The sequence below is a fragment of the Pseudomonas sp. TSRC2-2 genome, assembly GCF_049897785.1.
Classification (GTDB): domain Bacteria; phylum Pseudomonadota; class Gammaproteobacteria; order Pseudomonadales; family Pseudomonadaceae; genus Aquipseudomonas.
The window spans coordinates 56536-112593 of record NZ_JAFCWZ010000012.1; the positions used below are offsets into that span (position 1 = coordinate 56536).

53 protein-coding genes (2 of these 53 cut by a window edge) are annotated in these 56058 nt (G+C 59.6%); 29 read left to right on the forward strand and 24 right to left on the reverse strand.

Annotation, left to right across the window (positions count from 1 at the left end; genetic code table 11):
• The 4 genes in view from ACP7D9_RS22885 to fabI are tightly spaced (at most 19 nt apart) and all read left to right on the forward strand, a layout consistent with a single transcriptional unit that may run on beyond the window.
• Positions 1-848, forward strand: the 3' portion of a protein-coding gene (locus ACP7D9_RS22885) for a microcin C ABC transporter permease YejB (protein ID WP_426159684.1). The gene continues 226 nt to the left of window position 1, outside the view; only the last 848 of its 1074 coding nucleotides appear in the window; its start codon lies off the left edge, out of view; it ends in the stop codon at positions 846-848.
• Position 849: 1 nt separating this feature from the next.
• Positions 850-1869: an ABC transporter permease gene (locus ACP7D9_RS22890; RefSeq protein ID WP_277758229.1), complete on the forward strand. Its 1020-nt coding sequence runs from the start codon at positions 850-852 to the stop codon at positions 1867-1869.
• Between the two features lies 1 nt (position 1870).
• The gene (locus tag ACP7D9_RS22895) at positions 1871-3481 is read left to right on the forward strand and encodes an ABC transporter ATP-binding protein (protein ID WP_426159685.1); all 1611 of its coding nucleotides are present in this window, start codon (positions 1871-1873) and stop codon (positions 3479-3481) included.
• 19 nt (positions 3482-3500) lie between these two features.
• The gene (fabI, locus tag ACP7D9_RS22900) at positions 3501-4295 is read left to right on the forward strand and encodes an enoyl-ACP reductase FabI (protein ID WP_007906751.1); all 795 of its coding nucleotides are present in this window, start codon (positions 3501-3503) and stop codon (positions 4293-4295) included.
• A 54-nt stretch (positions 4296-4349) separates the two neighbouring features.
• On the opposite strand, the gene ACP7D9_RS22905 is transcribed toward fabI, so the two are convergent.
• The gene (locus tag ACP7D9_RS22905) at positions 4350-5498 is read right to left on the reverse strand and encodes a hypothetical protein (protein ID WP_426159686.1); all 1149 of its coding nucleotides are present in this window, start codon (positions 5496-5498) and stop codon (positions 4350-4352) included.
• Positions 5499-5880: 382 nt separating this feature from the next.
• On the opposite strand from ACP7D9_RS22905, the gene ACP7D9_RS22910 reads away from it, so the two are divergent.
• Together ACP7D9_RS22910 and ACP7D9_RS22915 are read left to right on the forward strand one after the other, a co-directional pair.
• A complete protein-coding gene (locus tag ACP7D9_RS22910; protein ID WP_426159687.1) occupies positions 5881-6669 on the forward strand; it encodes a hypothetical protein in 789 nt (262 codons plus the stop codon).
• 101 nt (positions 6670-6770) lie between these two features.
• A complete protein-coding gene (locus ACP7D9_RS22915; protein ID WP_426159688.1) occupies positions 6771-9893 on the forward strand; it encodes a hypothetical protein in 3123 nt (1040 codons plus the stop codon).
• A gap of 163 nt (positions 9894-10056) precedes the next feature.
• Here ACP7D9_RS22915 and ACP7D9_RS22920 read toward each other — a convergent pair whose 3' ends face one another.
• The 5 genes from ACP7D9_RS22920 to ACP7D9_RS22940 form a co-directional block, all read right to left on the reverse strand.
• Positions 10057-11019 (reverse strand): sensor domain-containing diguanylate cyclase, encoded by a 963-nt coding sequence (locus tag ACP7D9_RS22920; RefSeq protein ID WP_101159061.1) that lies wholly within the window; start codon positions 11017-11019, stop codon positions 10057-10059.
• Between the two features lie 54 nt (positions 11020-11073).
• Positions 11074-11652: a hypothetical protein gene (locus ACP7D9_RS22925; protein WP_426159689.1), complete on the reverse strand. Its 579-nt coding sequence runs from the start codon at positions 11650-11652 to the stop codon at positions 11074-11076.
• Position 11653: 1 nt separating this feature from the next.
• Positions 11654-13816: a molybdopterin cofactor-binding domain-containing protein gene (locus tag ACP7D9_RS22930; RefSeq protein WP_426159690.1), complete on the reverse strand. Its 2163-nt coding sequence runs from the start codon at positions 13814-13816 to the stop codon at positions 11654-11656.
• Positions 13817-13837: 21 nt separating this feature from the next.
• A complete protein-coding gene (locus ACP7D9_RS22935) occupies positions 13838-14293 on the reverse strand; it encodes a (2Fe-2S)-binding protein (protein ID WP_101159063.1) in 456 nt (151 codons plus the stop codon).
• Positions 14294-14721: 428 nt separating this feature from the next.
• On the reverse strand, positions 14722-15114 hold the full coding sequence (locus tag ACP7D9_RS22940; RefSeq protein ID WP_426159691.1) for a GFA family protein: 393 nt from the start codon (positions 15112-15114) through the stop codon (positions 14722-14724).
• Positions 15115-15313: 199 nt separating this feature from the next.
• Between ACP7D9_RS22940 and ACP7D9_RS22945 the strand changes: the two genes are divergently transcribed.
• Both ACP7D9_RS22945 and ACP7D9_RS22950 read left to right on the forward strand, forming a co-directional pair.
• On the forward strand, positions 15314-15817 hold the full coding sequence (locus ACP7D9_RS22945; RefSeq protein ID WP_426159692.1) for a VOC family protein: 504 nt from the start codon (positions 15314-15316) through the stop codon (positions 15815-15817).
• Positions 15818-15851: 34 nt separating this feature from the next.
• Positions 15852-16685: an AraC family transcriptional regulator gene (locus ACP7D9_RS22950; protein WP_313002603.1), complete on the forward strand. Its 834-nt coding sequence runs from the start codon at positions 15852-15854 to the stop codon at positions 16683-16685.
• Positions 16686-16812: 127 nt separating this feature from the next.
• On the opposite strand, the gene ACP7D9_RS22955 is transcribed toward ACP7D9_RS22950, so the two are convergent.
• The 5 genes from ACP7D9_RS22955 to ACP7D9_RS22975 all read right to left on the reverse strand — a co-directional run bounded on the left by ACP7D9_RS22955 (position 16813) and on the right by ACP7D9_RS22975 (position 22691).
• Positions 16813-17400 (reverse strand): LysE family translocator, encoded by a 588-nt coding sequence (locus tag ACP7D9_RS22955; RefSeq protein WP_101159066.1) that lies wholly within the window; start codon positions 17398-17400, stop codon positions 16813-16815.
• Positions 17401-17704: 304 nt separating this feature from the next.
• Entirely contained in the window at positions 17705-19942 is a 2238-nt protein-coding gene (locus ACP7D9_RS22960; RefSeq protein WP_426159693.1) for an ATP-binding protein, read from the reverse strand.
• The gene (locus ACP7D9_RS22965) at positions 19939-20544 is read right to left on the reverse strand and encodes a biliverdin-producing heme oxygenase (protein WP_426159694.1); all 606 of its coding nucleotides are present in this window, start codon (positions 20542-20544) and stop codon (positions 19939-19941) included. Before ACP7D9_RS22965 ends, ACP7D9_RS22960 begins: the two co-directional genes overlap by 4 nt.
• Before the next feature lie 184 nt (positions 20545-20728).
• Positions 20729-22378: a malate dehydrogenase (quinone) gene (mqo, locus tag ACP7D9_RS22970; protein WP_426159695.1), complete on the reverse strand. Its 1650-nt coding sequence runs from the start codon at positions 22376-22378 to the stop codon at positions 20729-20731.
• A 37-nt stretch (positions 22379-22415) separates the two neighbouring features.
• Positions 22416-22691, reverse strand: a complete 276-nt coding sequence (locus ACP7D9_RS22975; protein ID WP_101159070.1) for a hypothetical protein — start codon at positions 22689-22691, stop codon at positions 22416-22418.
• A 159-nt stretch (positions 22692-22850) separates the two neighbouring features.
• On the opposite strand from ACP7D9_RS22975, the gene ACP7D9_RS22980 reads away from it, so the two are divergent.
• Entirely contained in the window at positions 22851-23969 is a 1119-nt protein-coding gene (locus ACP7D9_RS22980) for a carboxylate-amine ligase (RefSeq protein ID WP_426159696.1), read from the forward strand.
• Here the strand turns inward: ACP7D9_RS22980 and ACP7D9_RS22985 are convergent.
• Entirely contained in the window at positions 23966-24382 is a 417-nt protein-coding gene (locus ACP7D9_RS22985; protein WP_101159071.1) for a VOC family protein, read from the reverse strand. The genes ACP7D9_RS22980 and ACP7D9_RS22985 overlap by 4 nt on opposite strands.
• Before the next feature lie 109 nt (positions 24383-24491).
• On the opposite strand from ACP7D9_RS22985, the gene ACP7D9_RS22990 reads away from it, so the two are divergent.
• From ACP7D9_RS22990 to ACP7D9_RS23000, 3 genes are all read left to right on the forward strand, one after another.
• Entirely contained in the window at positions 24492-25574 is a 1083-nt protein-coding gene (locus tag ACP7D9_RS22990; protein WP_101159072.1) for a bifunctional transcriptional activator/DNA repair enzyme AdaA, read from the forward strand.
• A gap of 57 nt (positions 25575-25631) precedes the next feature.
• A complete protein-coding gene (locus tag ACP7D9_RS22995; protein ID WP_426159697.1) occupies positions 25632-26249 on the forward strand; it encodes a DNA-3-methyladenine glycosylase family protein in 618 nt (205 codons plus the stop codon).
• A gap of 418 nt (positions 26250-26667) precedes the next feature.
• On the forward strand, positions 26668-27132 hold the full coding sequence (locus ACP7D9_RS23000; RefSeq protein ID WP_426159698.1) for an REP-associated tyrosine transposase: 465 nt from the start codon (positions 26668-26670) through the stop codon (positions 27130-27132).
• 639 nt (positions 27133-27771) lie between these two features.
• On the opposite strand, the gene ACP7D9_RS23005 is transcribed toward ACP7D9_RS23000, so the two are convergent.
• Positions 27772-29388 carry a L,D-transpeptidase family protein gene (locus tag ACP7D9_RS23005; RefSeq protein WP_426159699.1) on the reverse strand — a complete coding sequence of 539 codons (1617 nt, stop codon included), beginning with the start codon at positions 29386-29388 and terminating at the stop codon, positions 27772-27774.
• 151 nt (positions 29389-29539) lie between these two features.
• Here ACP7D9_RS23005 and ACP7D9_RS23010 point away from each other — a divergent pair, with 151 nt between their 5' ends.
• Positions 29540-30253 (forward strand): murein L,D-transpeptidase catalytic domain family protein, encoded by a 714-nt coding sequence (locus tag ACP7D9_RS23010; RefSeq protein ID WP_039763264.1) that lies wholly within the window; start codon positions 29540-29542, stop codon positions 30251-30253.
• On the opposite strand, the gene ACP7D9_RS23015 is transcribed toward ACP7D9_RS23010, so the two are convergent.
• On the reverse strand, positions 30250-30870 hold the full coding sequence (locus tag ACP7D9_RS23015; RefSeq protein ID WP_426159700.1) for a cell wall hydrolase: 621 nt from the start codon (positions 30868-30870) through the stop codon (positions 30250-30252). The genes ACP7D9_RS23010 and ACP7D9_RS23015 overlap by 4 nt on opposite strands.
• Before the next feature lie 197 nt (positions 30871-31067).
• Here ACP7D9_RS23015 and ACP7D9_RS23020 point away from each other — a divergent pair, with 197 nt between their 5' ends.
• The 5 genes from ACP7D9_RS23020 to ACP7D9_RS23040 all read left to right on the forward strand — a co-directional run bounded on the left by ACP7D9_RS23020 (position 31068) and on the right by ACP7D9_RS23040 (position 37183).
• Positions 31068-31919, forward strand: a complete 852-nt coding sequence (locus ACP7D9_RS23020) for a CAP domain-containing protein (protein WP_426159701.1) — start codon at positions 31068-31070, stop codon at positions 31917-31919.
• Positions 31920-32037: 118 nt separating this feature from the next.
• The gene (moaA, locus tag ACP7D9_RS23025; RefSeq protein WP_101159080.1) at positions 32038-33036 is read left to right on the forward strand and encodes a GTP 3',8-cyclase MoaA; all 999 of its coding nucleotides are present in this window, start codon (positions 32038-32040) and stop codon (positions 33034-33036) included.
• Between the two features lie 25 nt (positions 33037-33061).
• Positions 33062-33961, forward strand: coding sequence for a bestrophin family protein (locus ACP7D9_RS23030; RefSeq protein ID WP_426159702.1), 900 nt, complete (start codon positions 33062-33064; stop codon positions 33959-33961).
• A 425-nt stretch (positions 33962-34386) separates the two neighbouring features.
• Complete coding sequence (locus tag ACP7D9_RS23035) at positions 34387-35751, forward strand: glutamine synthetase family protein (RefSeq protein ID WP_426159703.1); 1365 nt, start codon at positions 34387-34389, stop codon at positions 35749-35751.
• A 148-nt stretch (positions 35752-35899) separates the two neighbouring features.
• Positions 35900-37183, forward strand: a complete 1284-nt coding sequence (locus ACP7D9_RS23040) for an NAD(P)/FAD-dependent oxidoreductase (RefSeq protein ID WP_426159803.1) — start codon at positions 35900-35902, stop codon at positions 37181-37183.
• A gap of 164 nt (positions 37184-37347) precedes the next feature.
• Here the strand turns inward: ACP7D9_RS23040 and ACP7D9_RS23045 are convergent, their stop codons facing one another.
• On the reverse strand, positions 37348-38133 hold the full coding sequence (locus tag ACP7D9_RS23045; RefSeq protein WP_426159704.1) for a DeoR/GlpR family DNA-binding transcription regulator: 786 nt from the start codon (positions 38131-38133) through the stop codon (positions 37348-37350).
• A gap of 83 nt (positions 38134-38216) precedes the next feature.
• Between ACP7D9_RS23045 and ACP7D9_RS23050 the strand changes: the two genes are divergently transcribed.
• Entirely contained in the window at positions 38217-38381 is a 165-nt protein-coding gene (locus ACP7D9_RS23050) for a hypothetical protein (RefSeq protein ID WP_178081192.1), read from the forward strand.
• Positions 38382-38658: 277 nt separating this feature from the next.
• Here ACP7D9_RS23050 and ACP7D9_RS23055 read toward each other — a convergent pair whose 3' ends face one another.
• Positions 38659-39081 carry an HD domain-containing protein gene (locus ACP7D9_RS23055; RefSeq protein WP_426159705.1) on the reverse strand — a complete coding sequence of 141 codons (423 nt, stop codon included), beginning with the start codon at positions 39079-39081 and terminating at the stop codon, positions 38659-38661.
• On the opposite strand from ACP7D9_RS23055, the gene ACP7D9_RS23060 reads away from it, so the two are divergent.
• Complete coding sequence (locus ACP7D9_RS23060; RefSeq protein WP_313002487.1) at positions 39080-39205, forward strand: hypothetical protein; 126 nt, start codon at positions 39080-39082, stop codon at positions 39203-39205. The two genes, ACP7D9_RS23055 and ACP7D9_RS23060, sit on opposite strands and share 2 nt — an antisense overlap.
• 138 nt (positions 39206-39343) lie before the next feature.
• Positions 39344-39775, forward strand: a complete 432-nt coding sequence (locus tag ACP7D9_RS23065; protein ID WP_426159706.1) for a hypothetical protein — start codon at positions 39344-39346, stop codon at positions 39773-39775.
• Between the two features lie 68 nt (positions 39776-39843).
• Here ACP7D9_RS23065 and ACP7D9_RS23070 read toward each other — a convergent pair whose 3' ends face one another.
• Positions 39844-40128, reverse strand: a complete 285-nt coding sequence (locus ACP7D9_RS23070; protein WP_426159707.1) for a hypothetical protein — start codon at positions 40126-40128, stop codon at positions 39844-39846.
• A gap of 346 nt (positions 40129-40474) precedes the next feature.
• Here ACP7D9_RS23070 and ACP7D9_RS23075 point away from each other — a divergent pair, with 346 nt between their 5' ends.
• Complete coding sequence (locus ACP7D9_RS23075) at positions 40475-40975, forward strand: Hcp family type VI secretion system effector (protein ID WP_426159708.1); 501 nt, start codon at positions 40475-40477, stop codon at positions 40973-40975.
• On the forward strand, positions 40962-41726 hold the full coding sequence (locus ACP7D9_RS23080; protein WP_426159709.1) for a DUF4225 domain-containing protein: 765 nt from the start codon (positions 40962-40964) through the stop codon (positions 41724-41726). Before ACP7D9_RS23075 ends, ACP7D9_RS23080 begins: the two co-directional genes overlap by 14 nt.
• A 641-nt stretch (positions 41727-42367) precedes the next feature.
• Here ACP7D9_RS23080 and ACP7D9_RS23085 read toward each other — a convergent pair.
• The 4 genes from ACP7D9_RS23085 to ACP7D9_RS23100 form a co-directional block, all read right to left on the reverse strand.
• Positions 42368-42916 (reverse strand): cupin domain-containing protein, encoded by a 549-nt coding sequence (locus ACP7D9_RS23085; RefSeq protein WP_042558757.1) that lies wholly within the window; start codon positions 42914-42916, stop codon positions 42368-42370.
• 527 nt (positions 42917-43443) lie between these two features.
• Complete coding sequence (locus tag ACP7D9_RS23090; protein ID WP_426159710.1) at positions 43444-44727, reverse strand: NAD(P)/FAD-dependent oxidoreductase; 1284 nt, start codon at positions 44725-44727, stop codon at positions 43444-43446.
• A 49-nt stretch (positions 44728-44776) separates the two neighbouring features.
• Positions 44777-46267 carry an aldehyde dehydrogenase gene (locus tag ACP7D9_RS23095; RefSeq protein ID WP_426159711.1) on the reverse strand — a complete coding sequence of 497 codons (1491 nt, stop codon included), beginning with the start codon at positions 46265-46267 and terminating at the stop codon, positions 44777-44779.
• Between the two features lie 175 nt (positions 46268-46442).
• Positions 46443-47819, reverse strand: a complete 1377-nt coding sequence (locus ACP7D9_RS23100; RefSeq protein ID WP_007918694.1) for a glutamine synthetase family protein — start codon at positions 47817-47819, stop codon at positions 46443-46445.
• Between the two features lie 282 nt (positions 47820-48101).
• Here ACP7D9_RS23100 and ACP7D9_RS23105 point away from each other — a divergent pair, with 282 nt between their 5' ends.
• The 5 genes from ACP7D9_RS23105 to ACP7D9_RS23125 all read left to right on the forward strand — a co-directional run bounded on the left by ACP7D9_RS23105 (position 48102) and on the right by ACP7D9_RS23125 (position 53389).
• Positions 48102-48863 carry a gamma-glutamyl-gamma-aminobutyrate hydrolase family protein gene (locus ACP7D9_RS23105; RefSeq protein ID WP_397479633.1) on the forward strand — a complete coding sequence of 254 codons (762 nt, stop codon included), beginning with the start codon at positions 48102-48104 and terminating at the stop codon, positions 48861-48863.
• A 366-nt stretch (positions 48864-49229) separates the two neighbouring features.
• The gene (locus ACP7D9_RS23110; protein ID WP_039763289.1) at positions 49230-50372 is read left to right on the forward strand and encodes an ABC transporter ATP-binding protein; all 1143 of its coding nucleotides are present in this window, start codon (positions 49230-49232) and stop codon (positions 50370-50372) included.
• On the forward strand, positions 50369-51283 hold the full coding sequence (locus tag ACP7D9_RS23115; RefSeq protein WP_426159712.1) for an ABC transporter permease subunit: 915 nt from the start codon (positions 50369-50371) through the stop codon (positions 51281-51283). Before ACP7D9_RS23110 ends, ACP7D9_RS23115 begins: the two co-directional genes overlap by 4 nt.
• Positions 51280-52155, forward strand: coding sequence for an ABC transporter permease subunit (locus tag ACP7D9_RS23120; RefSeq protein WP_426159713.1), 876 nt, complete (start codon positions 51280-51282; stop codon positions 52153-52155). Before ACP7D9_RS23115 ends, ACP7D9_RS23120 begins: the two co-directional genes overlap by 4 nt.
• 136 nt (positions 52156-52291) lie before the next feature.
• Entirely contained in the window at positions 52292-53389 is a 1098-nt protein-coding gene (locus ACP7D9_RS23125) for a polyamine ABC transporter substrate-binding protein (RefSeq protein WP_426159714.1), read from the forward strand.
• A 238-nt stretch (positions 53390-53627) separates the two neighbouring features.
• Here the strand turns inward: ACP7D9_RS23125 and thpR are convergent, their stop codons facing one another.
• A complete protein-coding gene (gene thpR, locus ACP7D9_RS23130) occupies positions 53628-54167 on the reverse strand; it encodes an RNA 2',3'-cyclic phosphodiesterase (protein WP_426159804.1) in 540 nt (179 codons plus the stop codon).
• A gap of 108 nt (positions 54168-54275) precedes the next feature.
• Here thpR and ACP7D9_RS23135 point away from each other — a divergent pair, with 108 nt between their 5' ends.
• Positions 54276-54470 carry a hypothetical protein gene (locus tag ACP7D9_RS23135; RefSeq protein WP_039763294.1) on the forward strand — a complete coding sequence of 65 codons (195 nt, stop codon included), beginning with the start codon at positions 54276-54278 and terminating at the stop codon, positions 54468-54470.
• A gap of 43 nt (positions 54471-54513) precedes the next feature.
• Here the strand turns inward: ACP7D9_RS23135 and cysG are convergent, their stop codons facing one another.
• On the reverse strand, positions 54514-55908 hold the full coding sequence (cysG, locus tag ACP7D9_RS23140; protein WP_101159097.1) for a siroheme synthase CysG: 1395 nt from the start codon (positions 55906-55908) through the stop codon (positions 54514-54516).
• Positions 55909-56058, reverse strand: the 3' end of a protein-coding gene (gene serS / locus ACP7D9_RS23145; RefSeq protein WP_065616030.1) for a serine--tRNA ligase. Its footprint extends 1131 nt past the window's final position; only the last 150 of its 1281 coding nucleotides appear in the window; the start codon falls outside the window, past its right edge; the stop codon is at positions 55909-55911.

Below are 56058 nucleotides of genomic sequence, written 5' to 3' on the forward strand. Positions count from 1 at the left end.
TGATCAAGGAAATCGAGCACATGTACGGGTTCGACAAATCGGCCCCGGAACGTCTGTGGATCATGGTCAAGAACTACGCGCATCTGGATTTCGGCGACAGCTTCTTCCGCGACGCCAAGGTCATCGATCTGATCAAGGAAAAGATGCCCGTATCGATTTCGCTGGGGCTGTGGAGCACGCTGATCATGTACCTGGTGTCGATCCCGCTGGGGATTGCCAAGGCCACCCGGCACGGCAGCCACTTCGACGTGTGGACCAGTTCGGCAATCATCATCGGTTACGCGATTCCGGCGTTTCTGTTTGCGATCCTGCTGATCGTGGTGTTTGCCGGTGGCAGTTATCTGGACTGGTTCCCCCTCCGTGGCCTGACCTCGAACAACTTCGATGAACTGAGTCTGGGCGGCAAGATCCTCGATTATTTCTGGCACCTGGCATTGCCGGTAACGGCATTGGTGATCGGCAACTTCGCGACCATGACCTTGCTGACGAAAAACAGCTTTCTCGATGAGATCAACAAACAGTATGTGGTCACTGCCAAGGCCAAGGGCCTGACCCGTCATCGCGTGCTTTACGGGCACGTTTTCCGTAACGCCATGCTGCTGGTGATTGCCGGTTTCCCTTCGGCGTTCATCGGCATTTTTTTCACCGGCTCGTTGCTGGTGGAAGTGATCTTCTCTCTCGATGGCCTTGGCCTGATGAGTTTCGAGGCGGCGATCAACCGTGATTACCCGGTGGTGTTCGGCACGCTGTTCATCTTCACCCTGCTCGGGCTGGTGGTGAAGCTGATCGGCGACCTCACCTACACCTTTGTCGATCCGCGCATCGACTTCGCAAGCCGGGAGCATTGAGATGAACCTGTCCCCTCTCAACCGCCGCCGCTTCGAACTGTTCAAGGCCAACAAGCGTGGCTGGTGGTCACTGTGGCTGTTTCTGATCCTGTTCGGACTAAGCCTCGGCGCCGAACTGATCGCCAACGACAAGCCGCTGGCCGTGCATTACGACAACAACTGGTATTTCCCGGCAATCAAGCGCTACCCGGAAACCACCTTTGGCGGCGAATTCCCGCTGGAAGCCAACTACAAGAGCCCGTACATCCGCGAACTGCTCAAGGCCAAGGATGCCTGGGTGTTGTGGGCACCGATCCCCTACAGCTACCAGAGCATCAATTACGACCTGAAAGTCCCGGCACCGGCACCGCCCTCGGCGGACAACCTGCTGGGCACCGACGATCAGGGCCGCGATGTGCTGGCGCGGGTGATTTACGGCTTCCGCATTTCGGTGCTGTTTGCGCTGACGTTGACCGTGCTGAGTTCGATCATCGGTGTAATTGCCGGGGCGCTTCAGGGCTTTTATGGCGGCTGGGTCGATCTGGCCGGGCAGCGTTTTCTCGAGATCTGGTCGGGGCTGCCGGTGCTGTATCTGCTGATCATTCTGGCCAGTTTCGTCCAGCCGAATTTCTGGTGGTTGCTGGGGATCATGCTGCTGTTTTCGTGGATGAGCCTGGTCGACGTGGTGCGCGCCGAGTTTCTGCGCGGGCGCAACCTTGAATACGTGCGCGCCGCCCGCGCACTGGGCATGCAGAACGGCGCGATCATGTTCCGCCACATCCTGCCCAACGCCATGGTTTCGACCATGACCTTCATGCCGTTCATCCTCACCGGCGCCATCGGCACCCTCACCGCGCTGGATTTCCTCGGCTTCGGCTTGCCGGCCGGCAGTCCATCGCTGGGTGAACTGGTCGCGCAGGGCAAATCCAACCTGCAGGCGCCGTGGCTGGGCATGAGCGCGTTTGCCGTACTGGCGTTGATGTTGAGCCTGCTGGTCTTTATCGGCGAGTCCGCTCGCGATGCCTTCGACCCGAGGAAGTGAAATGAATCAGGACAATCTGATCGAAGTGCGCGACCTCGCCGTCGAGTTCGGTGTCGGCGAGCGGGTGCATCGTGTGGTCGAGGGCGTGAGCTTCGACATCAAGCGCGGCGAGACGCTGGCACTGGTCGGCGAATCCGGCTCGGGCAAATCAGTGACTGCGCATTCGATCCTGCGGCTGCTGCCCTACCCCATGGCGCGGCATCCGGCGGGCAGCATCAATTACGCCGGACAGAACCTGCTGGATTTGAGCGAAAAGACCATCCGTCATATTCGCGGCAACCGCATCGCGATGATTTTTCAGGAGCCGATGACCTCGCTCAATCCACTGCACTCGATCGAGAAGCAGATCAACGAGGTGCTCGGCATCCACAAGGGCCTGAGCGGCAAAGTGGCGACCAAGCGCACCCTTGAGCTGCTGGAAATGGTCGGGATTCCCGAGCCACACAAACGCCTCAGGGCCCTGCCCCACGAACTCTCCGGAGGCCAGCGTCAGCGGGTGATGATCGCCATGGCCCTGGCCAACGAGCCGGAATTGCTGATTGCCGACGAACCGACCACCGCGCTGGACGTGACCGTTCAGCTGAAAATCCTCGATTTGCTCAAGGATCTTCAGGCTCGATTGGGCATGTCGCTGTTACTGATCAGTCACGATTTGAACCTGGTGCGAAGAATTGCGCATCGCGTATGTGTCATGCAGCGCGGTTGCATCGTCGAACAGGCATCGTGCGCAGAGCTGTTCCGTTCGCCGCAGCATCCGTACACTCGGGAATTGCTCGGCGCGGAGCCCAGCGGCGGCCCGGCGAGCAATAAAGTCGGTGCGCCGCTGCTCGAAGTCGAGGACCTGAAAGTCTGGTTCCCGATCAAGAAAGGCCTGCTCAAGCGCACGGTGGATTACGTCAAGGCAGTGGACGGTATCAATTTCAGCCTGCCTCAGGGGCAGACCCTGGGGATCGTCGGCGAAAGCGGTTCCGGCAAATCCACCCTTGGTCTGGCGATTTTGCGGCTGATCGGCAGCAAAGGCGCGATCCGCTTTGAAGGCAAACAGCTAGACTGCCTGACGCAGAGCGAGGTTCGCCCGTTGCGGCGGGAGATGCAGGTGGTGTTTCAGGACCCGTTTGGCAGCCTGAGCCCGCGCATGTGCGTCAATGACATTGTTGGCGAAGGCCTGCGGATACACAAGATGGGCACCGCAGCCGAACAGGAAGCGGCGATCATTGCGGCATTGAAGGAGGTAGGTCTGGATCCGGAAACCCGGCACCGCTACCCCCACGAATTTTCCGGTGGGCAACGGCAGCGAATCGCCATTGCCCGAGCCTTGGTGCTGAAACCGGCGCTGATCTTGCTGGACGAGCCGACTTCGGCGCTCGACCGGACGGTGCAGCGGCAAGTGGTGGAGCTGTTGCGTTCACTGCAAGCCAAGTACAACCTGACGTATTTGTTCATCAGCCATGACCTGGCTGTCGTCAAAGCGCTGAGCCACCAGCTGATGGTGGTCAAGCATGGCCAAGTGGTCGAACAGGGAGACGCGCAAAGTATCTTTGCCGCCCCCCAACATCCGTATACACAGCAGTTGCTGGAAGCCGCTTTTCTGGCACCAGCCACTGCGCAATAACCTGAAAGAGGAGCAACACATGGGTTTTCTCGCCGGTAAGCGCGTACTGATCGTCGGTGTCGCCAGCAAGCTGTCCATCGCATCCGGCATCGCTGCCGCCATGCATCGCGAGGGCGCTGAGCTTGCCTTCACTTATCAGAACGACAAACTCAAGGGTCGCGTCGAAGAGTTCGCACAAGGCTGGGGTTCGAGCCCTGAGCTGTGCTTCCCGTGCGACGTGGCCAGCGATGAAGAAATCGCCAAGGTCTTCGAAGCGCTGAGCAAGAAGTGGGACGGTCTGGACTGCATCGTGCACTCCGTCGGCTTCGCCCCGGGCGACCAACTGGACGGCGACTTCACCGAAGCCACCACCCGTGAAGGCTTCCGCATCGCTCACGACATCAGCGCCTACAGCTTCGTGGCCCTGGCCAAGGCCGGTCGCGAAATGATGAAAGGCCGCAACGGCAGCCTGCTGACCCTGTCGTACCTGGGCGCCGAGCGCACCATGCCGAACTACAACGTGATGGGCATGGCCAAGGCTTCGCTGGAAGCCGGCGTCCGTTACCTGGCCGGTTCCCTGGGCCCGGACGGCACCCGCGTCAACTGCGTATCGGCCGGCCCGATCCGCACCCTCGCAGCCTCGGGCATCAAGAACTTCCGCAAGATGCTGGCCGCCAACGAAGCGCAAACCCCGCTGCGCCGCAACGTCACCATCGACGAAGTCGGTAACGCCGGCGCCTTCCTGTGCTCCGACCTGGCATCGGGCATCAGCGGTGAAATCATGTACGTGGACGGCGGCTTCAACACCACCGCCATGGGCAACATCGAAGAGTAATCTTCGCTGACCAGAAAAAACCCGTCGAATGACGGGTTTTTTTTGCTCGGGTGTTCAGAATTTTGCCGATTCCATTCTATATCCCGCGCCCGGCGCGCCTTCATGCATCGCCGCCTGTATGTCTGCGTACACGGCATTTGCCTCAGCCGTGGTAATTGAACGCGAGCTGTCGCGCAGCACCACCTGCAAAAGCACGTTCTCCTGCCCCGGCAACAAGCCGAGTCGTTCAATGGCTTTGACAGGCAGTTCTGGATACGACCACCGCCCCTTGATCCGCATCTCCTCGATCCATCCCGCGCAATCCCCCGCTGCCTGCAACATGCGTTCGGTGAGTATTTCCTCACTCAAGCCCGGCATCACGGCCAGCGAAATATCACGCGTAATCGAAGGCAAGCGTGAGACCGCAGTCCAAGGCCCAAGATCGTGCATTTGCGCCTGCACGCGAGGATTCTGATCGCGCAACAATCGAATGTCAGGGATACCTTTACGCAACATGATCAACCGATCCAAGCCCATACCAAGGGCTAGCCCCCCATGCCGCAAGGGGTTTATCTGCAGACGTCGTAAAAGAGAGTTTGCGATACGGCCGCACTCCAGCACCTCGATAGGGGCGCCATCATTGATCACATTTACTTCGATACCGCCTTCAGTGTAGTGATGCGGGCTGTCGCTATAGACCCAAGGCTTATCAGGAACCGCCAAGCGCAAAATATCGCTGACCAGACGCAGCAAATGCTCATGAGAAGCCAAGTCCGGATCACCCAGCACCCAGATATCCATCTGATGGGGCTCAGCGCAATGCCAGCGATCTCGACTGTCTCGTCTGAAGGTGATTCCCGGTGCAGCCAACAAGACGCATTGTCCCGGCTGACGAAGTTTTGCGGCCTGTTGCAAGGCTGCTGGAATCTGACTGGTCGTCTGCGTGCGCAGCAGCGAATGTTCGTCGACCCATCGAGTATGCTCGCTGCCGAGGGTGATCTCTGTAGGGTCGTAACCAAGCAGACCGTAATTCTCCTCAGCGGACACGATTCTTGGCCCGACCTGTATTTGAGCTTGAGGCCATCCCGCTGCGGCTAATCCCTGCAGAATTTCCCTAACCATTATTCGTACAGAATGTTCGGGATCGCTCTCTTCCGTTAAATCAGTCAGCAGCAGAGCCTGATGTACAGATTCGTCCGTCAGGTATTTCTTCGAAACGTGCACTATTTGCTCCTCACTATATGTCAAAAATTCAAAGCCGAATTCATGTAGATAACCTAACTACAAAATATCTGCCAATTACAACAGGCAAGGTCAAGTCGAATAGATTATCGGAACGGGACTACACACATCCCCTACACTAATAACCCGCTTGCGCAGACAACCAACATAACTATAAAAAACCGGTCTCACCAAACCAAAAAAAATCTTTATTTTCTTGCGAAAGCCATGCATTAATCTTTAACTCCCAGCCATAGGGAGCAAATAAAAAAGGAGACAGGTATGAAAATAATTACAACAGAAAATCTGAAACGAATCGCCTCCGGCCCCGAAGCTTCCCAAGAACAGCATCGTTTTTTCCTTCAGTAACGAAGCTGCTAAATCGATGTTCGAAATATCGAAAAATTCGGCGACCAAGAGAAGCATCTTCTGCGCTACTCAGGTTTTCGACCCCACCGCCCGTGCCGCGCTCTACAGCCTTGAACTTCTTCTCGCCAGCAATCTTGGGCAATGTCTGCAAACGCAACGATCCGTACTGAATATGCTCAATTCCCATCGGGAGTTTCGATTGTTTGGCAACTGCGCAAATGCTGCAGTGGTAATTCATTCACATGCACAACCTTATGCGCTTCTTTTTGAAGACCTTGAAGGAAACTTCGTTCAGTCTGTAGCGGAGCTCTTTGAAGTTCATTACGCACATATGCACCCGCACGAGCCCTGCCCATTCAACGTTAACGGCACGTTCAAAATATGCGGAATACTCACCGTACTTCGAAAGCCTAATCCAACATTGCCCTCAGGTTTAAAAACATCGCTTGAATGGTTGCTGACTCGAGTGGCCAAAGAAGGCGCAACACTGTCGATAACGGACAACATTGTTACCTCTTTCAAAATAAATGAAGAAGAACAGCTAAAACTCCTTGACCTCGCGACTGGAAGCCGCGGATTGAAACTGACAGAGTTCGCAATCGGCGTGAATGAAAATATCGCTTCGAACATTGACTACGCCGTAAATTCTCAAATGAACGAAGGTATTAGTGGCGTTCATCTGGCTATTGGTGACGGTGCCTCCGGCTATCACATCGACTTTCTCAGCCCTTTGGTGCGAGTCAATCCAATGCATCAGTCCGATCAGGGCGCAGGAGCGCGCCTGGAAACATCGACCCAAAAATAATCAGCTTAAAGCACTCGCGCATCACATAACTACCACCCGCCCCGCCCTCCACCGCTCGACAATCGGCGCTTGATGCCTGTCAGCCGCCATGGAGAGCGCAAATGAACGACACAGTGCAACCCGCGTCACCGCAACAGACCTTGCTGCAAAACCTGATCGATGAGTTGATCGCCGTCCCGGTCGTCAAGCCCGAGGACGCCGAACGTACACTGGAGGTTCCGCGCGGTTGTTTGCTGCGCGAATGGATGGAGTTGTACTGGGCGGCCCTCGAACGCCCGGAATTTCTCGATTGGGCCAGTCGCTTTCATATCGATCTGGATACGTTGCGCATCAAGGGCGCCACTCTGGAGGCGCGAGCCCAGACGAATGGCACCGCGAATGTACGCACCTTCGCTCTGGACGATGATTCCGGCTGGTGGCAGGTCGCACCGGCGCTGTTGTGGATTGCCCAGCGTATTGACCCCGGCGAAATGGGCCTGCCGTATATCGGTGGCAAATCGGCCAATCCGCTGTACCGCTTTCCACGTCAGATCGCGCTGGCTTTCTATGGTTATCCCGAGCCGCAGAACGAAGCTCAGACGAAAGTGATTGTCGCTGAATTGAAGGCCAGCGGCCTCGCTGCGATTGATGAAAATGGTCACACCACCTCGGCCGTGCTCAAGGAACGCAATGCCCAACTGGAGGACTTCCAGGTCATCGCCGACACCCTCGAAACCGTGTTGAAGACCCACGACCCCTTCGAACAACGCGGCATGGAGGACACCCCGGTGTCACTGACCTCCGCGTCGGTTTCCGCCAGTCGGGGCGGTCCGCGTTTCAAGCTTGGCCCGTTGCTTGAACGCTACGCGCTGCCAATCCCGGAAGATGCCGAACTAGCCAAAGCGTTGGTACAGCGCCTGCGCGACCACCGCTGGCCGGCGCTGCCGTATGTCAGCGAATACGTGCAGACTGGCAGCCCGATTCTCAGCCATCGACATGGTTTTGCCGATATCGAAGACGGCCGGTATATCCTGCGCCGACTGCAAGCGCTGTGCTGGAACAAGTCACCGATGGCGACAATCGACCTTGAGGAATTCAGCGAGCCCCATCCGGATTCGGCGCTGGCCGAGTGGATGGCGCTGGGTCAGCAGGAACTGCGCACATTCGGCGCCCGTCCGGCCTTTCAAGCCATTCTGAAAAAACACAGCCTGCCCGCTGATAGCCCCTTGTTGCTCAGCGCAACCGGTCATGTCGGTACGGCCAGCGACCACGGCTGGATAACCCTGACTGCGGAGGTGGAAAAACACGCCAGTCTGAAAATCTATCGCGACCGTCTCAAGGCCAAGGCTAGTGAAGCCGGGGGTGCCTTTCGTGCCAGCGGCAAGGTCACGCTTGGGCAAATGCTGCGTTTTTATAAGCTGCCTTTGCCGGGAACTGTCGAACAAGCCCTCGGCTTTGTGAAATGGGACCCGATCAACCTGCACATGCGCCCCGGCCACATGAATCATTGGTATCTGCTGGGCCAGCCCGGCAAACAAACCGAGCGTTTTACCGCTGAACAACGCCAGCAGGTCATCGACACCACTCAGGCATTTCTACCCAAGGACGCGGCGCCACTGATTGATTACCTGAGCGAAGGCGTCGATACCGATCTGCCTTTGGCCAGCCTCAGCGCCAACGCCGATTACCTGATCGGCCGCATCCTCATCACCCAACGCGCTCAGGCTTTGGGCAACCAGCTACTGGAGAAAATCGCGCGACCCGCCCAGCCCAAGGAGCTGCTGGCCACCAATCGCGATCGCTTGTTACTCGCAGCGCTGCTGCTCAGCCTTGATCCGAAAGCCGGCGAACAGTCAAAGCAAATCATCGGCCAAGCGGTAAATGACAGTTTTTACTGGGGCGAACGGTATGCCGAGGTTCGGCGTTTCATCGATCGGCAATTCGGTCTCGCGCTGATAAAGAACAAATCGCTGGCGACCCATCTTTTGTTATCGGGCATCGCCCCTGAGTTTTTGATACGCGACATCCCCGCTTCATTTCAGTACATGAGTTGCGTACGCTGGGTCCGGTTCAAGCAGGTGGTGCTGTATATCGAAGACCGCATACCCGGCGTCGCACGCCTGATGCCCTATGCGCAATTGATCAGCCTGACCCATGGCCCGGCCCCGGCGGACTTCTACCGTTTCTTGCGCAGTGACGTGTGTACTGCGGTCGTTCTTGATTGGGCGGTTGCCAGAGGCGTGGTCCAGCGAGACGAGGAGAATCCTGACAGCCACGCCGCGACGCTGAAGCGTGCCGAGAGTATCTTCCGCGACCATTGTCGGAGGATGCGCAGTTTCTCGCAGCGGGCTTTTCTGGCGAAATTTCCCACCCCATCGACCGTCGCACTCGCTGATCTGCGCAAGGTGTTTATCGATAATCCGCATCTGGAAGAGCAGGTTCTGTTCAACCCGGCGTCGGGTGACAAACACTTCTCGCTGAGCGAGTTGCATGTGGCCGGCAAGTTGACCGGCGATTTGCAGGGATGGCAATCGAACGATGCCGAACTGCAACTGCCGCCGGTCAAAGCGCCTCTGGCCCGGCTCAGCGTGGTGTCGAGTTTGTTTCGTGCGGCCCTGAGCGCGCGCCTGCGACAGATGAAAGACGCCCATGTCGCCTTCATAAAGGATGCTTTTTGCCGGTTGCCATTGGCGCAACGGCTGGATATCGAAGACAACGCCCTGGAGTTGTTTGCCCTGCAACTGCCTGCGCCGGCAAGCACCACCAAGACTTCGAAGCCGGACACCGAGACCGCGCCGTTTGCCATCATTGCCTTGCTGCGTGGATCGACGCCGAGGGTGTATGAAATCTTTACCCGCCGATCCGCTGTCTTCTTGCGGCGCGATATCGATATTGCGCGGCTCGCGCCCTCCACCCCCGATGCAAAGGCGCAATCGCTGCCCTTCGATGCCGAAGCCTATCGGCGCGGAACCCTGCCAGTCGCCAACAGCAAATGCGAAGCGCTGCTCACCCGACTCGACATCGAAGGCGCGCCGCTGGCAGTGCAGTCGCGCAGCGCCGTCCCCGATACATTTGCCTCCAACAAGGTCAACGCCATCGCCAGTACGGCTGTGCGACACCTGTTTGACGCGCACGAAAGCAAAGCGCTGCAAGAAGCACTGATCGCGCCTGCGCTAAAGGATATACAAGCCAATCAGGAGAAATGGCTGAATTTTTACGCGACGTTGAGCCCGCCGAAAAGTTGATGCCTGCCGCATTGAGGACGCAGTGGGTCAGTTGATTCACAGGTTGACTGGCCACGGCGCTAGCGCCAGCAGGCTGGTTCGCACAGGGTTTTGGGGTAAGCCTTGGTTGGATGTCAAACGATAAACAGTGTGGGAGCCCAGCCTGCTGGCGATCAGGCCTTGATCAACAGCGCTTCAACGCCTGTTTGTGCGCATACATCGCCCCATCTGCATCGGCCAGCAACCGGTCTACGGTGTCGTGGCGCCTGGGATCGTATTCGATCTGGCCGACACTGAAGCGAATCGCATAACCGCGGTGCAGCGTCGCATTGCGCTCCTCAAGGATTTCCTTGAGCCGTGCCATGATTCGCGTGGTTTCGACGTGGCTGGAGCCGGTCAGCAACGCGACGAACTCATCGCCGCCCAGGCGCCCGACCACGTCGCTCTCGCGAAAGGCAATGCGCAACACATCGGCGAAAGTCTTGAGCGCGCTGTCACCCTCGGCATGCCCGTACAAATCGTTGATCTGCTTGAAGTCATTGAGGTCGAAAAACAGCAGCGTCGCCGGCCGGTTCAAACGTGCGCAGGCGTCCAGTGCATGCTGAGCCAGTTGCTTGAAACCGCGTCGATTGGACAGCAGCGTCAGTTCGTCCATGCTCGCCATCTGCACCGCCATCAGCTCTTGCTCAGCCATCTCTGCCAGGTCGCGCAACAAGGCGCGCTCTTCGTCATCAAGGTTGCGGGGTTGGGTGTCGATCAGGCACAACGTGCCCATTTTGTTACCGTCAGGCACGGTCAGCGGGTAACCGGCGTAAAAACGGATATTCGGCGCGCCGGTGACCAGCGGGTTGTCATGAAAGCGCAGATCTTTCAGCGCGTCAGGCACCAGCATCAGCTCGTTCTGCAAAATTGCATGGCCGCAGAATGAGACATCGCGCGACGTCTCGGTAGCATCCAGCCCCACACAGGATTTGAACCACTGGCGATCCTTGTCGACCAGCGTGACCAGGGCGATCGGCACGTTGAACAAGCGCTTGGCCAAGCGTGTCAGACGATCGAAACGCTCTTCGGGGGCCGAGTCGAGGTTGAGGCCGTGCAGCGCATCAATACGGGCAGCTTCGTTGGCAGGTTTTCCGGGCACCAGCATGCACACACTCCGTAGGCAGTCATGTGTTCAGCGTAGCGCTAAATCGATGAAGCTTCACATTTGCGCCACCGGACACGGCCCACCGGCATCGGTCCACAGCTTGAATTGCGCGACGAAAATATCGTGCGGCACCGGTACCGGCGCGCGCCCCGCCCCGGGATTCCAGCCCCAGAGCACCAGCTTGTCTTCGCTGACATGTTTTAACAGCGCGGCAAAATCGCGATCGCCGTTGCTCGCGCGGTCCGCGATCATTGCGCACAGCTTGTCCGAGGGCAGGCCGATCCAGGCCATTTTGTGCGCCGCTGGCGGCAGGCTCCAGTGCGGCGCGCCCGGCGGCGCATGGGGGCCGTAACTGGCCGGCGGATTGCTTTCAGCGTGGCAGGTCGCGCAGGGCAAACCGGCAGCGCCCTTGCCGTCCATGCCGCGCACCACATTCATCGCGTGGGGGATGCCGGCGTCGAACTGCAGCGGCGAATCGCCGAGAATGTGGCAGTTTTGGCAGCGCGGGCTCTGAAAGACTTTCTGCACCGTGCCAAAGGCTTTCAGAGCTTCCTGATCTTCGGCAAACAGGTCCGAGGCATAGCCACCGAGACCGAGCAAAACGACGGTACCCAACACAAGATGTCGTTTCATCTCACACCCCTGCCAGTTGCAGTGGCAGTTCACGCAGGCGTTGCCCGGTCAGGGCGAACACCGCATTGGCCACGGCCGGCGCGGTTGGCGGTACGCCGGGCTCGCCGATGCCTCCGGGCTTTTCTGTGCTGGGGACGATATGCACTTCCACCGCCGGCATTTCGTTGAGCCGCAACACCTGATAATCGTGATAGTTGGACTGCATCACGCCGCCGTCCTTCACGGTGAGCTTGCTGTGCAGCGCCATGCCGAGGCCGAAGGTGATGCATGATTCCATCTGCGCGGTAATGCTCTGCGGGTTGACTGCAATGCCGCAGTCCACGGCGCAGACCACCCGATGCACACGGATCGCCAGATTGTCCTGCGACACCTCGGCAACCTGAGCCACGTAGCTGCCGAACGACTCGTGCACCGCCACACCGAGGGCATGTCCGTCGGGTAGCGGTGCGCCCCAATTGGCCTTCTCCACCGCCAGATTGAGCACGCCGAGATGGCGCGGGTGCGCCTTGAGCAACGTTCGCCGGTACTCCACCGGATCCTTGCCCGCCGCCGTCGCCAGTTCATCGATCAGCGATTCCATGACGAAACCCGTGTGGGTGTGGCCGACCGAACGCAGCCACAACACATTGATGCCGGTCTGCGGCGAATGCAGGTCGACTTGATGATGAGGCAGATCCTTGATGTAGGGGCTGTCGGCCACGCCTTCGACCGAGGTGGCATCGATGCCGTTCTTGACCATCGCTGCCTCGAGCATCGTCCCGGCCATGATCGACTGCCCCACCAGCACATGCTGCCAGCTCATCGGCAAGCCGTCAGCGCCCAGCCCGACCTGGGCCTTGTGCAAGTACATCGAGCGGTAATAACCGCCGCGAATGTCGTCTTCACGTGCCCACACGGTTTTTACCGGCAGGCCCGCTGCTTTTGCGACTTGCACGGCTTCGGCGACGAAATCCGATGTCGGATTGGCACGGCGACCGAAGCCACCGCCAAGGAATTCGGTGTGAATCTCGACCTGCTCGGGCTTGAGGCCGGTGATCTTGCTGGCGACCATTTGGTCCAGCGTCTGAAACTGCGTGCCGGTCCAGATCTCGCATTTGCCGGCACTGATCTTCACCGTGCAATTGAGCGGTTCCATCGGCGCGTGGGCCAGATACGGCACGCTGTACTCGACGTCGATCTTCTTCGTAGCCTTGGCGAAATTGGCTTTGGCGTCCCCAGCCTGAGTGGCAGAAGTGCCCGGCGTCGCCGCCAGTTTGCGGAAACTCTCCAGCAGTTTTTCGCTGCTCATGTCGGCCAGCGGCCCGAGATCCCAATCGACCTTCAGAGCATCACGCCCCAGTTTCGCTGCCCAGAAATGCTCGGCCACCACCGCTACTCCGCTGGGCACCTGCAGCACTTTGTGCACGCCGGGAATGGCCAGCGCTGCGGCGCCTTCAAAGGATTTGACCGTGGCGCCAAACACCGGCGCACGGGCGACCATGGCGGTCATCAAGCCTTCGAATTGCACATCCATGCCGAACTTGGCACGACCGGTGATTTTTTCCGGGGTGTCGAGGCGTTTGGTTGGTTTTCCGATGACTTTCCAGTCCTTGGCTTCCTTGAAGGTGATGGTTTTTGGGTCTGGTACCGGCAGCTGCCTGGCGGCATCGGCCAGTTCGCCGTAAGTCGCGCGCTGGTCCCCGGCGATCACCACGCCGGATTCGGTGCGAATCGTCGACAGCGCGACGTCGAAGCGTTTCGCGGCAGCTTCCACCAGCATCTGCCGCGCCGTCGCCCCGGCCAGTCGATAACGGTCGAACTCCATCCAGGTCGACGTCGAGCCGCCGGTGATCTGCATGCCGCCAAACGCCGGCAAGCCGTAGTCGGCCGCCGAGGCTGGCGAGTGCTCGACGCGGATGTTCGACCAGTCGGCGTCCAGCTCTTCGGCAATGAGCATGGTCAGGCCGGTCCAGATGCCCTGGCCCATTTCCGAATGGCCGAGCAGCACGGTGACGCTGTTGTCCGCCGCGATGCGCAGGAACGCGTTGGGTGCGAACGTCTTGTTTTCGTTCTCTGCCGCCCTGGCAAAGCGATTGGCCCCAGGGACCACAAACGCCACCATCAGACCGCCGCCCACCACGGCGCTGCCTTTGAGAAAACCCCGACGCGTTAGCGGACTGTTCATCGCCTATCTCCCCCAGAAAAATCAGCCGATGTCGGCGGCGCGTTTGACCGCTGCGCGAATGCGCGGATAGGTGCCGCAGCGGCAAATGTTGCCGGAGAGCGCCTGATCGATATCGCTGTCGGTGGGGTTGGGGATTTTCGCCAGCAACGCGGCGGCGGACATGATCTGCCCGGACTGGCAGTAACCGCACTGCACCACATCGAGTTCGGCCCAGGCTTGCTGTACCGGGTGCGAGCCATCGGTGGACAAGCCTTCGATGGTAAGAATTTTCTGCCCGTGGGCGACGGCCGTGGCCGGGGTGATGCAGGAACGTAATGGCGCCCCGTCAATGTGCACGGTACAGGCGCCACACTGGGCCATGCCACAGCCGAACTTCGTCCCGGTCAGGTGCGCGACATCGCGCAGAACCCAGAGCAGCGGCATGTCCGCGGGGACATCGAGCTCCTGATCCTTGCCATTGATATTCAGGGTCAGCATCGGGTGATTTCCTCAGACTCACGGTGTTGCGAAGGGGTGTCGCTGTGGTCCCAAAACCTACGGACGCCCGCGCTTATCCCTTTCAGCAAAGCCTAAATTGCGCAGCAAGCGAGACGTTGTGACCAGCGGTCATGCAAAGGCCTCGCGTTGTCTGAAACGACGCCTTCGCGAGCAAGCCCGCTCCCACATGGTCCAGAGGTGGATCCAAGGACTGTGAACATCGGTGAAACCTGTGGGAGCGAGCAGGATTACTCCCACAAGGACTGACGGTCGACGCATGGATCGTGAACATCGGTGAAACCTGTGGGAGCGGGCTTGCTCGCGAAGGCGTCTGTTCAGTCAGCTCAGCTGTGACTGACACACCGCTTTCGCGAGCAGGATTACTCCTACCGGGACGCGTCGGGATGTTCAGGACCGCGATGAGTTTTCTAATCCTCTTGCCGCCCCTTACCTTCACGATCCCCCCGGTAATGCCCAGCCAGCGGAAAATCCGGCAGCCACGATTCGCGGCGTACCGTCCAACTCTCATAAGTCGGCTTCAACTGATCGGTCGCATCCAGCGAGCCGAGGTTCACCTCGACCTCGTCGCCACTACGGTTGAATACCGATGAGCCACAGTGCGGGCAAAAGTGCCGCCCTTGGTACTCATGGGTTTCGCCGCTGATTGTCAGCGCATCTTCAGGAAAAATCGCCGAGGCATGAAACAGCGCCCCATGGACTTTGCGGCAGTCGAGGCAATGGCAGACGCCGACTCGGTAAGGCTCGCCACTCGCTTGAAAACGGACATCGCCGCATAAACATCCGCCGGTAAATGTCGTCACGGTTTATCTCCTTTGCGATTTTGATAAACACAATCGCCAGATCGCGTTTAAAAACACCCTCAGTGCTACGCCACGCAGCCTACTGCAGCTTGCGATATTTCTTCGAGCAGACCTGTTCGGGCCGATCTACGGCACCGCAATCCATTCGCGGACTGACTACGCTGATCATCCAGCCTGCAACCTGCAGAGGATGATTGCCATGCAACGCGTTCAGAAACTCACGCCGTGCCTGTGGTTCGATGATCAGGCCGAGGCCGCTGCGGCATTTTATTGTTCGATCTTTGATCATGCGAAAATCACCGCCCTGACCCACTACAGCAAGGTCGGGCAGGAATTTCACGGGCAGTCGGAGGGTACGGTGATGACCGTCAGTTTCGAGCTCGACGGCCAGTCGTTTACCGCCCTTAACGGAGGGCCGGTGTTCACCTTCAACGAGGCGATTTCGTTCCAGGTCAATTGCCAGAATCAAGAGGAAATCGACCACTTCTGGGGCAATCTGTCGGCCGGCGGCCCGGTCGAAGCGCAGCAATGCGGCTGGCTCAAGGACAAGTTCGGCGTGTCGTGGCAGGTCGTCCATGTCGGCCTTCTGCAAATGTTGCAAGACCCGGACACGCGCAAGTCGCAGCGGGCAATGCAGGCGATGTTTCAGATGAAAAAGCTCGATGTCGCTGCACTGCAACGGGCATTCGACGGCCAGAGCTAATACACTCGGGCGCTGACCTGCCGGGATGATCACGATGAAACACGCCGCTGCGAAAAACCCCGAGAAAGCCCCGCGCTTCTGGCGCGACGACGGCCTGCCCTTCATCGAAGCGCGGGCCATCGCTGACGGTCGCGAGGTCTGTTATGCGCGGCACTCCCACGCGCACTTTTCCATCGGTGCGATCACCGCCGGGCGCAGCACTTATGTGCATGAGCAAGCGCAGTATCAAGTGGCGTCCGGCACCGTGGTGCTGATGAATCCCGGCGATGTGCATGCCTGCAACCCGATCGATGATCAGCCGTGGTCGTACGTGATGTTGTATGTCGAAACGCCGTGGCTGACAGATTTGCAGCATCAATTGGGGTTTGCGGCGGAGCTGGAATTCCGACGTTTTTCCGACACGCATCTGACCGATGCCGAATTGTTCGCCAGGTTGATAGGGTTGTATGAGGTTCTGGTTGACGATCAGTTCGAGGTGCTGGCGAAACAGAGCGCGGCGGTGGAGTTTTTCAGTGATTTGCAGCTGCGTCTGAATCCCGCTGATCAGCCAATACGTGAACCGAATTTCAAGCTGCAACGCGCCGCTGATTTCATCCGTGAACATTGCACCGAGGTGCTGAGCCTCGAGGCAATCTGTGCGGCGGCGCAGCTGTCGCCGTCGTACCTGATTCGCGCATTCAAGCAGCGTTACGGGATGACGCCACATGCCTTCGTGGTCAACCAGCGCATCCAGTTCGCTCGCGAGCGCTTGCGCAACGGGCGGTTGATTGCCGATGTGGCGTTGGAGGCCGGGTTTGCCGATCAGGCGCATTTCCAGCGGGCATTCAAACAACATCTGGCGGCGACGCCGGGGCAGTATCGCGGCTGAGTTTTATCTCCCGCACATGCAACCCCCTGTAGGAGCTGACGAGTGCAACGAGGCTGCGATCTTTTGATCGTAAAAAGCAAAGTCAAAAGATCGCAGCCTCGTTGCACTCGTCAGCTCCTACAGAAAATCAGGTGATCAGCAGATAACCCGCACTCACCGCCAGCAGCAACGCCATTACCCGATTGAACCAGCGCATCCCCGCCGCGTTGCTCAGATAGCCGCGCAAAAACGTTCCGGCATAGGCCCAGCAGCCCACCGACAGATAGCAGATCACCAGATACACCGCCGCAAATTGCCAGACCAGCCGCGCCTCGCCGTCGGCGACAAACGCGCCCATGCCGGCTACGCACGCCAGCCAGGCCTTGGGATTGAGCCATTGCATCACCGCGCCGTAGAGCATCGACGGCGCGCGGCCGGACTCGCTGGCATGCAACTGGCCGTCATCGCTGGCCAGTTTCCAGGCCATGAACAGCAGGAACGCCACCCCGGCCCATTGCACCACGCGCGTCATGAACGGCCACAGTTGCAGCACTTCATGCAGGCCCAGGCCCATGAGCACCAGCAACAGCACAAACCCCAGCGTCGCCCCGGCCACGTGCCGTTGGCTGGCGCGAAAACCGTACTGCGCGCCGGAACTCAACGCGACGATATTGACCGGACCGGGGGTGATGGATGCGGCCAGGGCAAACGCCGCCATGGAAAGAATCAGACTCATTGCACACCTGCTTCAAACGAGGAACAAGGTGGCTACGGTAGCGAGCGGCGGGGTTGCGGTATTGAAGAAAATGCCCCTGAGGATGCGAATCCTCTAGCGAAAGCGGTGTGTCAATCAACCCAATGTTGGCTGGGGCTGACGCCTTCGCGAGCAAGCCCGCTCCCACCGGGTTGTGTGTGAAATGCAATCTCGGGCCTACCGCAAAACCTGTGGGAGCGAGCTTGCTCGCGAAAGCAGCGGATCAGTCAGCCCGGTGTTGGCTGGGCTGACGCCTTCGCGAGCAAGCCCGCTCCCACAGAAGCACTCAGGCCAGACGCGGCACGGTGAAGCGGAATTCGCTGCCCTGCCCCGGCTCGCTCTCGGCGACGATCTGTCCGCCGTGAGCTTCGACGATACCTTGGGTGATGTACAAACCCAGGCCCGTACCGGTCGGGTTGCCTTCCTTCACAGTCCAGTAGCGATCGAACACATGCGGCAAGTGCTCTTTGGGAATGCCTTCGCCGCTGTCACGCACGATAAAGACAATTTCATCGCCCACCGATTTGGCGTGCACGCCCACCGTGCCCATGCGCGGGGTGAATTTGATCGCGTTGCCGACCAGGTTCGACAGCACTTGAAACAGCCGCTCTGGGTCGGCGTGGATGCGCAAATCAGGATCAGCCTGGAATGAAATGCTGATGTCCTTGTCATGGGCCAGCGGCGACAGCAGCGACTGCGCCTCTTCGAAGATAAGCCCGACGTCCAGCGCTTGCGGGGTGATCGAATAGCGCCCGGCGTCGATTTTCGAGGTATCGAGCAGGTCTTCCAGCAGCGTGTTCATCCGCGTCGTGGCTTGTTGCATGGTGTCGATCGCCGTCGAAATGCGCCGCGAGGTGTGCGCGCCTTCGGAACTGAAGGCCTTCTGCATCATGCCGCAGAGCATCGAAATCACCGTCATCGGGTTGCGCAGATCATGGGAAACCACCGCCACCAGTTCGTCGCGCGCACGCACGGCCTCCTGCTCACGGCGCACCTGGCGGGCCAGGTCGTTTTCCAGCGCCGAACGACGCAGGTCGTTGGCGGCGAACAGATCACCGTGGCTCCACTTGGTGGAAATCCCGGCCATCTCGACTTTCCAGATCTCGAACGAGGTGCGCGGACGCAGGCGCAGGCCCGCGTCGGAGTTTTCCAGGTCCAGCGGTTTGCGCGGGTCGCCGCTCCAGTTGATGTTTTCCTTCGCTTCCGGACGGAACCACAACACGCCGTTGTCCACCGGTTTGGGCAGGCTCATGGCGAGCACACCGCTGGCAACCGACTGGTAATGCGCGGCTGGCGGGTAGGCGCTGGACAGGTGATGACTGGCAAACACCGGCTCGCCGCGCGCCTGCAGCCATTTGTGCAATGCACGGATCGCTTCCGGCTCGGGGCAGTTGCCGTAACGGTGCAATTGCTTGTCTTCGATGATCGCGATGCCGCCGGCATTGACAAGCGCCATCAGCGTCGCCGGCTGCTGAGCGAGGCCGTCGAACACGTTCTGCGGCGAATCGATCATCGCCTGATTGAGCAATGCCAGCGCCTCGACCTTTTCTTCGCGCTGACGGGTCAGCTCAAGGGTTTCCATCGCACTGATCTGCAGCGACAGCACCTGGCCGATGGTCTGGCAGGCCATGCGCAATTCATGCGGCACGTGCAGCGGCTGGCGGTTGCCGCAGCTGATCAAGCCCCAGAGCTTGTCGCCCTTGAGCAGGGAAATGCTCATCGACGACAGCACGCCCATGTTCTTCATGTATTGGCAGTGAATCGGCGAGACGCTGCGCAGCGTGGCGAAACTCAAGTCCAGCGGCGTCTGCGTGTCGGGGCGCAATTTCGGCACCAGCGGCACCGGCTGATAGTCGGCGTTGGGGATGATCCGCAGCCAGTTGGTGCGATACAGCTCGCGCGCCTGCTCGGGGATGTCCGAGGCCGGAAAGAACAGGCCGTTGAACACTTCCATCGACGGATCGGACGCTTCGGCGATGACCTGACCGTGGCCCTCCTCCTCGAAGCGATAAATCAGCACCCGGTCGTAACCGGTCATTGCCTGGATTTCCTTGACACTGGTGTCGTACAGGGCCTGCAGCGTGGTCGCCGCTTGCAGGCGCTGGAGCATGCGCCCCAGGTGGGTCTTGACCCCGGCGACATTGCGCGGCTCGAAATTTTTCACGTGGATCTCAAGCTCAAGAATCAGCACACCCTGATGCCGGTGCAGCAAACCTTCAAACGCGGTGCCGTTGAGTTCGAAACGCAGCGGCGCCGCCTCGGAGAACGTCGCCTGCTGCAGGGCTTCGAGCACTTGCGCGGTGTGTTCAACACCGATCAGGCTGTGCAGCGGCTGGCCGATCAGCGATTCGGGCGCGCGGGCCAGCAGGGTTTCGACATTGGCGCTGACCTGGATGATCTGCAACGCAGGCTCGGTCAGGGTCAGCAGCAAGCCATGTGGTTGAATCGCGCCGGGAAAGCGGATCGGCTCGTCGGCACAATTGGCCAGCAGTTCTTCAAAGGCTTGTTGGTCTTGCAGGTTCATGCCAGTACCTCCTGGCGTTCGAGCCACTGCTCGAAACAGCTGAATGTGGTTTGTGCAGCGCTGACCACGGCCGCGCGCTCGCTGACATCCATGGCCCGGTTGCTCAGGTATTCGATGAACTCGCGCCAGCGCCGCCCGGTGGCCGCGCCGTAGACATCAAGGAACGCGGCGCCGTTTCCGGCATCCAGATTCAGCCGCGCGGCGATCTCTCGGCGCAGAATCTGCCCGCCGAGGGTCGCGCCTTCAAGCACGTACAAGACCCCAAGGCTGGCGGCGCTGGAGTCGATTACCGGCAAGTCCTCGCACAGCGGCAAATCATTGGCGGTCGCGCCCAGCGCGCGCAGGTCGGCGTGCAAGGTCTCAGCCTTCAAGCGAGGCGTCAGATTGAAATCGTCCGGGACTACGCCGCTGGCCAGCAACGCCCGTTCCAGCGGCTGATAAAAACCATAATAGGCCGCCATCAAGCGCTCAAAAGCGAGGGTATCAAGGGTGTCGGAGAAAAAAGGAAGGCGTTTTTCCAGTGCGATGTGCAGTTCGGCTGTGCCGGCCCGCAGATCCTGCAGCACCGGTGGCACATAAACCTCACGGGCCTTTGCTTGCATGTAGATCGCTCTTGGTGGGACCCGGCAGGGGCCATTCTGGGTGGGCTCGACGTGGGGAGGAATTTATCACGACAGACAGCGTTTCTGCCTGCCGGGACGATTATTTCTGCCGAACCGCGACCCTATGACACGTTGAGAGTGGCGCCGGATCAAAAAAGTTCGACCCGCGCCACGTCTGCCAATCTCAGGGCTTGAGATCGGGATCGCTGTCCAGATTCTTCTGCTGCACGGCGTCGATATTGCCCGGCGGGTTTTGCGCCGGGGCCTGATCGATGCCCGGTGGCGGCGTGAGTTGCAGCACTTCGCTGGAGTAGCGCCACTCCTCCATGACCTTGTCCGGATGCTCGTTCAGGCGCGTGCCATAACTGGGCACGATCTGGCGCAGCTTGTCCTGCCACGGCGCCGAGGCCAGTTTGTCCTTGAACACCTTGCCCATCAGATCAAGCATGATCGGCGCGGCGGTCGAGGCCCCCGGCGACGCGCCGAGCAGCCCGGCAATGCTGCCATCCCTGGATGCGACCACTTCGGTACCGAGCTTGAGCACTCCACCCTGCTGCTCATCCTTCTTGATGATCTGCACGCGCTGGCCGGCCTGCCACAGCCGCCACTCTTCTTTCTTCGCGTGCGGGAAGTAGGTGCGCAGCGCCTCGAAACGGTCGTCATCGGACTGCATCAACTGGCCGGCGAGGTATTGCACCAGATCGAACTCGCGCACACCGACCCGAACCATCGGCCAAAGGTTGTGCAATGTCGTACTGGCCGGCAGATCGAAATAGGAGCCTTCCTTGAGAAACTTGGTTGAGAACGTCGCGAACGGCCCAAACAGAATCACCCGTTTGCCATCGAGCACCCGCGTATCGAGGTGCGGCACCGACATCGGCGGCGCGCCGGTCGAGGCGATGCCATACGCCTTGGCCATGTGCCGCTGCGCGACCTCGGGGTTGTCGGTGACCAGAAACGAACCGCCCACCGGGAACCCGGCGTAGTCTTTCGCTTCCTCGATACCGGACTTCTGCAGCAGCGGCAACGCCGCCCCGCCCGCGCCGATAAACAGGAATCTGGCGTCGGTGGCGGCCGTGGTGCCGTCCTTGAGGTTCTTGTACTCAACGTGCCACGAACCATCATCGTTGCGCGTAATGTCGCGCACTTCCGTGGACAGCTTGAGGTTGAAGTTATCGCGGCTTTGCAGATGGCTGACGAACTGCCGGGTGATCTCGCCGAAATTCACGTCGGTGCCGATCGGCGTCCAGGTGGCGGCGATTTTCTGCGCCGGGTCGCGCCCTTCCATCATCAGCGGCACCCATTGCCTGATCTGTTCCGGGTCTTCGGAATACTGCATCGGCCTGAACAACGGGCTGGCCTGCAGCGCCTCGTAGCGTTTCTTCAGGAAACGGATGTTGTCGTCACCCCAGACAAAACTCATGTGCGGCGTGGAGTTGATGAACGAGCGCGGATTCTTCAGCACCCCGGTTTTGACCTGCCAGGCGAGGAACTGCCGGGTGATCTGGAACGCCTCGTTGATCTCGACAGCCTTGGTGATGTCGACCTTACCGTCCTTTTCCGGTGTGTAGTTGAGTTCGGCGAGCGCCGAATGACCGGTGCCGGCGTTGTTCCAGCCGTTGGAGCTTTCCTCGGCGACCTGGTCAAGGCGTTCGACCATTTCCATCGACCAACCCGGCTCCAGCTCACTGAGCCACACCGCCAGTGTCGAACTCATGATGCCGCCGCCAACCAGCATCACGTCGACCCTTTGGGTTTGTTCGGCGTACGCCTGGCCAATGCCGACCGAGAGGGTCAAGGCGACCAGTGCGCATTTGCGCATCGGATGATTCATGAAGGCCTCCTTGGGCTCTGTCGGCGATGAAGCCATTTTAGTCGGCGCTGTCGTTCTGCACGGAAGGATCACCGTTGGCCGGCACGCTACTGTCGGGTACGGCTGGCGACGGGTTGCTTTTTTCGGCGCCGGGATAACCGGGCAGACCGCGGGTATCGTCGGGGGTCATGACATCTTCGTTGTCACGGCTGACGTCCCAATCGGTGGTGGCGTTCGGGTCTTCATCGCGCCCGGCAGTCCCGATGACGAAGCCGTCGTCGTTGGGATTGACGGTTTCGTTGAGCGACTTGTCGTTGCTGGACGGGTTGTTCATGTCTGCCTCCAGATCACGTTGTTGGGACTTTTTTGGAAAACCGCTGGCCTTTCAAGTGCGATGGAAAAGACCAACGGTGCATTCGCGACATTGGTCGCCTGGCGTGAACCACCGCTGCCCCGCGTGGTTCCCATGAGAAACAGTCGCTCGAGCAGCGCCATGACCAGCCCGCGATTTGGCATTGAGGAAGAGTTTTTCCTGACCGACCTGCAGACCCTGCGCATGGTCGGCAGCCCTTCGCTGCGGGCCATCGAGGCATGTCGAGCGGCGTTGGGCGCCTGGTTTGCTACGGAAATGTTTCAGGGACAGATCGAGGTGGCTTCGCCGGTGTTCAGTGACTTCGAGCATGCTAGCGATTTCTTGCGCGGCAGCCGTCAGGCCTTGCGCGCAACGCTTGAGCCATTTGGTCTGGGCGTGCTCAGCGCCGGCAGTCATCCATTGGCTGACTGGCGAGAACAGACTCCGACCGAGGAGGAGCATTTCCAGCATTTATTCGAACGCTACGGCCACGTCGCGCGGCGCAGCGTACTGTCAGGTCTGCACGTGCATGTCGAAGTGGGCGAGCCGCTGGATCGCATAGCGGTGATGAATGAAGTGCTGCCGTGGACGCCGCTGCTGTTGGCGCTGAGCTGTTCGTCACCCCTCTGGGATGGCGTCGCCAGTGGTTTCATGAGTTATCGGCAGACGGCGTGTGACGAGTGGCCCCGCATGGGCATCCCGCCGCTGTTTGCCGATCAGCGCCATTACGATGAGCACATGGCATTTCTCACGCGCATCGGTGCGATCACGCAGCCCGCGGAGTGCTGGTGGGGCGTGCGTCCGGCGGCGCGTTTTCCGACGCTCGAACTGCGCATGACCGACGCTTGCCCTCGGGTCGCCGACGCGCTGACTCTGGCAGCGTTTTTCCGTGTACTGGTGGCACACGCCAGTGCGCAGCGGCGTCCCGGATTGCTGTACGACCAGACTGCGCGTGCCATGCTGGAAGAAAATCGCTGGCGCGCCAAACGCTTGGGAATTCACGCGCGCTTTTTGGTCGAAGGGATCGACGGCGATTGTTCGATCATGCAGTGGCTGGAGCTGGCCGAGCAGCGTTTTGCCGATACTGCGCAGGCCTTGGGCGCGGCGCAGTTGTTCGAGTGTGCGCGGGCAATCATCGCCAGCGGCACCAGCGCCGACCGGCAATTGGCGCTGCTTGACCGCGCCTCTGAACGACCGCTGGACGGCCGTTCGGCGCTGGCACAAGTCTGCGAACTGTTGCTTCAGGAAACGGCCGGCTAACCACTCTCGGAAGAACCTTTGAGTTCAACCTGATTGCCGTCAGGATCGAAACAGTACAGCGACAAGCCGTAACCTTCAGCGCCGAAGCGTCTGGCGGCTTTCTCTACGGTCAAACCGAACGATTGCAGATGAGCAATCAGCGCGGCCTCGTTGAACGGCTCAATGCGCAAGCAAAAGTGGTCGACGTTGCGTTTGTGCGCCTCAGCCGCGCCGCCGCCCTTGCGCCCGAGTTCGCCCGCCAGGTCGACCAGATCGATCATCGACGTGCCGGCCCGCAGATGCACCAGCCCCAACGGCTGGTTATGCCTGACCACTTCGGCGCCGAACACCCTGGCGTAGAAATCGATGCTGCGTTGCAAGTCGGCGACGCGCAGGACGATATGGTCGATGCGCTGAATGGAAAACGGATGCATGGCTAGGCTTCCTTGAAAGCGGCGACCCGCTCATTGTGCTGCACAGGCGAAAAAATTCACTGTCGATTTTTCGGTGGAGCGATCGACAAAGCGGATTTACTCTCACCCCATGAACATACCAGCCGCTGTCCTGCCGCCCCACGCCGAAATGGTTCGCGCCATGCTCGAACGCGATACTGCCTATGAAGGCGTGTTCTTCACGGCCGTGAAAACCACCGGAATCTTCTGCCGCCCCAGTTGCACGGCGCGCAAGCCGAAACCGGAAAACGTCGAATTCTTCGCCCACGCCGACGAATGCCTGTGCGCCGGTTATCGCGCCTGCCTGCGCTGCAAACCGCTGGACGCGGCGGCCATCGCCCCGGACTGGGTGCAGCGCCTGCTCAACGCAGTAGACGCCGACCCCGAACAGCGCTGGAGCGATGCGCAATTGCTCGCCGAGGGCATAGAGCCGCTGAAGCTGCGACGCTGGTTCAAGCAGCACTTGGGCATGACGTTCCACGCTTGGCTGCGCACCCGTCGCCTCGGCATGGCGTTGGGCGGAATCAGGCAAGGCACGTCGATTGATCACGCCGCGTTCGATTCCGGCTATGAATCGCTGAGCGGTTTTCGCGACGCGTTTCAGAAGTCTTTCCACATCACCCCCGGCCGTGCGGCCAACAGTGAACCGTTGCTGTTTACCCGCCTGACCACCCCGCTGGGGCCGATGATCGCCATGGCCGAGCGCCGTGGGCTGGTGCTGCTGGAGTTTCTCGATCGCCCGGCGCTGACGCGTGAAGTCGAAGCCCTGCAGAACCGTTATGGCTATGCGGTCGCGCCGGGACACAATGCCCACTTGCAGCAGATCGAAGGGGAGCTGGCGGCTTACTTTGCCGGCAAACTCAGCCAATTCAACGTGGCGTTGCACCTGCCCGGCAGCGCGTTCGCCCGCGAGGTCTGGGCGGCGCTGCTGCAAATTCCCTATGGCCACACCAGCACGTACGGCGCCATCGCGGCGGGGCTGGGAAAACCCGGCGCCAGCCGCGCGGTCGGCCTCGCCAACGGGCACAATCGCCTGTCGATCGTGGTGCCTTGCCACCGGGTGATTGGCGCGGACGGCTCGCTGACCGGCTATGGTGGCGGACAACCGCGCAAGGCGTTTCTGCTCAGGCTGGAGAACGCCGCGCTGCAAATGACTCACCCATTGGCTTTTTGAAGCATGCAACCCATCAGGCAAAAGGGATCTGGATGAGTACGACCGATTCACGGCAGCATGGCTGACGGGTATGGCGTGGCCAGCGCCTTTCTGGCCGCTATAGACCCTGACTGGCAGCGCCATATCCGCGCCGTTGGACCGTGCCTGCATCAGCCGCATCCGGCGCGCGATCCGTATGAATCGCTGGTGCGCGCGATTGCCTATCAGCAACTGCACGCCAAGGCTGGCGATGCGATTCTCGGGCGTTTGGTGGGGCTGTTTGCCGGTCAGACGTTTCCGCGCCCGGCGCAGATTCTCGCCATGGATGTCGAGCAATTGCGCGCTTGCGGGTTTTCAGCGAGCAAGATCGCGACGATTCAGGGGATCGCTCAGGCGACGCTGGACGGCGTGGTGCCGGATTACCCGACTGCGCGGGCGATGGACGATGAAACGCTGATCGAACGCCTCACCAGTTTGCGCGGCGTCGGGCGCTGGACAGTGGAAATGCTGCTGATCTACAGCCTCGAACGCATGGACATCCTCCCCGCCGATGACTTTGGCGTGCGCGAGGGTTATCGACGTTTGAAAGGCCTGGGCATCCAGCCCACACGCAAACAAATGATCGAGATCGGCCGAGCCTGGAGCCCGTATCGCACCGTGGCGGCGTGGTATTTATGGCGGGCGGGCAAGGGATAGGCATCAAATGGACTGATGCCCAGCGATCTGCTCTGAATCCGCCTCCCTCTTCGCGAGCAAGCCCACTCCCACATTCAACGGGCGCCAGACGCAAAATCTGCCAACACCATCAGTTCCCCTGTGGGAGCGGGCTTGCTCGCGAAAACGTCAGGTCAGGCAACATCATGCTGAACGTACCGCCACCTTCGTGAGCAAGCCAAGCCCCACATTCAACGGGCGCCAGACGCAAAATCTGCCAACACCATCAGTTCCCCTGTGGGAGCGGGCTTGCTCGCGAAAGCGTCAGGTCAGGCAACATCATTGCTGAATCCCGTCGCAGCAATCTGATGCGCAGACACATCCTGCCAACAATCATCGCATCCGGTTCTGCCCGCTCAACTAGCCTTCCACTCAAATCAATCACGAACAAGGCAAAGGAATGCCCGAGCGATCTTCGTCTCACCGTCTCAGAATCGGCCGCTTCTGCGAAAGCAACCGCATTTACCTGCTCACCGCCAACACCTTGCACCGTGAACCGGTTTTCAAGAATCACGATCTCGGCAGATTAGTAGCTAACCAGTTCCAACAAGCGCAAGCAGACGGTTTGGCCGATACCTTGGCATGGGTGGTCATGCCGGATCATTTCCATTGGTTGGTCCAGTTGCAGAAAGGAACGTTGGGAGAACTGATGTGCCAGACGAAGTCCCTGAGCACCCGAGCCATCAATAAGACGACCGATAGAACAGGCAGCCTGTGGCAACAGGGCTTTCATGATCGTGCGCTACGGCAAGAAGAGAATCTGGTGCAAATGGCCAGATATGTGGTGGCCAACCCCCTACGCGCGGGCTTGGTGCAAAAGCTTGATGATTACCCGCTCTGGGATGCGATCTGGGCCAGCCGCTGAAACTTTCGACATCATCAACACCCTGTCCGAGCGGCTTGCTCGCGAAAGCGTCCATTCAGTCAACATCATCGCTGAATGCACTGCCCCCTTCGTGAGCAAGCCCACTCCCACATTCAATGGGCGCCAGACGCAAAATTTCCCAGCACCACCACTCCCACATTCAACGGGCGCCAGATGCAAAATCTTCCAACACCTCCAAGACCCTGTGGGAGCGGGCTTGCTCGCGAAAGCGTCCATTCAGTCAACATCATTGCTGAATGCACTGCCCTCTTCGTGAGCAAGCCCACTCCCACATTCGATGGGTGCCAGACGCAAATTTCCCAGCACCACCACTCCCACATTCAACGGGCGCCAAATGCAAAATCTTCCAACACCTCCAACACCCTGTGGGAGCGGGCTTGCTCGCGAAAGCGTCCATTCAGTCAACATCATTGCTGAATGCACTGCCCTCTTTGTGAGCAAGCCCACTCCCACATTCAACGGGTGCCAGACGCAAAATTTTCCAGCACCACCACTCCCATATTCAACGGGCGCCAGATGCAAGATCCTCCAACACCTCCAAGACCCTGTGGGAGCGGGCTTGCTCGCGAAAGCGGTCGCGCGGGCAATGTCATTGCTGATGTATTACCCCGTAAGCCCTCAATGCGCCCGATCAAGCCCCACCAGTAATGCGCTGTCGCGGCTGTAGATATCCGGCGCATAGCGGATACGCCCGGTGCTGTCGACTTGCGCTGTCCAGTAGGTCATCAGGATCGGCACCGGTGCCGACAGACGAAATTCGTGGGTAGTACCGGTCGCCAGCAACGTGTCGGTGCGGTTTTTTTCTGCCGGTGACAGCAGCAGGTCACGTAGTTGCAGCGGGTGCTCGACGCGCACGCAGCCGGAGCTGAATGCCCGTGGGCCTTTGTCGAACAGCGCCTTGCTCGGCGTGTCGTGCAGGTACACCGAGAACGGGTTGGGGAAGCGGATCACCATCTGCCCCAGCGGATTACGCGGGCCAGCGTCCTGGCGCAGGAGGATGTTACCGGGGTTGTCCCAGTCGATATCCGCCGCCGCGAGGGGCTGACCGTTTGCATCGAGCACTTGCAGGTTCTGGCGGCTGAGGAAGGTCTGATCCTTGCGGATCTGCGGCAGCTTGTCTTCTTTCCAGATGGTCGGCGGCACGGTCCAGGTCGGGTTCAGAGTCAACCGCGTGACACGGGATTTGAGCAGCGGTGTCTGGCGTTCGGCGCGGCCGACCTGAGTGCGGGTCTGCCACACGGGTTGACCGCCCTGATACAGCGTCAGCTCAGCGGCCGCGACGTTGACCACCAGACCACTGGGCTCCAGGTCTTGGGCCATCCAGCGGAAACGTTCAAGGTTGACCCGCAGTTGATCGCGGCGCGTCACTGGGCTGATGTTCAGCTCGGCTATGGTGCCCGGCCCGACCACGCCGTCAGCCTGCAACGAGTGGCTGGCCTGGAAATGCTTCACTGCTTCCACCAGCACGTCGTCGTAGGCGTTGTCCGGCGTTACCAGCGCGTGTGCCAGATAGCCTTCGTTATACAGACGCTGCGCCAATTGCGGCACGCGCTGATCTTCCATCGCCGGGCGCAGCAACGGGCCATTGCCGACCGGCTGCCATTGCGGCAAAGCCTGCAAGCGCTGCGCGGCATACAGCTGACGCAGACTTTGGTACTGCAGCAGGTGCGGACGGGCCAGATCAAACGCTGCGGGAATGTTATTCATGCCGGGCACGGCGATGCTGAGCAATCGCGCCTGACGGTCGGTCGGCGGGCCGTCGACACGCCACAGCGGCTCGAAATGCGACTGCAACAGGCGACCGTAATGCAGATCCTGCAAGGCCTGCAGGTAGTTGCGGCTGATATCGATGTCGGCACACAACTCGCCATCCTGCGGCGGCGTTGCTGCCACGGCATAACGATCCGGATTCAAGCCATCATCGGCCAACAGCTGCAATTGTGCGCGCAATGTCGGCAAGCGTGCCGAATCACTCGCCCACACCGGCATCCAGTCCTGCTGTTCATAGAACGCCTGCAATTGGCTCAGCGCCGGGGCGTTGAGACGCGGGGCAATCGCCGGACATGACTGCGCCAGACTGATCAACACCGCTTGCAGCGGGCTGCGCGGCTCGACCGGCAATTGTGTTGCCGGCGTCGGCAGAGTCTCGAGCGGAGGCAGCGGTTCATCGGCGCAAGCGACAAACGGCGCAGCGAGCAAACAAATGCTCAAGTAGCATGCGTACTTTTTGAACAACTGCTTTACTCCAATCCATGGCCGTCCAGATGACGGTCAACCTTACAACAGGTGCGCTGAACAGTCAGGCTCGAACCGCGAGCCTGCGGGTATTGACTGGGAGTCAGGAGCCAAAGTGCCGTTTATGTAGCAAGTGAGGACACTTTATAAAATGTTGACGTTTTTGCGCCGACTTCTGTTGAGCACCGCGACCCTTGTCGCCGTGACCAGCCCAGTATTTGCCGCCGGCAAGCCATCGCCGGTTCTCTACAACAGCCTCGCCCACGCTGCGCCGGAACTCAATCCCCAAGCGCTCAAAGGTGCATTGAACGCCATGCAATGCGCGGTCAACAACGGCGCGAAACCCTCGCGGCATCTGGCGATCATCGATTATTCGCAACCGTCCACCGAGCGCCGCCTGTGGATCTTCGACCTGAATAAAAAGAAGCTGGTGTTGCGCGATCTGGTCGCCCACGGCTCCAACTCCGGGGAAAATTTCGCCACGCAGTTTTCCAATCGCGAAGGCAGTTACCAGTCCAGTCTCGGCCTGTTCCGGACTCAGGAAAGCTACGAAGGCACCCACGGCTATTCCCTGCGAATGGACGGTCTGGAGCCCGGTTTCAATGATCTGGCCCGTGATCGCGCGATTGTGATTCATGCCGCCAGTTATGTGAACCCGCTGTGGAGCAAGCGCCAGGGACGCATCGGCCGCAGTCAGGGTTGCCCCGCCGTGCGGCCGCAGATCGCCAAACAGGTGATCGATCGCCTGAAGAACGGCCAGTTCATGTTTTCCTGGTACCCGGATCAGCGCTGGCTGCAAAAGTCACCGTACCTGAACTGCCAGCCGCAGCAGGTGGCGAGCATTCTCAACACCCACGCCAGCTAACGCGCGTCGCCGCCGGCGGGTTTGTAGAACAGGAACCTGCCGGTCTGCGCGGTGTTGCGATAGGCCTTGGCCCAGCTCGGGTGCACGCCGCGATCGTGGAAATACAAGGCGCCGCGCGTACGATCCTTGAGCTGACGGTTCAACGCCTTGCTAGCGATTTCCTTGGCCAGCGCGTATTCGGCGTCTTCCTTGACCTGATCGGGCTTGCCATCGCACCACCAGGAAAACTGGCAATTGCCGCTTTCCGAACCTTGCTTGACCACCGCGCACACCGTGTCGGGAAAGCCGTCATGGCCGAGGCGATTCATCACGACGCTGGCGACGGCTTCCATTTCCGGGGTGTCCTTGCCCTTGGCTTCCCAATAGATGCTGCGCGCCAGACAGGTCAGCGGATCGTCCAGCGGCGCGGCGCCGGCCGGGTCCACCGCTTGCGCTTCGGTGGGTGTGATCGCTTCGGATTTAGGCGCCGGAGCTGCGCTGACTTTATCCGCCGCTTTCTCCTCGAGCACCTCGGCTTTCTGTTCGGCCTTGGCCTCGATCGGGGCCTGAGCGCCGGCCCATGCTGCGCCGGTCAAAAAGATCAACAACAAACCGCCCGCCAAGCCTTTCAATCCCATGTCGGTTCTTCCGTCAGCGCCCGCCGGGGGCAAGATGTTACGTCGGTGAGACGCCCGGTTTGCGGGGTCTGCGCAGAGTGTAGCGAGCAAATGTGCGGGCGCACCAGCGCAGAAAAATCCGCCCGAAAAGAAAAAGACATTCACCCACCGGGGGCCTTTCGCGCATCATGGACGCATTCAGCTCAAGGGAGATTTCCATGCGCTTCATGCCGTCCGTTTTGCGTTGCGCCGCACTGTCGCTGGGCGTGGTGCTCGCCACCCCGGCGCTGGCCGCCGATGAACTGCAATTGATCGAGTCGATCAACAGCTATCGCAGCCAGCCGCAGCGTTGCGGCACTCAGGCGTCGAACGAGTTGCCACCGCTGTCGGCCGATCCACGGCTGCGACTGCCCGCCAGCGGCGCGGTCGATCTGCAGCAGGCCATGACCAGCGCCCACTACCCGATGGTCAATGTGCAGGCGATCACCCTCAACGGCCCGCGCGATGCAGCGGCGGCAATGCAGGCGATCAAGGAAAGCTTCTGCCAGGTGGTGCTGGATCCGCAGTTCGTCGATATCGGAGTAAACCGCGTTGACCGCGACTGGCGCATCGTCCTCGCGCGGCCGCTGCTGACGGCGAAACTGGGCGATGCACAAAGCGAAGGGCAAAAGCTGCTGGCGCAACTCAATACCGCACGCAGCCAGGCGCGGCAGTGCGGCAGCCAATCCTTCGCTGCTGCAGCACCGCTGGCCTGGAACGCCACGCTGGGCACCATTGCCCAAGATCACAGCCGCGACATGGCCAATAACAATTATTTCGACCACAAGGACCGCGACGGTCGCACACCTGGCGACCGCGCCGAGCTGTCCGGCTACAGCGGGCAACTGGTCGGTGAAAACATCGCCGCCGGGCAAGACACCGTCGGCAAGGTCGTCGACGGCTGGCTCGCCAGCCCTGGCCATTGCGCCAATCTGATGAACCCGCAATATCAGGAACTGGGCGCCGCGTATGCGACCGATCCGAAAAGCAACGCCGGCATTTACTGGACGGCAATGTTCGGCGCACCGTAAGCCTCATCGACGCCGTCAATCACTCGGTCAGCCAGAGTGATTGGACGGCGTGGCGAGTGCAGCCTACCCTGCGCAATCTGCGCCCGCTAACGGCGTTCCATATCCACGAGGCGAGCCCATGACACAGCGTGAATTGATCGATGGTCACAACCGCCGCGTGGATTATCTGCGCCTGTCGGTCACCGACCGCTGCGATTTCCGCTGCGTCTATTGCATGGCCGAGGACATGCAGTTCCTGCCGCGCCAGCAGATCCTCACCCTCGAAGAATTATTCCAGGTGGCGCAAAGCTTCGTCGCCCTCGGCACGCGCAAGATCCGTCTGACCGGCGGCGAGCCGCTGATCCGCCCCGGCGTCGTACAACTCTGCGAGCAGATCGCCGCCCTGCCCGGCCTGCGCGAACTGTGCCTGACCACCAACGGTTCGCAACTGGGCCGACTGGCCCAGCCGCTGTTCGACGCAGGCGTCAAGCGCCTCAACATCAGCCTCGACAGCCTTGATCCGCAGCGCTTCAAAGAGCTGACCCGCACCGGCAATCTGGCGCAGGTTATCGAGGGTATCGATGCTGCTCGCGCCGCCGGGTTCGCCCGCACCAAACTCAATTGCGTGGTGATGCAGGGGCGCAACGATCACGAGATCAACGATCTGGTCCGTTTCGCCATCGAGCGTGATCTGGATATTTCCTTCATCGAAGAGATGCCACTGGGCGCGATTGCCGAACACAGCCGTGCCGAGTCGTTCTACTCCAGCGCGCAAGTGCGCGAACGCATCGCCGAACGCTTCACCCTGATCGACTCGACCGAATCGACGCAAGGGCCGTCGCGCTACTGGCGCGTAGCGGAAGCACCGAACATTCGCCTGGGCTTTATTTCGCCGCACAGTCACAATTTCTGCGGCACCTGCAATCGCGTGCGCCTGACCGTCGAAGGGCGCCTGCTGCTGTGCTTGGGCAACGAGCATTCAATGGATCTCAAAGCCGTGTTGCGCGCACATCCGGGCCACCCGGAACGCCTGGAAAACGCAATCATCGAAGCAATGAAACTCAAGCCGTATCGACACAACTTCGAAGTCAACGACGACGTGCAAGTGGTGCGTTTCATGAACATGACCGGCGGCTGATTCGCCGCGCAACCGGGACCGCGAGATGATCGTCAGACCGAGACCCAATCAGTTCGCCGTGCTGTTCACCCTCAAAGGCTCGATCGCCAAACGCATCGCCGTGCGCACCTTGATGCTGACGCTGCTGGCGGCGGGGATTGTGCTGATTGAGCTCCTGGTACCGAGCTATTTCGCCAAGATCAACGCGACGCCTTTCACCCTGCTGGGGCTGTCGCTGTCGATCTTCCTCAGCTTTCGCAACAATGCCTGTTACGACCGTTGGTACGAGGGGCGCAAGGCCTGGGGCGATGTGCTGCTGCGGGTGCGTTCGGTGATGCGTGAAACCCAAGGCATCGCTGACACCCGCCGGCGTGAGCAACTGTTGCGCAACCTGTGCGGATTCGCCCATGCATTGAACGCACGGTTGCGCTCGGAGAGCGAGGCACAGGCCAGTGCCGACTGGCTCAGCCCGCCACTCGACGAGGCTGCGCCGGATCACTGCGCACAGATCATTCATCAGGTCGGGCGCCAATGTTGCGAGCTGGAAACGGCCGGTGCGCTGTCGCCATGGCGTTATCAATTGCTGGCCAATCACCTGACCTGCCTGAGCCAGGCCCAGGCCGTGTGCGACCGGATCAAGAACACGCCACTGCCCTTCCCTTACACCCTGCTGCTGCACCGCACCATCTACCTGTTCTGCCTGCTGCTGCCCTTCGCCATGGCGCAATCGCTGGGTTGGTTGACGCCGCTGTTCACGGCAATTGTCAGCTACACCTTTTTCGGCTTCGACGCGATTGCCGATGAACTCGAAGACCCGTTCGGGCGCGATGAAAACGATCTGCCGACCGACGCGCTGGTGCGTACGCTGGAGCGCGACGTGTTGCACGAACTCGGCGTTTCGCCGTTACCGCCCGCGCCGCAACCGGACGATTACGTGCTGCGCTGAATAACGCGGGAAACCGCCATCGGCGAATCTCCCGTTTACATGCGCGCAAATTCCCCCTTACTATCCGGGCACACCGGTCGCCGGGCCCACCCTGCCGCCGACGCTTTCCGCCAACGGAAACACGCGTTATGAGTACGTCACCACAACAACCCCAAAGGTTGCACGTCTCTGCTGTACGCGCCCACTGCATACGGGGCCGCGTATGAACCGCATCGTCAATCTGCCCATGGCCCTGCGCCGTTCCAAGCTGCGTCACTCTGCACGCCCGCCGGATATCGCCGTTCCTGCCTGATCGCGCGAACTGACCCCCGCGACAGTCAATTTCTCTTTCTCTGATATCCCTGCCGGGACACGTGCGCTTTTTTTGTCGCGTCGTGTCCGACCGAATCTGCGCGCCTGTGCGGCGCCATCGTGAGTGATTTGCCATGAAATTCGCAGCCATCGAAGACGCCCGCCTGTTCCTTGAACAGAACCCCGATATCGACATGATCGAGTTGTTCATCCTCGACGCCAACGGCGTGCCGCGCGGCAAGCTGTTGCACCGTGAAGAACTGCTCGCCGTGTATGAAAGCGGCCGACCGCTGCCGAGCACGATCCTCGGTTTGACGGTACAAGGCGAAGACGTCGAGAACTCCGGACTGGTCTGGGACGTCGGCGACATCGACTGCCGCGCCTATCCGCTGCAAGGCAGTCTGGTGCGCCTGCCGTGGCGGCAGATTCCGACGGCCGCGGTGCAGGTCAGCATGCACCCGACCGAGGGCATGCCGGCGAGCATCGCTGACCCGCGTCACCTGCTGATCAAAGTCATTGACGGGCTCAAGGCCGAGGGTTACCACCCGGTCATGGCCTGCGAGCTGGAGTTCTATCTGCTCGACGCCAAACGTGATCACAACGGCCGCCCGCAACCGGCGCGGGACGCTGATGGCGGTCGACCGCGACATACGCAAGTCTACGGTTTGCGCGAGTTGGAGCAGATCGAACCGTTCCTCGCCGACCTTTACAGCGCCTGTAAGCTGCATGGCATTCCGGCGCGTACGGCAATCTCCGAATACGCGCCGGGGCAGGTGGAAATCACTCTCGAGCACGGCGACGCGCTGGCGGCGATGGACCAGGCCGTGCGCTACAAACGTCTGGTCAAAGGCGTGGCGCACAAGCACGGCATGCAAGCCACGTTCATGGCCAAGCCGTTCGATGATCTGGCCGGCACCGGCATGCACATGCACGTCAGCCTCGCCGATGCCGAGGGGCGTAATTTGTTCGCCTCTGAAGACCCGGCCGGCACACCGCTGCTGCGCACGGCGATCGGCGGCATGCTCGCATCCTTGCTCGATTCGCTGCTGCTGTTCTGCCCCAACGCCAACTCTTATCGACGCTTCCAGGCCAACAGCTACGCGCCGCTGGCGCCGACCTGGGGTGTCGACAACCGCACGGTCAGCCTGCGCGTGCCGGGCGGCCCGGCCCCTACGCGACACATCGAACATCGTATTTGCGGCGCCGACGCCAACCCTTATCTGGCGGCAGCGGCGATTCTTGCCGGGATACATCGCGGCATTCGTGAGGAGCTGGATCCGGGCGCGCCGGTCGAGGGCAATGGTTACGCTCAGGCAAAAGAATTGTTGCCGACCGATTGGCTGACGTCATTGCAGGCGCTGGAAAATTCACAGTGGGCACGGGAAGCGTTGGGGGAGGAATTTCTTGGGGTGTATCTGGCGGTCAAGCGTGCCGAGTATCGGCAGTTCATGGCTGAAGTGGGTGAGCAGGATTGGCGCTGGTACCTGACCGAGGCTTAACGATCAGACACCGAACCTGTGCGAGCGGGCTCGCTCGCGAAGCGTGGTCACATTCAACATCTTGGGTGACTGACATACCGCTTTCGCGAGCAAGCACGCTCCCACAGGGGATTGCATTATGACTTCCGAATTTTATGTGGATCCTGACATGACCATTCGCTGCAATTCCTATTACACCGCCACCCTCAATCAGGACACCGACTACCCGCCCCTGCAGGGCCGGCACAAGGTCGATGTGGTGATCATCGGCGGCGGCTTCACCGGCGTTGCCACCGCTGTAGAGCTGGCGGAAAAAGGCCTGAAAGTCGCCATTGTCGAAAGCCACATAATTGGCTGGGGCGCCACCGGGCGCAATGGCGGGCAAGTGACTGGCAGCCTCTCCGGCGACGGTGCAATGCGCAAACAGATGCGCGCAAAACTGGGCGATGACGTGGACGATTTCATCTGGCACCTGCGCTGGCGCGGGCATGAAATCATCCGCCAGCGCGTCGAAAAATATGCGATCCAGTGCGACCTCAAACACGGCCATTTGCACGCGGCATACAAGCCGAGCCACATGGTGGATCTGCGCAAGGATTACGACGAAGCCGTGCGCCGCGGTCTGGGTGATGAAGTAAGTCTGCTTGACCGCAACCAGGTTCGCGACTTACTGCAAAGCGAGCTCTATCACGGCGCAATCAAGAACACCCGCAACCTGCACCTGCATCCGCTCAACCTGTGCATTGGCGAAGCACGCGCAGCCGAAAGTCTGGGCGCGCTGATCTTCGAGAACAGCGAAGTGCTGGAGATCATTCACGGCGATAACCCTGGCGTGCGCACCGCCCACGGCCAGATCGACGCCAGTCAGGTGATGCTCGCCGGCGATGTCTATCACAAGCTCGAACCGGGTCAGCTCAAGGGCAAGATTTTCCCGGCCATGGGCGGCATCGTCACTACCGCGCCGCTGGGTGATCTGGCGAAACAGATCAACCCCGAAGATCTTGCGGTGTACGACTGCCGCTTCGTCCTCGATTACTACCGGCTCACTGCCGACGGCCGTTTGCTGTTCGGCGGCGGCGCCAACTACAGCGGCAAGGATTCCCGGGACATTGCTGCGGAGCTGCGACCGTGTATCGAGCGCACCTTCCCGGCGCTCAAAGGCGTGCCAATCGATTACCAATGGAGCTGCGCCATGGGCATCGTCATCAACCGCATCCCGCAACTGGGCAAGCTCTCGGACAACGTCTGGTATTGCCAGGGCTACTCGGGGCACGGCATCGCCACCACGCACATCATGGGCGAAATCATGAGCCGGGCGATCACCGGGCAGATGGAACAGTTCGACACGTTCGCCGCGTGTCAGCACATTCGCGTACCCATGGGCGACCTGCTCGGCAACCCATTACTGGCAGCGGGAATGTGGTATTACCAGATGCTTGAGCGGTTGCGCTGATCCAAACTGTAGGAGCTGCCGAAGGCTGCGATCTTTTGATCTTGTTTTAAAAAAATCAAAAGATCGCAGCCTTCGGCAGCTCCTACAGGGCCATGTGTTCACTGCAGCTTCCCTGTGGGAACGGGCTTGCTCGCGACCGGGCCCTCACATCCACCCCAAATAATTCAATCCGGCAACTGCTCCACCACAATCCCCAACCGCCGATAATCCTCCACACTCCCCGACCCCGGATGCCGCTCGGTAATCAACGTATGCAGGCGCGTACACGGCGCCACTACAAATGGCTCCACCGCCCCCAACTTGTCCGCCGTGGTCACCGCAATCACCCGCGCTGCACTGTCGAGCATCGCCTGCTTGATCGGCACTTCATCGAAATGCAGCGAGGTGATGCCGAGCTCGGGATGAATCGCACAGACCCCGGTAATCGCCAGATCCGCCTTGATTCCCGCCAGCAATCGCAGCGCTTCCTGACCACTCGCCGACATCGAATGCGGATTCAATTCACCGCCCGCCAGGATCACTTTCACACCCTTGTATTCGGATAAGGCAATCGCCGTCAGCGGTGAAGCGGTCACGGCGGTGATGCGGACATTGGCGGGTAAGGCGCGCGCCACCTGCAACGTGGTCGAGCCGGAATCGAACAGCACAATCTGCCCGTCCTCGACGTGCTGCGCCGCCAACTGCGCCAGGCGCACTTTGACCTCGTCGGTCTCATCCAGGCGGGTGAAGTAATCCTTGCCGGAGTGCTTCGGTCGCGGCAGCGCGCCGCCATGCACGCGCTGCACCAGGCCGGCGCTGTCCAGCTCGGCGAGGTCACGGCGGATGGTGTCTTCGGAGACTGCGAAATGCTGGCTCAGCTCGGAGGCCATGACCTTGCCGTCACGCTCAAGAAGCAAAAGGATTTTCTGCCGACGCAGGGACGGCAGTTCAGCGATGGAGTGATCGTGCATGGTTGCGCCTGTTTATGCTTGTAGTTGCAGGTTTCAGCGAGACTAGCCAAAGCACGGGGCAAATACAAACGCAGCGGCTATCAATGCTTTCGATCATTGGAATCAACACGGCGAATTTTTTCTTTGCGCTGCGCCTGTTCACAATGGCCCCACTCTCAAAAGCTCAGGATGACCAGCCCATGAATCTCAATTTCGCCTTCGCCTGCATGATCGTCGTCTCGTTCGCGATTGCCCTGGGCCACGCCTGAACATGCATCAAACCGAGGCGAGCAATTGCTCACGCAACCATCTATGCGCCGGATCCCGGTGCACGCGCTCAGTCCCCCTGGGTGAGGGGGACAGCGCGCCAAAACCAGCCGCAAACAACAAGCACACAATGGATTTCATAGTTCGCCTTCCTGGCTATCCAACTGACTACAGCGTCCACATGTAGGAGCTGCCGAAGGCTGCGATCTTTGCTCTTGATCTTGCAAAAACAACATCAAAAGATCGCAGCCTTCGGCAGCTCCTACGGGGGTTGCATTCCTAAGCGCGAAGCCGTGCAATCGCCCGCCGATATTTCTCGATCCGCTCCAGATCGTCCCAACTCGGCGAGGCAATCCGTGAGATATCGCTGTTCTCTTCCAGATCCGCCAGTTTCACCACACGCCCGATCGGGTTCTGCGCGGCGCGGTCGACGAAATCCTCGTAAGACTCACCGGGCAATTTCGTCACAGCTGCAATCGCGGTCAGCACCTCCTCGCTGAATCCTTCGCGGCGTAAATCATCAAGACTGACGCAGCAATCCTCGACCACGTCGTGCAGCACAGCGACGATGCGCTCTTCCAGCGTATGCATGCGCAACATGATTTTCAGCGGATGCAGAATGTACGGCGCGCCGCCCTTGTCCACCTGCCCCGTGTGGGCCGTAGCGGCAATGGCGATGGCGCGTTCGAGGGATTGGGCCATGGTGATCTCCGTGCTTTCAAAGGCCACAACGGCCGCCGATGTCGATGTCGCGTTTGAGGCCGTTGCGGATGGCTTGCAGGTGGCCGATTTCATTCATGGCGACGGTCCAATCCTTGGGCGCTGAATGGTTCTGATTGTTGCGCAGTGTAAGCGAAGAACGCGCAGCGCAAAGCCGATTGAACCTTGCCCGCCCTCGCCGCCTCGAAACCAGACAAGCGCCAAATCATCGATCGGACGCGGCGCCATTGGAGAGGAATTGCCGATGAAAACCCGACTGCTGCTTCTGATCGCCACATTCGCCATCATCCCCACCTGCGTCATGGCCGAAGGCTGCGACGTGCAGACCCGCTCCTCAAGCGCCTCGGTGCCGGCGGTGGAAACCCACAGCTGCTACGAATACGAAGGCATGCCCGTCGATTCCATCAACTGGTCATGCAGCAACGAAACCAAGGACACCCTCAACGCCACCAAGAAAAAAGTTGATCGCTGCGACGATCACTACCAGGCCACCTGCAGCGCCCGCCTGACCCAGGAATCCCTGGCCAACCCGCACTCGACCAGCAAAGACAAAAGCGCCAAACCCTTGAACATGCCTGATAACGCCAAAGTCACCACGTATTACTACGACGGTGAACATCTGGCTCAGGCGAAAATTGATTTTGAGAACAGTGGGGGCAACTGGAAGGCGAAATAGCGCCTGTTATCGGTTGATCTGTTGCAGAGCCCGGCGCGATGCCGGGCTTGCTGCATCTGCAAACAGCCTCAACCTTCACCAGCACCGCTGCTGGTGCCGCTGTCATTCGATTGCTTCGAGCCGCTGGGCTTGGAACCTGAAGGCGTTGAGCCGTCATTGTTGGTGGTGTTGCCCTGAGTGCCTTTGGGAACGGTGGCGCCGTTGGAGTGAATGTCTTCCGGCGCACTCGGGTTGGCTTGGCTATTGCCGTCGTTAGCGGTGGGTGCCGGGGTGTCGCTGGCAGCTGTTGCGTAGAGCGAGGTGGCGGATAACAGCGTGGCCAGGGTCAGTGCTGCGAGGTTGGATTTGCGCATGTTGGCGGTTCCTTTGCGAGGGTTAGGTACGCATTGGAAACAGGTGTGCAGCAAAAATGCGGGGCGGCTGACGAATGGTTATCGCCCAACAGGCTCGTGCGATTTCGAGGTCCGCAACTGCATAGGAAAACATCCATGTGGCGAGAGGGCTTGCTCCACCGGACTGTGAAGCGACCTTAAACCGACCTCACCATTGTTGGCACCCAGAACTTTCACTTCCTGACGTCCGCCGCCCTTGTAAGACTTATCTGAGATCGATGAACACCGAAACTTTGCCTCTCGGCACTGGCTTAAATTGACGGTTACTCTGCGAGCAAGACTAACCTTTAAACAAGGCAGCGCATCCATGGCCAATCACAGCTACATGAGTATCACTGGAAATCGACAAGGGCTGGTCTCCGCCGGATGCTCCGACACTAACTCCATCGGCAACAAGTGCCAACTGGGCCACCTTGACGAGATAATGGTACTGGCCTATTCCCACAACATGACCACCGGCAATAACGGCGGCGTCACCGCAGATCGTGGCCAACACTTGCCGATCATGATCACCAAAAACATCGACAAATCCTCACCACTGCTCTTCGCCGCACTTCATGAGCGAGAAGTGCTGGACTGCACCATCGTCTTCTACCGAACCTCCCCCGCTGGCACACAGGACAAGTACTTCAAAATCCACATAACCGGCGCAAAAATTGCCCACATCAACCTCCAGGTTCCCCACGCCATTCACTTGAATGACGCACAGCCCCAAGAATTGGTGTCCTTCACCTATCGCGAAATCAGTTGGACGCACCTCCAGGCGGGCACGTGCGGTTTCAGCACTTGGGGAAATGACGGTGAATGAGGATTTGTGCGACATCAACGATGTTACCCGAGCAGCTGCCGATCTGGTCGCATTCGGCTGTCAGATTGGCGCGACTCAACTGTATGACAGTTTCAATCAGCTTCGATTTAACGAGATCGTTTCGTCTTATGCGAATGAGATTATTCGGGCTGTTGATGAAGGCGTTATCAGCGCCAAGCAAGGGTTGCAGGAGCTTAGGGAGGAACATACTGAGTTACTGAACAAGGTATCGTTCTATGCTCAAAACGGTGTAGGTGTTGCTGCGGGAATGATGCAAATCCAAGTTGGCTCAGTACATTTCGCTTCCAGAACACCAACAAACGCAGTGGCCGGCTCAGTCTACTCGTTACACGGAGCTAACAACATATATGAAGGACTAGCAAACATTCACAACGGCCCTGAAAACCCAGCAGTAGTTGGCCCAACACGCAAACTCTATCAATTCTTAGCGGGTGACATCTCCCATGGAAATATCGCCTACTACGGTGTTGACATAGGGCTGTCTATCTTCAGCATACTTCAACCCGTTCGAAAAGCCGACTCAGTGGAGCTATTCACTCGCGACCCTATGAATTATGAACGAGCCTATAAGCAAATGGGGAAAATATCACTGGCTTTTGAGGCGTTGATTGACGGAATCACTATAAGAAACATCGACAACGAAATTACAATAAATCAACCACCAATACTATCGCCCACCTTTGAATCCTTTCCCGGACATAAAATATCCGTAAAAAGCGAAGAACACTAAAAAACTCAGCATCCTACACAGCACTTCTGACAACCCCCAAGTATCGCTAATAAAATAATAAACGATCTCTTCAAATATAAGTGCGCAACTGCCAGCGATGAAATACCGTACCCAGGCTGGATAGCGTCCAGTCTCGACATACCGACCTCGCAACTCAGCAATCTGAACAGGAAAGCAGTAAAAAAAATTTACATACAGATAAACCAGAACCATCAAACCCTCAGAAAATTTCCTGATCAGTCCTCCCAGCGGTAAAATCTGACTCAAAAAATTCATTAGAACTAACGCGAAAATACAACTGAATGCGATAGTTAAAAAGAACAAAATAACAACCTGACATAGAAACCTGATACTCAACTTTATGACACCCCCATATCAAGTCATTAAAAATCAACAAGTTTAGCTCGACAATGCAAAGTCTTGATCAACCAAGATAGAAGCACGTCAATATCATAAGCCATGTAACCATACCAGCCCCCCCCTAACGTCATTAACCTTGCATCATCACGCACTCATTCAGAGCATTCCTACAAATAAAAACCGTCAAACCTACAAACTTTTCCTCGACTCAAAAAAAATCCGACGCCCTTCAACAGGCGTCGGATTTACTTACAGCGCATGGTTAATGCCTAACGCATCAATCAGAAGTTAGCCGGCGTATTCGCGCTAATGATCTCAGCCTCGTCCGCCCCGATATTCCGGAACTTATGCGGTAACGTGGTCGGAAAGTAATACCCATCCCCGGCATTCAACACGCTCACCGAGCCATCCACCGTCAACTCAACAGTCCCGCGCGTTACCAACCCGCACTCCTCACCTTCCGAGTGAACAATCGGCTCTTCGCCGGAGCTGGCACCGGGGGCGTATTGTTCGCGCAGCAGGCGCATCTGGCGGCTGGGGACGGAGGCGCCGATGAGGAGCAGGCGCAGGCCGTGGCGGCCGAGGTCGGGTTGTTCATTGGCGCGGAAGACGTATTGGTGTTCGCGTGGGGGCTGGTCGAAGGTGAAGAAGTCGGCCAGGGACATAGGTATGCCTTCGAGCAGCTTTTTCAGCGAGCTGACGGAGGGGCTGACGCGGTTCTGTTCGATCAGCGAGATGGTCGCGTTGGTCACGCCGCTACGCCGGGCGAGCTCGCGCTGGGAGAGTTTGTAGCTTTCGCGTACTAGTTTGAGTCGAGAACCCGTATCCATGACAGCCTTATGTTGAGGTACTTAAGGGTAATGGGGGTGGGTGGCGGGTGACGCGCAGATCGCGCGGATCACGTTGCTCCCGTGTCCCGGAACCGTGAAAGGCGGCTATTAAATCACGTTTGCAGGTGTTGCTCAGCAGGTTCGATGGATGGTGAGACGAAACTCCCTTCTGCCTTGGCAATACAGCCAATGTGGGAGCGAGCTTGCTCGCGAAAGCGGCAGGTCGGGCAACATCATTGCTGAATGTACCTCCCTCTTCGCGAGCAAGCCCACTCCCACATTCAACTGGCGCCAGGCGCAACATCTGCCAACACCACCGATTCCCCTGTGGGAGGGGGCTTGATCGCGAAAGCGGTGTGTCAAGCGACACCCATGTTGGCTGATATGGCCCCTTCGTGAGCAGGCCCACTCCCACAGTTTGATCTCTGGTGTGCCAGCTGCATTGATGACAGGCCCCTCACATCTGCTGTCCTCAGGTATGTCAGAAAAACCGGCGGAGCCTTGGGGGCCGCCGCCGGGGCGGTTACTCAGACGCCGAAACGGTCGCGCAGCGAATAGTAGACGGCGCCCAGAGCGGTGAGCGGCGCGGAGAACGTGCGGCCGCCGAGCATCGGCATGTGTGGCAGTGAGGCGAAAGCGTTGAAGCGTTCGGCGTCGCCGCGAATCATTTCCGAGATCAGTTTGCCGGCCAGGTGCGAGCAGGTGACACCGTGACCACTGTAACCCTGCATGTAGTAGGCGTTCTTTTCGATGCGGCCGAATTGCGGCATGCGCGACATGGTCAGCAGAAAATTGCCGGTCCAGCGGTAGTCGATCTTCACGTCTTTGAGCTGCGGGAAGGTCTTGAGAATCTTCGGCCGGATCAGTTGCTCGATATCGTCCGGCTCCCGCGCGCCGTAGACCACACCACCACCGTAAAGCAGACGGTTGTCAGCGGTGAGACGGTAGTAATCGAGCAGGTAATTGCAGTCTTCGACGCAATAGTTGTGGGTAATCAGGCTGCGCGCCTGCTGCTCGGTCAACGGTTCGGTGACGACGATTTGCGAGCCGCACGGCATGCTTTTCGCGGTGACGCGGTTGTCGAGGCCTTGCGGCAGATAAGCGTTGCCGGCGATCAGCAGATATTTGGCACGGACCAGACCTTTGGCGGTGCGCACGGTGATCGGCTCGCCGTAGGTGATTTCCACCGCCGCCGATTGCTCGTAGATCATGCCGCCCAAACGCACGATGGCGGCGGCTTCACCCAGGGCCAGGTTCAAGGGATGAACGTGGCCGCCCTGCATGTCCAGCAAACCGCCAACGTAAGCATCGGAACCGACTTCGCGACGGATATCCGCTGCGTCGAGCATCCGCAGATTGCGGTTGCCGTAGCGTTCCCAGTTGCGCTTCTGCTCGGCCAGACCGTTGAGTTGCTTCTTGTTCATCGCGGCGAAAATACCGCCCGGGCGGTAGTCGCATTTGATGCCGTAATCCTTGATGCGCGAACGGATGATATCGGCGCCTTCGAAGATCATGCTGCCAAGGATTTCTGCAGTCTTGTCGCCGTAGCGCTCTTCGATGACATCGACGTCGCGGCTGTAGGAGTTGACCAGTTGCCCACCATTGCGCCCGCTGGCGCCGTAGCCGACTTTCGCCGCTTCCAGCATCGTGACTTTATAACCGGCTTCGCTGAGAAACAGCGCCGAGGACAGACCGGTATAACCGGCGCCGATGATGCAGACATCGCAGTCCACCGCTTCTTCGAGAATCGGGAAGTCAATGACTTCATTGCGCGTGGCCGCGTAGTAACTGTTTACGTGTTGCTGTTTCATAGGTTTCTCCGAGGGCCGCCAACCAAGGGCGACCGCCGCTGTAAAAGAGTCAGAGCTTGATCCAGGTCGCTTTCAGCTCGGTGTACTTGTCGAATGCGTGCAGCGATTTATCGCGACCGTTGCCCGACTGCTTGAAGCCACCGAACGGCGCGGTCATGTCGCCGCCGTCGTACTGGTTGACCCAGACGCTACCGGCGCGCAGGCCCCGAGCGAAGGTGTGGGCCTTGCTCAGATTGCTCGTCCACACACCGGCAGCCAGACCGAAGATGCTGTCGTTGGCGATCTGCAGCGCTTGCTCGGCAGTGTCGAAGGTGATCAGCGACAGCACCGGGCCGAAGATTTCTTCTTGCGCGATGGTCATCGCGTTGGTTACGCCGTCGAAAATCGCTGGCTGCACGTAGAGCCCACCGGTTTCCTCGAGGGTGCGCTGGCCGCCTGCAATCAGCTCGGCGCCCTGCTCGCGGCCGATGCTGATGTAACGCAGCACATTGTCCAGTTGACGCTGGTCGACCACGGCGCCGACGGTGGTCGCCGGATCCAGTGCGTGCCCCGGTTTCCAGGCTTGCAACGCGTCCACCAGCAGCGGAATGAACTGATCGCGGATCGATCGCTCGACCAGCAGGCGCGAACCGGCCGTGCAGACTTCGCCCTGGTTGAAGGCGATGGCGCTGGCCGCCGCTTCTGCTGCCGCGCGCAGGTCCGGGGCGTCGGCAAATACCACGTTCGGGCTTTTGCCGCCGGCCTCGAGCCAGACGCGTTTCATGTTGCTCTGACCGGCGTAAATCATCAGTTGCTTGGCGATCGCCGTGGAGCCGGTGAAGGCCAGCACGTCGACGTCCATGTGCAACGCCAGCGCTTTGCCGACGGTGTGACCGTAACCCGGCAGCACGTTGAACACGCCTTTCGGAATCCCGGCCTCCAGCCCAAGCTGCGCGATGCGGATGGCGGTCAGTGGTGATTTTTCCGACGGTTTGAGAATGAACGAGTTACCCGCCGCGAGCGCCGGGGCGAACTTCCAGCTGGCCATGATCAGCGGAAAATTCCACGGCACGATCGCCGCGACCACGCCGCAGGGTTCACGAGTGACAAGGCCGAGCTGATCATGCGGGGTGGCAGCGACTTCATCGTAGATTTTGTCGATGGCCTCGGCGCTCCAGCGGATAGCGTTGGCGGTCGCGGGAATGTCGATGCTCATCGAGTCACTGATCGGTTTGCCCATGTCGAGGGTTTCCAGCAGCGCCAGCTCTTCCTGGTGTTGCAGGATCAGATCGGCGAAGCGGATCAGGATGCGCTTGCGCTCGGCCGGGGCTTTTTTCGCCCAGATACCGGAGTTGAACGATTGACGCGCGGCTTCGACGGCGAGGTTGGCGTCGGCTTCATCGGTGCTGGCGACCGCGGCGAGAAAACGGCCGTCGACCGGGCTCAGGCATTGGAAGGTGTCGCCGCTGATCGCCGGGCGGTATTCGCCATTGATGAAAGCGCGCGATTCGATGGACAGAGACTGGAAGCGTTGTTCCCAGTCGTTGCGGGTTGTGATCATTGTGTTGAGCTCGACAAAAGGATTGGGGACGGGCGAACGCACGCCAAACGGAATCTGGTAACCCGAACTCCCGGTAGGAGCTGCCGAAGGCTGCGATCTTTTGACTTTGTTTTTTCCCAGGCAAGATCAAAAGATCGCAGCCTTCGGCAGCTCCTACAGGGTCAGGTGTTGGCTTTTAGACCGTATGCAGATACCAGTTGTACTCAAGGTCAGAGATCGAGTTCTCGAACTCGGCCAGTTCGCTTTCCTTGCACGCGACAAACACGTCGATGTACATCGGGTCGATATAACGCGCCATGACTTCGCTGTCGTCGAGCTCGCGCAGGGCATCGCGCAGGTTGTTCGGCAGGCTCTGTTCGTTCTGCTCGTAACTGTTGCCTTCGACCGGGGCGCCCGGCTCGATCTGGTTGGTCAGGCCGTGGTGAATACCGGCCAGCACCGACGCCATCAGCAGGTACGGGTTGGCATCGGCACCGGCAACACGGTGCTCGATGCGCACAGCATCGGCGGAACCGGTCGGCACGCGCACGGCCACGGTGCGGTTATCGATGCCCCAGCTTGGCGAGTTCGGCACATAGAATTGCGCGCCGAAGCGGCGGTACGAGTTGACGTTCGGGCAAAGGAACGCCATTTGCGCCGGCAGGGTCTCGAGCACACCGCCGATCGCATGACGCAGTGCGGCGTTCTGCTCGGGATCCTCGCTGGCGAAGATGTTGTTGCCCTCTTTATCCAGAATCGAAATGTGCACGTGCAGACCGTTACCGGCCTGGCCCGGATACGGCTTGGCCATGAAGGTAGTGTCCATCTCGTGGTCGTAGGCGATGTTCTTCACCAGACGCTTGAGCAGCACCGCGTAATCGCACGCCTTGATCGGGTCGGAGACGTGATGCAGGTTGACTTCAAACTGCGCCGGGGCGCTTTCCTTGACGATCGCATCAGCGGGAATGCCCTGCTCTTTCGCGCCTTCGAGAATGTCTTGCAGGCAATCGACGTATTCGTCGAGATCGTCGATCAGGTAAACCTGAGTCGACACCGGACGCTTGCCGGAGACCGGTGAGCGCGGTGACTGCGGACGACCGTTCACGTTGTCCTGGTCGATCAGATAGAACTCCAGTTCGAACGCGGCGCAAATCGTCAGACCGAGGTCGTCGAACTTGCGCACAACGTTGGCCAGCACTTCACGCGGGTCAGCGAAGAATGGCTGGCCTTCGATCTCGTGCATGGTCATCAGCAGCTGTGCGGTCGGGCGTTTTTGCCACGGCTCGATGCTCAGGGTGCCGGGGATCGGGTAGCAGATGCGATCGGCATCGCCAATATCCAGGCCCAGACCGGTGCTTTCCACCGTCGAGCCGTTGATGTCCAGCGCGAACAGCGACGCCGGCAGGTTGATGCCTTTTTCGTACACCTTATGAAGACTGGTGCGTTCGATGCGCTTGCCGCGCACCACACCGTTCATATCCGCAATCAGAAGGTCGACGTACAAAACCTCAGGATATTTCTTAAGGAATGCGTTGGCTTCGTTGAGTTGAACGGTACGCAGAGGAACCGACATGATGCACCTATTTAGCTGTTAATTATTATGTTCACCACCGTGTTGCGCAGCCAGTCAATCCGAAAGGCAAAGTGAAGTCAATAGCGAACAGCCTGCCCTGAAGCCTTTATTTTTCGGGCTTTTCTTAACTCTCTCGTGCCATATACGTCCCTAAACCCAGGTAACGCTGAGCAATTTGATGAACGGCGTTTAGAATTTTTTACATGGCAGTTGTTAATTAAAATCAACGACGCTAAGCTCCGGAAAAGCTCGTTCAAGTGACAGACTTCGAGGTGAATAAAAATGGCATTCAAGCCATTGATCGGCGTTACAGCGTGCGTCAAACAGATTGGCCTGCACCCCTATCACATCAGCGGCGACAAGTACGTACGTGCTGTCAGCGTTGGCGCCCAGGGGCTGCCGGTGGTCATTCCTTCCCTCGGTAATCTGACTGAAATCGACGACCTGCTCGGTCAGCTCGACGGTCTGCTGCTCACCGGCTCGCCCTCGAACGTGGAGCCCTTCCACTATCAAGGCCCGGCCAGCGCCCCCGGCACGGATCATGATCCGGCCCGCGACGCCACCACCCTTCCTTTATTGCGTGCAGCCATCGCCGCGGGCGTTCCGGTGCTCGGCATCTGCCGTGGCTTCCAGGAAATGAACGTGGCGTTCGGCGGCAGCCTGCATCAGAAGGTGCATGAGCTGCCGGGCATGCTCGATCACCGCGAGGCCGACAGCCCCGACGTGGCCGTGCAATACGCACCGGCCCACGCGGTGACGGTGCTCGCGGGCGGCGTGTTCGAAGCGCTCGAGCTGCCGGGTGAGTTTCAGGTCAACTCGATTCATAGCCAGGGCATCGATCGCCTCGCTCCCGGCCTGCGTGCCGAAGCCGTGGCACCGGACGGCTTGATCGAGGCGATCTCGGTAGAGCACAGCCCGACCTTCGCCCTCGGTGTGCAATGGCACCCGGAATGGCAAGTGCTGGACAACCCGAACTACCTGAAGATTTTCCAGGCATTCGGCGCAGCGTGCCGGCGACGGGCGGTGAAGCGCAGTCAGCGCTGACGCAATCGCGGAACAACTGACGATTTACTGCCCCCACGGCTGGCGGGTGCGCGTTTGCACATCCGTCAGTCGTGAACAGCGATACCCGTAATAACAACAAGTACGACCCAGGCAGCCAGGACGGCGGCGCCGAACAAGCCGGATCGGTTCGAGCGATATGCATCAGATCAATACAAAACCTGTGGGAGCGGGCTTGCTCGCGAAGGCGGAGTGTCAGACACCCACCCTATCGACTGACACGGCGCTTTCGCGAGCAAGCCCGCTCCCACAGGGGATCTGTAATGACTGACATCGCACTTACAGGCTTGCAATCCACTTAAGCCCGGCCACATTGGCCAGGCACACGACACCTGTTGGGAGTTTCACATGGCAAACGCCTCCAGCACTTATCGCAAGGCACTCGAAGGTCATCAGCAACCGAAAAAGGTGTTGGTGAAAGTCGATCGTGTCACCAAGAAGTTCGACGAAACCGTGGCCGTGGACGATGTGTCCCTGGAGATCCATCAGGGCGAAATCTTCGCGCTGCTGGGCGGTTCCGGTTCGGGCAAATCGACTCTGCTGCGCATGCTCGCCGGTTTCGAGCGGCCGACCGAGGGGCGGATTCTGCTTGATGGCGTGGACATCACTGACATGCCGCCGTACGAGCGGCCGATCAACATGATGTTCCAGTCCTATGCGTTGTTTCCGCACATGACGGTTGCGCAGAACATCGCTTTCGGCCTCAAACAGGACCGCTTGCCCGCCAGCGAGATCGATGCCCGCGTCGAAGAGATGCTGCGTCTTGTGCACATGACCCAATATGCCAAACGCCGCCCGCATCAGTTGTCCGGCGGCCAGCGCCAGCGCGTTGCCCTCGCCCGCTCACTGGCCAAACGGCCGAAGCTGTTGCTGCTCGACGAGCCGATGGGTGCGCTGGATAAAAAGCTGCGTTCGCAGATGCAGCTTGAGCTGGTCGAAATCATCGAGCGCGTCGGCGTGACCTGCGTCATGGTTACCCACGACCAGGAAGAAGCCATGACCATGGCTCAGCGCATCGCGATCATGCATCTGGGCTGGATCGCGCAAATCGGCAGCCCGGTCGACATTTATGAAGCGCCGGTCAGCCGCATGGTCTGCGAGTTCATCGGCAACGTGAACGCCTTCGACGGCACCGTGGTGGAGGATCTGGAAGGCCACGCGATCATTCACAGCCCGGACTTGCAGCAAAAGATCTACGTCGGCCACGGCGTCAGCACCTCGGTGCAGGACAAGTCGATCACCTACGCCATCCGCCCGGAAAAAATGCTCGTCAGCACCACCCAACCGGAGTTCCGCTACAACTGGTCTGAAGGCAAGGTCCATGACATCGCCTACCTCGGCGGTCACTCGGTGTTCTACGTCGAGTTGCCCGGCGGCAAGATCGTCCAGTCATTCATGGCCAACGCCGAACGCCGTGGCGCGCGGCCGACCTGGGACGACAAGGTCTACGTCTGGTGGGAAGACGACAGCGGCGTGGTGCTGCGCTCATGAGAACCTTCAATCAGCAATTCCTGCGTCTGGTGCCCAGCGGGCGGAAACTGGTGATCGGCATTCCGTTCATCTGGCTGTTTCTGTTTTTCATGCTGCCGTTCTTTCTGGTGATGAAGATCAGCTTCTCGGAAGCTGCGCTGGCGATCCCGCCTTACTCGGAGATCTACACGTTCGCCGAACAGAAATTCCAGCTGCTGCTGAACATCGGCAACTACACCCTGCTTGGTGAAGATGAGCTGTACCTGTCGGCGTACCTGGGCTCGCTGAAAGTCGCGGCACTGAGCACGCTGATGTGCCTGGCGATCGGCTTTCCGATGGCCTACGCGATCACCAAGACCGGCAAGGAAACGCAAAACGTCCTGCTATTGCTGATCATGATGCCGACCTGGACGGCGATTCTGATCCGCGTGTACGCGTGGATGGGCATCCTCAGCAACAACGGTCTGCTGAATGCGTTTCTGATGTGGACCGGGCTGACCGACCAGCCGATCGAGATCCTCAACACCAACACTGCCGTGTACATCGGCGTGGTCTACGCCTATCTGCCGTTCATGGTCCTGCCGCTCTACGCGAACCTCGTCAAGCACGACAACAGCCTGCTGGAAGCCGCGCAGGATCTGGGCTCGAGTAACTTCAACAATTTCTGGAAGATCACTGTGCCACTGGCGAAAAACGGCATCATCGCAGGCTGCATGCTGGTGTTCATTCCGGTGGTCGGCGAGTTCGTGATTCCAGAATTGCTCGGTGGCCCGGAGACGTTGATGATCGGCCGCGTGCTGTGGCAAGAGTTCTTCAATAACCGCGACTGGCCGGTAGCGTCCGCGCTGGCGGTGGTGATGCTGTTGATCCTGATTGTGCCGATTCTGCTGTTCAACCGCAGCCAGGCCAAAGAGATGGAGGCACGGGGATGAAACGCTTCAATTTTTCCAAGTTCATGCTGATCTTCGGTCTGATGTTCATTTATCTGCCGATGCTGATTCTGGTGATCTACTCGTTCAACGCCTCGAAGCTGGTGACAGTGTGGGGCGGCTGGTCGATCAAGTGGTACGCCGGCATGCTCGACAACACGCAACTGATGGGCTCGGTGGTGCGCTCGCTGGAAATCGCCTGCTACACCGCGATTGCTGCGGTGGCACTGGGCACCCTCGCCGCTTTCGTCCTGACTCGCGTTACGCGCTTCAAGGGCCGCACGCTGTTTGGCGGTCTGGTCACCGCGCCGTTGGTGATGCCGGAAGTGATCACTGGCCTGTCGCTGTTGCTGCTGTTCGTGGCGATGGCGCAACTGATTGGTTGGCCGCAGGAGCGTGGCATCGTGACGATCTGGATCGCCCACACCACGTTTTGTGCCGCTTATGTGGCGGTGGTAGTCTCCGCGCGCCTTCGCGAGCTGGACCTGTCGATTGAGGAAGCGGCGATGGATCTCGGTGCGAAGCCGTTCAAGGTGTTTTTCCTGATCACCATTCCAATGATTGCGCCGTCGCTGGCTGCGGGCGGGATGATGTCGTTTGCCTTGTCGCTGGATGATCTGGTGCTGGCGAGTTTCGTTTCCGGCCCCGGCTCGACGACGCTGCCGATGGAAGTGTTCTCGGCTGTGCGTCTGGGCGTAAAACCGGAGATCAACGCCGTGGCCAGCCTGATTCTGCTGGCGGTGTCGTTGGTGACTTTCCTCGTCTGGTATTTCGGTCGCAAGGCGGAAGCCAATCGCAAACGGGCGATTCAGGAAGCGATGGATCAGACCGCAAATGAGTCGTGGCAGCCGCAACGTGCGGCGACCGCCTTGTAGAAGCTGCGGCACGCTGCGATCTTTTTGCTCTTCAAAAGCAAGATCAAAAGATCGCAGCCTCGTTGCACTCGTCAGCTCCTACCGAGGGCTCGCCGATCAAGTTGTGTTTTTGAATAAAAAGAAGGGAGTTGTACCGATGAAAACGTTTGGCAGGACTCTGCTGACACTGTCCTTGATGGGCGCAATGGTCATGGGCGCCCAGGCCAACGACAAGGTGCTGCGTGTGTACAACTGGTCCGATTACATCGCGCCGGACACTGTGAAAAAGTTCGAAGACGAGACCGGCATTCGCGTGACCTATGACGTCTTCGACAGCAACGAAACCCTTGAAGCGCGCCTGCTGGCAGGCAAATCCGGTTACGACATCGTCGTGCCGTCGAACAGTTTTCTGGCCAAGCAGATCAAGGCCGGCGTCTATCAGCCGCTCGACAAGTCGAAGCTGCCGAACTGGAAGAATCTCAACCCGGTGCTGTTGAAAAACGCCTCGGCCAGTGATCCGGACAACGCGCACGCGTTCCCGTACATGTGGGGCTCGATCGGCATTGGCTTCAATCCGGCGAAGGTCAAGGAAATGCTCGGCGCCAACGCCCCGACCAACTCCTGGGACTTGCTCTTCAAGCCGGAGAACGCTGAAAAACTCAAAGCCTGTGGCATCAGTTTCCTCGATTCGCCGACCGAAATGCTCCCGGCCGCGCTGCACTACCTCGGCTATCCGGTGAACGACAAGGACAAGGCGCACATCGCCGAAGCCGAAGCGCTGTTCATGAAAATTCGCCCGTATGTGGCGTATTTCCATTCATCGAAGTACATCTCCGATCTGGCCAACGGCAATATCTGCGTAGCGGTCGGTTACTCCGGCGACGTCCTGCAGGCCAAGGCCCGTGCAGTGGAATCGGGCAACAACGTGGTGATCGACTACAGCATTCCCAAGGAAGGCGCCGGCAGTTTCTACGACATGGTCGCGATCCCGCGCGACGCTGCGAACGTCGACAACGCCTATCTGTTCATGGATTTCCTCATGCGTCCGGACATCATCGCCGAGGTCACCAACAGCATCGGCTACAGCAATGCCAACGCAGCGGCCACGCCGTTGGTGGACGAAGCGATTCGCAACGAACCGGGCTCTTATCCGTCGCAAGCGGTGATGGCGACGCTGTATGCAGTGCCGGATCAGCCGATTGCCACACAGCGGATCATGACTCGCGGCTGGACGCGGGTGAAGCTCGGCAAGTAAAGACACCGATATTCCAGCGGGTTTGCGCGCGAAAGCGTCGTGTCAGTCAATGAATGTGCCAGATATGCCGACGCATTCGCGAGCAAGCCCGCTCCCACAATGAATTCGGTGTTGTGTCAGAAAACGTTTTCCCGTTCACGCAGCGCCTTACCACCGCTGCCCCTGCTCTGAACGGCCTCACCCGGCTCCCTCGGCTCGGGTGAATTTGCAGGCGCCTTCGGGCGGCTTTTTTGTCCGGTCAGATCAGTGACCAGTCCTGCACAACCCGATAACGGCCCTTATGTGATTCGAACAAAGCGAAGCGTTCAGCGCGCAGGAAAAACTCTGGCGGCGTACTCGCTTCCGGTTCCGGCGCACGGTATTCGCGGGCCAGGGTCAGGTGCGGGCGGAACTCGTGGGTGGCTTCTTCAAAACCGAACGGCAGCATCGCCTGTTCCAGCGCGTAGACCAGACGCAACAACGCCGGCGGTGCTTGCTCCGGTGCCAGCGACAACACCCCTGCGCGATGCCAGACCTGCAAACGATCCAGCGCAACCCGCAACGCTTCGCCCGGAATACGGACACAGGCCGCGGCTTCGCAAACACCGTGGATCTGCGCCAGCGGCACCGCACCGAGAAACAGCAAGGTCAGGTGAAAGTTATCCGCCGGAACCGGTTTGCCGCTGCGCAGGCCCAGTTCCGCACGCCACTGGGCGATGGCCTTGCGCTGCGCCGGCGGGCAATCCAAAGCAAAAAACAGCCGCTTCGACGGTTCGTCGTTGCGCACCCCATCAATCATCGCCATGCCCCCCTTTATCGTCATGATCGGGCCGAATCAGCTCAGCCTGTACTGACGACTCGCGACAGGAAGCTATAGTTCAAGGATTGCCAACAACCGGAGGCTGCCATGCGCGAGATCCTCAGCAAAGAACCCTGGTGGGCCCGGCCACCGCATCCCGGACAGGACGAAAGCGAACTGGAATGGGGCTGGCTGGTGCACTACAACGAAGGCGAACCGCGCTTCGAATTCGTCCGCGAACGGCCCACCGACGAGCAGATCCGCAACCGCAAGGGCTGTCGCATCACGCCGTCTGCCGAGTGACGCAAACCCGAGGCCGCCTGTCCGCAAAACAGGCGACCCGGTTTCAGACCTGCGCCTGAGCCCCTTCGAACCACGCCAGTTTTTCGCGCAGTTGCACCACCTCACCGACGATCACCAGCGTCGGCGCATGAACTTCATGCTCCGCCACCAGTCGCGGCAAGTCGGCCAGGGTACCGGTGAATACCCGCTGATTGACCGTGGTGCCCTGCTGGATCAGTGCCGCCGGGGTGTCGGCCGCACGACCATGCCTGATCAACTGCTCGCAGATGATCGGCAGGCCGACCAGGCCCATGTAGAACACCAGCGTCTGCGCCGGGGCGACAAGGTCGGCCCAAGGCAGATCGGTGGAGCCGTCCTTCAGGTGGCCAGTGACAAACCGCACGGATTGCGCGTGGTCACGATGGGTCAGCGGAATCCCGGCATACGCCGCGCAACCGCTGGCCGCCGTGATGCCCGGCACAACCTGGAATGGAATACCGTGAGCTGCGAGCTCTTCGATCTCTTCGCCACCGCGACCGAAGATGAACGGATCGCCTCCCTTCAACCGCACCACGCGCTTGCCGGCCTTGGCCAGATCGACCAGTTGCTGGTTGATCTGATCCTGCGGTACCGCATGTTCGGAACGGCGCTTGCCGACGTACACACGCTCGGCATCGCGACGGCACAACTCCAGAATTGCCGGCGCCACCAATCGGTCATAGAGCACCACATCGGCTTGCTGCATCAGCCGCAGCGCACGGAAGGTCAACAGATCCGGATCGCCCGGACCGGCACCGACCAGATAAACCTCGCCCGTGGTGACCATGGGCTCGCCATCCACCTTGGCTTGCAGCAGGCGTTCGGCTTCAGCGCCCTGCCCGGCCAACTGGCGATCGGCGATCGGGCCCTGGAAAACGTCTTCCCAGAAGCCGCGACGCTGCTGCACATCGGGAAACAGGTTTTTCACCTGATGGCGGAAACGCGCAGCGAGACCGGCGAGTTGGCCGTAGGTGGACGGAATCCAGGTTTCGATCTTTGCCCTAATCAGACGCGCCAATACCGGCGCGTCGCCGCCGCTGGAGACGGCAATGATCAGTGGCGAGCGGTCGACGATCGCTGGGAAGATCACGCTGCACAAGGCCGGAGCATCGACCACGTTGACCGGCACGCAACGCCGATGCGCATCGGTCGAAACCTGGGCATTGAGCGTTTCGTCATCGGTCGCGGCAATGATCAGTCCGCAACCGTCAAGATCCGTTTCGACGTAACCGCGCAGCAGGCATTCGCCGCCGCTGGCAGCGACCAGTTCGGCCAGTTGCGATTCAATTTCAGGTGCGACCACCCGCAGCAGCGCACCGGCATCGGCCAGCAGGCGGGATTTGCGCAAGGCAATTTCCCCCCCACCGACAACCAACACACGACTGCCGCGCAGGTTGTGAAACAGCGGCAGATATTTCATTTAGCCGATGACCTCAAGACCACCCATGTACGGCTTGAGCACGTCCGGCACACGGATCGAACCGTCGGCCTGCTGGTAGTTTTCCAGCACCGCCACCAGCGTACGACCGACCGCCAGGCCGGAACCGTTCAAGGTGTGCACCAGCTCAGG

What these genes read in the sequence shown, in the direction of transcription:
- ACP7D9_RS22890 (WP_277758229.1), top strand. Translation starts at nt 850, where the DNA reads ATGAACCTGTCCCCTCTCAACCGCCGCCGCTTCGAACTGTTCAAGGCC.
- ACP7D9_RS22895 (WP_426159685.1), top strand. Translation starts at nt 1,871, where the DNA reads ATGAATCAGGACAATCTGATCGAAGTGCGCGACCTCGCCGTCGAGTTC.
- fabI (WP_007906751.1), top strand. Translation starts at nt 3,501, where the DNA reads ATGGGTTTTCTCGCCGGTAAGCGCGTACTGATCGTCGGTGTCGCCAGC.
- ACP7D9_RS22910 (WP_426159687.1), top strand. Translation starts at nt 5,881, where the DNA reads ATGTTCGAAATATCGAAAAATTCGGCGACCAAGAGAAGCATCTTCTGC.
- ACP7D9_RS22915 (WP_426159688.1), top strand. Translation starts at nt 6,771, where the DNA reads ATGAACGACACAGTGCAACCCGCGTCACCGCAACAGACCTTGCTGCAA.
- ACP7D9_RS22920 (WP_101159061.1), bottom strand. Translation starts at nt 11,019, where the DNA reads ATGCTGGTGCCCGGAAAACCTGCCAACGAAGCTGCCCGTATTGATGCG.
- ACP7D9_RS22925 (WP_426159689.1), bottom strand. Translation starts at nt 11,652, where the DNA reads ATGAAACGACATCTTGTGTTGGGTACCGTCGTTTTGCTCGGTCTCGGT.
- ACP7D9_RS22930 (WP_426159690.1), bottom strand. Translation starts at nt 13,816, where the DNA reads ATGAACAGTCCGCTAACGCGTCGGGGTTTTCTCAAAGGCAGCGCCGTG.
- ACP7D9_RS22935 (WP_101159063.1), bottom strand. Translation starts at nt 14,293, where the DNA reads ATGCTGACCCTGAATATCAATGGCAAGGATCAGGAGCTCGATGTCCCC.
- ACP7D9_RS22945 (WP_426159692.1), top strand. Translation starts at nt 15,314, where the DNA reads ATGCAACGCGTTCAGAAACTCACGCCGTGCCTGTGGTTCGATGATCAG.
- ACP7D9_RS22950 (WP_313002603.1), top strand. Translation starts at nt 15,852, where the DNA reads ATGAAACACGCCGCTGCGAAAAACCCCGAGAAAGCCCCGCGCTTCTGG.
- ACP7D9_RS22955 (WP_101159066.1), bottom strand. Translation starts at nt 17,400, where the DNA reads ATGAGTCTGATTCTTTCCATGGCGGCGTTTGCCCTGGCCGCATCCATC.
- ACP7D9_RS22960 (WP_426159693.1), bottom strand. Translation starts at nt 19,942, where the DNA reads ATGAACCTGCAAGACCAACAAGCCTTTGAAGAACTGCTGGCCAATTGT.
- ACP7D9_RS22965 (WP_426159694.1), bottom strand. Translation starts at nt 20,544, where the DNA reads ATGCAAGCAAAGGCCCGTGAGGTTTATGTGCCACCGGTGCTGCAGGAT.
- mqo (WP_426159695.1), bottom strand. Translation starts at nt 22,378, where the DNA reads ATGAATCATCCGATGCGCAAATGCGCACTGGTCGCCTTGACCCTCTCG.
- ACP7D9_RS22975 (WP_101159070.1), bottom strand. Translation starts at nt 22,691, where the DNA reads ATGAACAACCCGTCCAGCAACGACAAGTCGCTCAACGAAACCGTCAAT.
- ACP7D9_RS22980 (WP_426159696.1), top strand. Translation starts at nt 22,851, where the DNA reads ATGACCAGCCCGCGATTTGGCATTGAGGAAGAGTTTTTCCTGACCGAC.
- ACP7D9_RS22985 (WP_101159071.1), bottom strand. Translation starts at nt 24,382, where the DNA reads ATGCATCCGTTTTCCATTCAGCGCATCGACCATATCGTCCTGCGCGTC.
- ACP7D9_RS22990 (WP_101159072.1), top strand. Translation starts at nt 24,492, where the DNA reads ATGAACATACCAGCCGCTGTCCTGCCGCCCCACGCCGAAATGGTTCGC.
- ACP7D9_RS22995 (WP_426159697.1), top strand. Translation starts at nt 25,632, where the DNA reads ATGGCTGACGGGTATGGCGTGGCCAGCGCCTTTCTGGCCGCTATAGAC.
- ACP7D9_RS23000 (WP_426159698.1), top strand. Translation starts at nt 26,668, where the DNA reads ATGCCCGAGCGATCTTCGTCTCACCGTCTCAGAATCGGCCGCTTCTGC.
- ACP7D9_RS23010 (WP_039763264.1), top strand. Translation starts at nt 29,540, where the DNA reads ATGTTGACGTTTTTGCGCCGACTTCTGTTGAGCACCGCGACCCTTGTC.
- ACP7D9_RS23015 (WP_426159700.1), bottom strand. Translation starts at nt 30,870, where the DNA reads ATGGGATTGAAAGGCTTGGCGGGCGGTTTGTTGTTGATCTTTTTGACC.
- ACP7D9_RS23020 (WP_426159701.1), top strand. Translation starts at nt 31,068, where the DNA reads ATGCGCTTCATGCCGTCCGTTTTGCGTTGCGCCGCACTGTCGCTGGGC.
- moaA (WP_101159080.1), top strand. Translation starts at nt 32,038, where the DNA reads ATGACACAGCGTGAATTGATCGATGGTCACAACCGCCGCGTGGATTAT.
- ACP7D9_RS23030 (WP_426159702.1), top strand. Translation starts at nt 33,062, where the DNA reads ATGATCGTCAGACCGAGACCCAATCAGTTCGCCGTGCTGTTCACCCTC.
- ACP7D9_RS23035 (WP_426159703.1), top strand. Translation starts at nt 34,387, where the DNA reads ATGAAATTCGCAGCCATCGAAGACGCCCGCCTGTTCCTTGAACAGAAC.
- ACP7D9_RS23040 (WP_426159803.1), top strand. Translation starts at nt 35,900, where the DNA reads ATGACCATTCGCTGCAATTCCTATTACACCGCCACCCTCAATCAGGAC.
- ACP7D9_RS23045 (WP_426159704.1), bottom strand. Translation starts at nt 38,133, where the DNA reads ATGCACGATCACTCCATCGCTGAACTGCCGTCCCTGCGTCGGCAGAAA.
- ACP7D9_RS23050 (WP_178081192.1), top strand. Translation starts at nt 38,217, where the DNA reads ATGCTTTCGATCATTGGAATCAACACGGCGAATTTTTTCTTTGCGCTG.
- ACP7D9_RS23060 (WP_313002487.1), top strand. Translation starts at nt 39,080, where the DNA reads ATGGTGATCTCCGTGCTTTCAAAGGCCACAACGGCCGCCGATGTCGAT.
- ACP7D9_RS23055 (WP_426159705.1), bottom strand. Translation starts at nt 39,081, where the DNA reads ATGGCCCAATCCCTCGAACGCGCCATCGCCATTGCCGCTACGGCCCAC.
- ACP7D9_RS23065 (WP_426159706.1), top strand. Translation starts at nt 39,344, where the DNA reads ATGAAAACCCGACTGCTGCTTCTGATCGCCACATTCGCCATCATCCCC.
- ACP7D9_RS23070 (WP_426159707.1), bottom strand. Translation starts at nt 40,128, where the DNA reads ATGCGCAAATCCAACCTCGCAGCACTGACCCTGGCCACGCTGTTATCC.
- ACP7D9_RS23075 (WP_426159708.1), top strand. Translation starts at nt 40,475, where the DNA reads ATGGCCAATCACAGCTACATGAGTATCACTGGAAATCGACAAGGGCTG.
- ACP7D9_RS23080 (WP_426159709.1), top strand. Translation starts at nt 40,962, where the DNA reads ATGACGGTGAATGAGGATTTGTGCGACATCAACGATGTTACCCGAGCA.
- ACP7D9_RS23085 (WP_042558757.1), bottom strand. Translation starts at nt 42,916, where the DNA reads ATGGATACGGGTTCTCGACTCAAACTAGTACGCGAAAGCTACAAACTC.
- ACP7D9_RS23090 (WP_426159710.1), bottom strand. Translation starts at nt 44,727, where the DNA reads ATGAAACAGCAACACGTAAACAGTTACTACGCGGCCACGCGCAATGAA.
- ACP7D9_RS23095 (WP_426159711.1), bottom strand. Translation starts at nt 46,267, where the DNA reads ATGATCACAACCCGCAACGACTGGGAACAACGCTTCCAGTCTCTGTCC.
- ACP7D9_RS23100 (WP_007918694.1), bottom strand. Translation starts at nt 47,819, where the DNA reads ATGTCGGTTCCTCTGCGTACCGTTCAACTCAACGAAGCCAACGCATTC.
- ACP7D9_RS23105 (WP_397479633.1), top strand. Translation starts at nt 48,102, where the DNA reads ATGGCATTCAAGCCATTGATCGGCGTTACAGCGTGCGTCAAACAGATT.
- ACP7D9_RS23110 (WP_039763289.1), top strand. Translation starts at nt 49,230, where the DNA reads ATGGCAAACGCCTCCAGCACTTATCGCAAGGCACTCGAAGGTCATCAG.
- ACP7D9_RS23115 (WP_426159712.1), top strand. Translation starts at nt 50,369, where the DNA reads ATGAGAACCTTCAATCAGCAATTCCTGCGTCTGGTGCCCAGCGGGCGG.
- ACP7D9_RS23120 (WP_426159713.1), top strand. Translation starts at nt 51,280, where the DNA reads ATGAAACGCTTCAATTTTTCCAAGTTCATGCTGATCTTCGGTCTGATG.
- ACP7D9_RS23125 (WP_426159714.1), top strand. Translation starts at nt 52,292, where the DNA reads ATGAAAACGTTTGGCAGGACTCTGCTGACACTGTCCTTGATGGGCGCA.
- thpR (WP_426159804.1), bottom strand. Translation starts at nt 54,167, where the DNA reads ATGATTGATGGGGTGCGCAACGACGAACCGTCGAAGCGGCTGTTTTTT.
- ACP7D9_RS23135 (WP_039763294.1), top strand. Translation starts at nt 54,276, where the DNA reads ATGCGCGAGATCCTCAGCAAAGAACCCTGGTGGGCCCGGCCACCGCAT.
- cysG (WP_101159097.1), bottom strand. Translation starts at nt 55,908, where the DNA reads ATGAAATATCTGCCGCTGTTTCACAACCTGCGCGGCAGTCGTGTGTTG.